Origin of the sequence: Bacillus sp. AP8, from assembly GCF_000321185.1 — a bacterium.
Lineage (GTDB): Bacteria > Bacillota > Bacilli > Bacillales > DSM-1321 > Bacillus_AD > Bacillus_AD massilioanorexius.
This window is the reverse complement of record NZ_CAPG01000060.1, coordinates 1-40,588: the sequence shown is the minus strand read 5'-3', so window position 1 is coordinate 40,588 and position 40,588 is coordinate 1. Positions and strand designations below refer to the sequence as shown.

Below are 40,588 nucleotides of genomic sequence, written 5' to 3'. Positions count from 1 at the left end.
TTTTTTGGTTTTTTAGAAGGGTTAAATAACTTAACGAAAGTAATGAAAAGAAATGCGTTTGGCTTCAGAAATTTTTCGCGTTTTAGAGCCCGTATTCTGCTTCATCACCAATATAAATCAATAGGCAATTCTATAGGGTAAAGGGCAGAGAAAAGTTCTCTACCCCAACACTTGAAAAAGAACCAATAAAAATGAGTCAAAATTCGAAAATGAATAAAGAAAAATATATGCATTTATACGGAGTACCTAAAGATATAATAAATAACAAAGCATGTTTTGATATAAAAAATCCTACTAATAATTATGATTATGTTTTTTTAGAGCACGTAAGTTTTACAAATGGTCTATGTATATATCACTAGGAAATAAAAATACTGGGGAATATAAATCGGTTGAAATCAATTCTTATAGGATTGATCGCATTATATATGAACTAGTTTAAATCGTAGTATCTCTTTTTAAATTGTCATTTAAAACTTATAGGTGGTTTATTTAGGAGTTATTATATTATTTAAAATGCAAAATTGAAGAATGGGACGATAAATAAACAATTAAATGAAACTAAGAAAATAATATGAGTGCAAAAATATTAGAAGAGCAATCTTTGGATTTAGTTATGTTTGAGGTAGTTGAAGATTTGTTGGAGGATTTAACTAAAAAATAAATATTATAGAAAAAGTCTACGTTGTCAGTTAATGTAAGCTTGATTAAATTAAAGAGAATGTTAGGAAATCTCAGTAGGGGAAGACAACAGAAACATATCTGATATATTTCTAAAAATAACTTTATTTTGCATTGGTAAATGAAGAAGGATTGTCTAGAGAAAAATTAATCGAAGTTGAAGACATATCGATTGAGTCAAATCTGGGGAAAGTACGTCAAGTATAATGGTAGTTTCAGTTGTCTATGGTTAAAGATCCTACCTTATCTTTTAAGTGTGTAAAAATAATAAATTAACTTCATGTATTATTAGAATTACTTGTGGCTGTATTTCTTGACAAACAACTCCAAAATATGTTAATAAAATATTAGCACTCTTATTATAAGAGTGCTAATTATCTTTTTTACATAGTGAGAGGAGAAAGAGGAATGGAAAAGAAGCAATTTCAGGCAGAGTCTAAAAGATTGTTAGATATGATGATTCACTCGATTTATTCTCAAAAGGAGATATTTTTACGTGAGTTGATTTCAAATGCTAGTGATGCCATTGATAAGATGTATTACAAAGCATTAACAGATTCAACGATTACATTCGATAGCAATGATTATTACATAAAAGTGACAGCTGACAAAGAAAATCGTACATTAACGATTGCTGATACAGGTATCGGTATGACGAAGGAAGAGTTGGAACAGCATTTAGGAACAATCGCCAAGAGTGGTTCGTTAGCTTTCAAAACTGAAAATGAAATCAAAGATGGCTATGATATTATCGGTCAATTTGGGGTTGGTTTCTATTCTTCCTTCATGGTAGCCGATGTTGTGACAGTTATGAGTAAAGCAGTGGACAGTGACCAAGCTTACAAATGGGAATCAGAAGGTGCAGATGGTTATACGATTGAACCTTGCGAGAAAGATCATGTTGGTACAACGATTATTTTAAAAATTAAAGAAAATGCGGAAGAAGAGAACTACGATGAGTATTTAGAACAATATCGTTTACAATCGATCATTAAGAAATATTCCGATTTCATTCGCTATCCAATTAAAATGGATGTTCAGAAAAATCGTTTGAAAGAAGGCAGCGAGGATGAATACGAAGAGTATTCAGAAGAAGAAATCGTTAATAGCATGGTTCCAATTTGGAAAAAGAATAAAAATGAATTAACAGATGCTGATTACGAGCAATTCTATCAAGAAAAGCGTTATGGCTTTGATAAGCCTATTCGACATGTACACATCAAGGTTGATGGAAATGTTCGTTACAATGCGATTCTTTATATTCCTGAAAGTATTCCATTCGATTACTATTCAAAAGAGTTTGAAAAAGGCCTGGAGCTTTATTCAAATGGTGTATTAATCATGGAAAAATGTCCTGATTTACTTCCGGATTACTTTAGCTTTGTCAAAGGTATGGTCGATTCAGAGGACTTATCTTTGAATATTTCGCGTGAAATCCTTCAGCAGGACAAGCAGTTAAAGTTCATTGCGAAAAACATTAAAAGTAAAATTAAAAAAGAACTGGAAAGCTTGCTGAAAAATGATCGTGAAAAGTATGAAGCCTTCTATAAATCATTTGGTCGACAATTAAAATTTGGGGCATATGAAAACTTTGGACAAGAAAAAGATGTTTTAAAAGATTTAATCATGTTCTACTCTTCTAAAGAGAAGAAGATGGTTACGTTACAAGAATATGTGGAACGCATGCCTGAAGACCAAAAATACATTTACTATGCAACAGGTGAGTCAGTAGAGCGTATTGATAAGCTACCACAAACAGAACTTGTAGCTGATAAAGGCTATGAAATCCTCTACTTAACAGAAGATGTTGATGAGTTCGTTGTGAAAATGCTCATGACATACAATGACAAAGAGTTTAAATCCGTTTCTAGTGGAGACCTAGGAATTGAAGATGACGGCAAGTCTGAACAGAAGGAAGAAGATAAAGAATTATTTAGCTTCATGAAAGATGTGCTAGATGGAAAAGTAAGTGAAGTAAAAGCTTCCAGCCGTTTGAAATCCTATCCAGTATGCTTAACAGCAGAAGGGGATGTTTCAATTGAAATGGAAAAAATTCTAAATGCGATGCCGAACAATCAACAAGTGAAGGCTAACAAAGTATTAGAAGTGAATGCCGATCATGAAGTATTCCAATCAATCAAAACAGCCTTCGAACAAGAGGATAAAGATAAAGTGAAGCTATTTACTAACTTATTATATAATCAAGCATTACTAATTGAAGGATTGCCAATTCAAGATCCGGTTCAATTTACGAATGATATTTGTAAAGTAATGATATAAGAAAATTGCAAGATAAAGTCCTATGGAGAATGCTCTCTATAGGGCTTTTTTCTATTAATCAAACGTTTGATTAATAGAAAAATCATTACAAAAAATAGGCTAAAGGACCTTATAAAACCACAGCTCTTTTTAAACATATAAACCTATCATCACTTGTTTAATGTTTATAATTTATTTACTATTCGTATTGAGAGATTCTGGAAGAGTAATAATAGAATCTACTACTATAAGAATCAAAAGGAGAGTGTGAGATGAAAGCAAAAGCTTGGAAAAAAGGAACGAAGCTATTTCTGGTTTGGATGATGACGATGTTATTTATTTTACCAGCGAATGTTTCGAAGGCTGAAACAACCATCTCTGTAGCAGATGCGATAGCGAATAATAGTGGAACAAAAACAGTGGAAGGTTATATAGTTGCCTATACAGCAGGTGTAAAAAGCTATACCTTTACACCACCATTTAGAGATGACACGAATTTTGCTTTAGCTGATTCACCAAATGAAAAAGACATCACAAAGCTTTTACCTGTTCAATTAACATCATCTTATCGAGCGGCATTTGGATTAAATTCAAATCCAACGAATATCGGGAAAAAAGTGGCGGTTACGGGTAGTTTAGAAGCTTATTTTTCTACCCCAGGATTAAAATCACCAAGCAGTATGACTTTCAAAGAGGGTGGCACCATTCCAGCTAAAGCGGAAAAAGCAGAAGCTTCAATATCACCAGGTGCGATTAGTGCTGGAACGAAACTAACGCTTTCTACTAAAACAGAAAATGCAAAGATTTACTATACAACAGATGGAACGAACCCAACGACAGAGAGCACACTTTACACGAGTCCAATTACGATTAATAGTGATTTAACTATTAAAGCAATTGTTGTAGCAACGAATATCCAAAATAGTGATATCGTAACTTTTTCATATAAGATTGCTCGAACAGATTTACGCATTCATCATATTCAAGGAGCAAGTCATTATTCACCTTATGAAAATCAATATGTAGCCGATCTCCAAGGGATTGTGACATTTGTTGTAGATGATAATAACTTTTACATGCAGGATCAAAAACCAGATCGCAACGAAAAAACATCTGAAGGTATCCTCGTCTATAAAAAAGGACATGGAGTGAAAACAGGGGATGTAGTGAAAGCAAATGGTCAAATAAAAGAATATGTTCTAGAGGGCTATTCAGATAAATTACAAACGGATTTACCTGTGACAGAAATTAATGCTTCATCTGTCAGAGTAGTAGCGAGTAATCAAAAGCTCCCTAAACCGGTGAAAATCAATAAAGATTATAAGCAACCAACAAAAATCATTGATAATGATCAGTTCAAACAATTCGATCCACGTCAGGATGGGATTGATTATTATGAAAGCTTAGAAGGTATGTTTGTACAAATTGAAGAACCGAAAGTCATTGCACCACAAAATTACGGCGAGTTATATGTTGTTCAAAAGAAAATAAAAACCAATACGTCTTCCGGCGGACTGAAAATTACAAAAGATGACTATAATCCAGAGAGAGTTATTGTAGACATTGATGATCAGAACTATGTGACAAAAACGGGCGATTATTTTAAAGGAGATATTACGGGTGTTGTCAGCTATGGCTTCAGTAACTTCAGAGTACTAAGCAAAAAGAAAAGTCTCCCTAAATTAATAGATGGAAAGACAAAACAAGAAAAGACAAAACTCTATGGCGATAAGAAAAAATTAACGATTGCTTCTTATAATGTTGAAAATTTCTCAACGAAAACGAGTGATGCGAAGGTAACGAAATTGGCGCAAGCAATCGTTCAAAATCTTAATAAGCCAGATATCGTTGGTTTAACAGAGGTGCAGGATAACGATGGTAGCACCAATAGTGGCAATACAGATGCAACGGAAAGCTACAAGCTATTAATTGATAAAATCAAGCAATTGGGCGGTCCAGAGTATGCCTTTACAGATATCGCACCAATGAATAATCAAGATGGAGGCGCTCCTGGAGGAAATATTCGTGTCGGTTTCCTTTATAATAAAGCACGAGTATCAATGGCAGATGCACCGAAAGGCTCAGCAACAGAAGCAGTGTCGTACAAAAATGGCAAACTAACATTGAATCCAGGTAGAATTGATCCAACAAATGAAGCGTTTAATGAAAGTAGAAAGCCACTAGCTGCGCAATTTATCTTTAATAAAGAAAGCTATATTGTTGTAGCAAACCACTTTAATTCAAAAGGTGGAGATCAGCCTTTATTCGGGAAGAATCAGCCTCCAGTTTTAAAAAGTGAAGTTCAACGATTGAAAATTGCCAAAATCGTAAACGGCTTTGTGAAAGATGTGAAGTCCAAGGATAAAAATGCAAATGTCATTCTTCTTGGAGACTTTAATGATTTTGAGTTTTCGGCGCCGCTACAAACTTTAAAAGGCAAAGAGTTAACGAATATGATTGAAAAAGTATCAGAAAAAGAACGCTACACGTATTTATACCAAGGAAACTCTCAGGTGCTCGATCATATTTTAGTATCGAATAACCTATCTCGTTCTACGAAGGTAGATATCGTTCATATTAATTCTGCTTTTATGGAACAGCACGGACGTGCAAGTGATCACGATCCTGTTTTAATTCAAATCGGGAAATAAGATTGTAGTAATGACTAAATAAGTGGGAGAAAAGTGCTGCTAGCCTTATACTAGCAGCACTTTTTATATTTAATAGAAAAATCTTTGAATATATAGTGAGGGACATTAATAGTATGAAATAAATAGTCTTTCAAATTTACGAAAAGGAATGCTCATATGATTACGATTAATAAGCTGGTGAAATCATTTGGTTCTCATGTCGTTCTTAATGGCATCGATTTGTCTATTAATGAAAAAGAAGTCGTAGTGGTGATTGGTAGCAGTGGCTCAGGAAAGAGTACCTTGCTTCGCTGTATTAACTTTCTTGAGTTATATGATTCGGGAGAAATGATTTTTCGTGGAGAGAAGATTCATCCATTGAAGACAAACCTTAACGAAGTGAGAAAACAAATTGGCATGGTCTTTCAGCATTTTCATTTATTTCCGCATAAGACTGTATTAGAGAATATTACGGAAGCTCCTCTCTATGTGAAAAAAATGGACAAGACTCAAGCTCAAGAAATAGCTTTAGAATTACTAAAGAAAGTAGGGCTGTTGGAAAAAGCAGATGCATATCCAAGAAGTCTATCAGGTGGCCAACAACAGAGAATTGCAATTGCACGTGCGCTTGCTATGAAGCCTTCGGTCATGCTATTTGATGAACCGACGTCGGCACTCGATCCAGAGTTAGTTGGCGAGGTGTTACAAGTCATGAAGCAGCTCGCTCGTGAAGGGATGACGATGGTCGTAGTTTCTCATGAAATGGGTTTTGTTCGCGAAGTAGCAGATCGAGTCATTTTTATGAGTGAAGGAAAGATATTGGAAGAAGGAGCACCGGCACAGTTTTTTACCAATCCGCAACATGAAAAAACGAAACAGTTTCTTAGCAGTATTTTATAAGGAGGATGACGATGAGAAGGTATAAATGGTTTCAGTCTATTGTTTTATTAGTCGTTTTGTCAGTATTCCTAGTGGCTTGTAGCAGTTCAGATAAAGGGAAAGAGAAGGGAAATGCTACTGATAAAGAGGAATTCAAATTTGCGATGAGTGGATTATATAAACCGTTTAATTTTAAAGAAAAGGGTCAATTAGTAGGATTTGATGTGGAAATCGGTGAAGCGTTAGCAGAGAAAATGGGAATGAAAGCTGTACCGTCAACAAATCCTTGGGAAACATTAATTCAAGGATTACAAGCAGAGAAATATGATGCAATTTTAGCCAGCATGACCATTACAGATGAAAGATTGAAGTCGGTCAACTTTACAAAGCCATATTATCAATCAGGAGCACAAATTTTTGTTGCTGATAAGAATTCTGCCATTACTTCTAAAGAAGATTTAAAAGGGAAAAAGATTGGTGTTGTTAAGGCGAGCACGTTTAAAGAATTTGCTTTAACTTTTACAGATTCTAGTCTCGTGACGGAATATGATAGCGATATTACAGCTCTCATGGATTTGCCAACGGGCAGATTAGATGCCGTCATAACGGATCAAATGGTCGGTTTTAGGGTTATAAAAGAAGATGCTATTAAAATTAAAGATGTCGGCGAGCTCTTATCTAGCGACGATCAAGCCATTGCTGTTCGAAAAGACGATGATCAGCTTCTTGAAAAATTAAATAAAGCACTCGATGAAATAATCAAAGATGGAACCTACGATAAAATCAGTCAAAAATGGTTTGGAAGAAATATTTTAGGAGAATAATAAGCCTTTTATGGTAGGTGATTATTATTATAGATATATTCGTCAATACGTATCCAACCTTTTTACAAGCAGCGCTAGTTACCTTGAAATTAACATTGGTTTCTTTATTATTAGGTAGTTTCATTGGTTTAGTATTTTCGCTGTTTAGAGTGTCCAATAAAAAATGGCTGGACGGTATAGCTGTATTTTATATCGGCTTAATCCGAGGAACGCCGTTAATTGTCCAAATCGCGATTCTTTATTTTGGAATTGCTTCCTTTGTTACATTGTCGCAATTTTGGGCAGGGGCGATTGCGTTAGCTATTCATAACGGAGCCTATATCACAGAAATATTTCGCGGTTCGATTCAATCTATCGATAAAGGACAGATGGAAGCAGGGCGTTCTTTAGGAATGACGTATTTTACAACAATGCGACGCATTATTTTTCCACAAGCATTTAAGCGAGCGATTCCACCATTAGGAAACCAATTTATTATCGGCCTAAAAGATTCCTCTTTAGTCGCCTACGTTGGAATGGCGGACTTATGGGGAACAGCATTAAGTGAGGCAGCCTCGAATTTCAAACAGCTCGAAACGTATATGGTCGTTGGACTTTATTATTTAATACTCGTATTAATTTTTACCTTTATTGTTAGAAAAATAGAAAAGAAAATGGACGTGGAATATAAAAGAATCTAATCAAACGTTTGATTAATACATGCAATAATGGCTCAAACGCAAATTTATTAAGAATGAAAACAAAAGTAGGGGAGATAGACGCATGATCCTCCGATTTAGACGCAAAAAATAGTCAAACAGACGCAAAAAACTATAGTTTAGACGCATAATGACTAAATTGAAAAAATAACAAATAAAAAAGGAGAAAACCTTAGGTTTTCTCCTTTTTTTTCTGTCTTATTTCTTAACAACAACAGTGGATGCTTTGCTTTCGTTTTGTGAAGCATCTTTTGCTGTTACGCTAATCTTTGTTCCAGCTTTTTGCTTGGCAATTTTAATTTCAAATGCTCCATTAGATTTGGCAGTGGCGGTACCGATGATTTTTGTTCCTACTTTAGCCGTTACAGTAGCGTTTGCTTCTGTTTTGCCTTTAACAGAAGTGGATTTTTCTGATACGGCATATAATTTAGGTGCATTTGGAGGTGTTACATCACGATCCTGCCATTTTTTATAGTCATCTAGAATTTTGAAAATGTTTTTTGCTTGGTCTGTATTATCAATTAAACCAGCAAATTTTTCACTGCTAGGTCCATAAGCGATAACAGGAACTTCTTCACCAGTATGTCCGCCAGTAGTCCAGCCAGTGAAAGAACGTGTATCATAAATTTTTTCAATCGCATTATCGATTGTTGTGATGTCCATTTTCCCGTTAACAGGAGCTGTCGCATCTTTAACAGATTTGATTTCTGCTGCTGTTAAAGATAATCCACTGTATTTATTTAATACGTCTTCCACTTTTTCACCTTTTACAATTTGCTCTGCCATGTAATCAGGTGTACGTTTTGCGCTTTTAATTGGTTCAGCAAACCAGTTATATTCTCCTCTTGCCCCCATTGAGAAGCCTCCAGTCGAGTGGTCAGCTGTTGTCACAACTAAAGTATGCTTGTCTTTTTTCGCAAAATATAAAGCAGCTTTCAGTGCTTTATCGAAATCTTCCATTTCACTCATTGCGGCCACGATATCATTATCATGTCCAGCCCAATCGATTTGAGAGCCTTCTACCATTAAGAAAAAGCCATCTTTATCTTTATTTAAACGCTTAATAGCAGCATTTGTCATTTCTTCTAATGAAGGAAGATCTTCAGTACGGTCTATCATTTTAGGCATGCCGCCATCTGCGAATAAGCCCAAAATTTGATCGTTTGAATCATTTAACAAGTCTTTTTTATTGGTTACATAGCTATAGCCATCTTTTTTAAATTCATTAATTAAGTTACGATCTTTACGTTGGAAGTTCGTTAACCCTCCACCTAGTAATACATCCACCTTATGATTGCCATCGATTAATTCATCGTAATAATCATCGGCAATCTGATCCATATTTTTTCGAGATTCATCATGTGCGCCGAATGAGGCTGGTGTTGCATGAGTAATTTCAGAAGTAGCGACAAGTCCTGTTGACTTACCGATTGCTTTGGCTTCCTCTAAAACAGTTTTGACTTCTTTCTTGTCAACATCGACAGCAATCGCGTTATTATACGTTTTGACACCAGCCGACATAGCCGTTGCTGCAGAAGCAGAGTCGGTAATATTTTGAGCATGATCATCTGGATAAGTTGTTTGTAAACCAACAATATACTCATCAAAAGTTGTTTTTTCAATTTGTTTCGTGTTCAGGTTATCCTTCATATAACGATGTGCAGTTAAATATGGAACACCCATGCCATCGCCAATTAAGAAAATGACATTTTTTACTTCAGGTTCCTTTGTTTTTGCTTTTGCATGTTCCTCTGGGGCATTCATACCGGCGAATAGTCCAACTGCTAAAGAAGATACAACGGCAAATGGAATAACTTTTGACTTTAAAGACTTATTAAACATCTATGAGCCTCCTTGTGAATAAACACATATTTGATTACAACCAATATTTTAATAGATGTTTATTAAGGGAATATTAGGTAATTGTAAAATCTGATTTTACAAACTATTCTATATTAATAGAGTTATGTGATAATTATTGGAAAAGTCTTAACAAAATTATCGTGCTTCTAGTTGGAAAAAATATTCGCTATTGAAAGAAGTCAATAAAGATTTGGTTCGTTAGTCCGATATAAAAAGAGATGGATTATTTTAAATCATTTGTAAAATGGTTAATTACATGAACACATAATGAGAAGACAAAGATCTCATTTGATAGATAAATAGTAAAATACCGGTAAAATCCGCTAGACTCGATGGATATTTTTTAAATGAGGAGATTGTAAGATGAAGAAACAATCGAACGTGATGAATAAATTTATGGTTGCCTCGGTCAGTACAGCTTTAATTGCAACATCGGTTGCTCCGATTGGATATGCAGCTTCCTTTAAGGATGTAAGCTCGTCCTATAAAGATGCGGTAAACTACTTAAGCTCTAAAGGAGTGGTTGGCTTTTCGCAAAGCCATTTTGGTGTAGACAAAAAAATTAAACGAGTAGATGCTGCTGTCATGCTAGCAAAGGTACTGAATTTAGATATTTATAGTGCGGAAAATTCCGGCTTTAAAGACGTTCCAAAGCGTGCAGTTCCATATGTCAATGCATTGAAAGAAGTAGGGATTGTACAAGGAGTCTCACCTGCTATTTTTAATTCCAATAGTTTAGTGACTCGCGGAGAAATAGCGATGATGATTCAAAGAACATATGGATTAGTAGGAACATCCAAAATTCCATTTAAAGATGTTCCAGCAGCCTTTAAATCCGCCGTTACAGCGTTATATGACAACAATATTATTAAAGGTATTTCAAAGAATAAATTCGGAACAGGCTTACCTGTAAAGCGTGGTGATTATGCCAATATCCTTTATCGCGTAAGTAACCTTGATACGAACTTTCCAAATCCAGATTTCCCTAAAACATTTGATATTGTAGAGGCACAGTTTGTGAACGAAACAACTGTTGAAGTGATGTTCTCAAAGGATGTCGATTCTATTAGTGCTAGTAATTTTTCTATTCCAACTGCGACGGTTACAGCTGTGAAGCTTAATAGTAGCAATAAGAAGATTGTTACGTTAACCGTTAAAGATCTAGTGTATTCTCAATCTTATGTAGTAAGAGCTTCTGGAGTAAAGGTGAATAAAGTTGCTCAGCCAACAGTATCAGCCAACTTTAGAAGTGATGCGCCTCCAGCGGCCGTTAAAGTAAATAATGTTCGATTCGTAAATACGAAAGAGATTGAAGTAGAGTTTTCTAGAGCGGTAGATGCTGTAAAAGCAAATAACTTCTCGATTGACGGTGTAGCTGTTACAGCGGCGAAATTAAGTAAGGATCATAAGGTTGCGACATTAACACTGAAAGAGCTAGCTTATAGTACGACCTATGTACTGAAAGTCGATGGAATAAGAGCATATGCTTTATTGCAGCCGGCTGTTTCTACCGTTTTTACGAGTAATCCAGGACCGAATGGAGCTTATATAGCTGGTGTGAATTACTTAACAAATACAGAAATGGATGTAATCTTTGCGAAGCCTGTCGATTCGGTTAGTATAAAGAACTTCTCTATTCCTGGTGTTACCATAACGGCAGCTAAGCTAGGAGCAGATAAAAAGACCGTAAGGCTAACAGTTAAACAGTTTGCTTTTAGTACTAGATATACGATTACTTCTACTGGAGTTAAACAGAATGGAGTTGTACAAGCCTCATCCTCTTACTCATTTTGGAGTGGACCTGTACCTTATGGGATTAAGATGACGAAAGCATCTTATCTAAGTCCAACGGAAGTAGAAGTAGAATTTAGCAGTATGATTGATGCCGTAAAAGCAACCAATTTCACTATTGATGGTGCTAAGGTTTCATCTGCAAAGTTAAGCACAGATCGCAAGAAGGTAACGTTAAAGGTAAGTGAGCTTTATCCAGGAAAAACCTATAAGGTAACAGCTATTAGTATTAGAGCTCAAGGCATTATACAAGATAATTCAACGATTAGCTTTAATACGCCTACAGCACCCTCTAATGTCAAAATTAAATCAGCAACCTATGTGAACGAAACTCAGGTTTCTGTCGTGTTTACTTTACCAGTAGATGGCGTGAAGAACACGAACTTTTTAGTGAAAAAGAAAGATGGCACAGATTGGATTGCAGATACTGTTGTGACGGCAGCAAAAATGAGTGCGGATAAGCGGACTGTTTTACTGACAGTTCAAGGAATGGAGCCTTCTCAAGTCTATCAGGTTGAAGCTTTTGGCATTAAGCTAGCTGGTATCACACAGGCTAGCATGGACTCGCTTCCATTTAATACACCTGAAGCACCTAAAGATGCAAATATTGAATCAGCTGTAAGCAAAACGAAAACACAAGTTGAAGTGAAATTTCCAAAGGCGATTGATGCTGTAAAGCCTGAAAATTTCTCAATTGATGGTGTAATGGTATTAAAGGCTACTTTGAATAGTGATCGTAGAACGGTTGTCCTTACGGTTAGTGATTTGGATTATTATACAGAAGCGAATAAGAAGCAGTACACTGTTGTAGCCAAAATGATTAAAATCAACGGTAAAACACAATCAAGTTCTTCTAAGACGTTCGATGCTCCTGTTGAACCGAAAGAAGTAGAAATTACTGAAGTGAAGTATTTATCTCAAACACAAGCTGAAGTGAAATTCTCAAGAGAAATCGATGCTGTAAAGACAACAAACTTTGTCCTTAATGCGATAGATGTTGATGGAAATGTAGTAGATGAGCTAAAGGTAAAAACCGTTAAGTTAGATGCCAATAAGAAAACCGTGCTGTTAACATTTAATGAACTGGATTATGTGAAGCCTCAGAATGATGGAAGTTTAAAGAATAATTATCGTATTACAGCAACGAAAATCTACGCAAATAAAGAGCTACAGCCAGACAGTCAAAAAGATTTTAGAAGTGCAGCTGTTGACGAGGTTTGGGAGCTGTTCATTACACCGAAAACGATTGTGCAGCAGCCGAATCGATCGACTGAAATTGCAGTAGATTTCATGCTATTAAATAAACAAACTGGAAAAGTTGATACAACAGCCAATGATATTCTTCTAGGATTAAGTGTTAAGGATGGTATATTTGCTGAAAAAACCATCATTATGAAAGGTGGAAAGGCATCAACCATTATAACAGTCCCTGTTAATATAACGGATGATACCGTTGAATTGACAACGAATATGATTAAGCTACCAACCTCACACTCTTATTTGGATCAGCTGTTGAAAGGTGGAAATGTAAAGGTTGATATTCCAATTAAAGCGAAGAATCCAGATTTTGAAATTACGAGGGTTCAAGGCTTTGCTATGGAGGATGGCAGTGGAACGATTGAAATCACGTTCTCTGGACCTGTTCAAATCAGTAATGCTATATCACCTGATAACTATACGTTAGATGGTAAGAAACTAGATGAAATTGCAGGAACAAAAGTAACAGCTGCTGATAATAATGGAAATGTTAGCGATGGTTACGAAAAAATCGTGATTACAGTACCTGAAAAAACATTGAAAGTTGGCACAAGTTATTCAATTACGATTGATGGTAGCAAGATTATTTCCAACAACTTCGGCAAGCCATTAGTAGGAGAAACACATCACTTCTTTATTGCAGAAAAAGTGGTAGTAGAGGAAGAACCAGATAAGACGAAATAAAGTGAATGTTTAACAATCGATGAGGGCTTTTCTAAATCCCTCATCGATTCCTAAGAAGTTTTCATGAGCTCTTAGTTTGAAGAAGAAACCTTAGGATTTTCGAGAACGAAAAGGTGTAAGAAAATCAAGGAGGGAATATGTTTTGATGAAGAAAAAGATAAAAAGTATGACAGCTGTATTGTTTTCAACTATTTTGATAGTATCAACGATTATTAGTGGAACAGGTGTAGCTTTTGCTGAAGAAACGACAGAACCAGAAGTGGATCAAACACCACCTGCCATTCAATCTATTAAAGATGTATTTGAAACATCAACGTACATAGAAGGTCAAGTAAGTGAGTCAGCTAGTATTGTGGCTTCAACATCAAATGATGGTGGACAAACATGGAATAATATAGGGAAAGCCATCAAAACCGATGATCAAAATAAATTTACTATTCAATTAGAAGCTAAGCTTGCCATTGGTACGCATGTAAAAATTATTGCGGTAGATGCAAGTAAAAATAAAAGCAATAAAACGATTATTGTAAAAGCAGATGTAACAGCTCCTAAATTGCTTAATGATATCGCTGTGAAAAATACTGGAGCAAACACCATTTTTTCTGGGCAGCTTAATGAAGTGGGTACTGTAGATATATTAGATAACGGAGTATCGTTGTTACCATCAGCAGTAGAGACTGAAGCTGATGGCTCGTTTACTGTGACTGTCCCCTTTCAAAAAGAAAATAAAAAATTAAGTTTCGTTTTAAAAGATAAAGCTGTACATAACAATGAATCGAAAATCGTCGTAACAGTGCCAGACGTAACGGCGCCGACGATTTCTCCAGTTGGAGATGTCTTCAATACAAGTAAGCTTATTACAGGAACAGTAAGTGAAAAAGCAATCGTAACTGCTACGGTAGGCGACGTCATCATTGGACAAGCTACTTCCGTTATTAATAACAAAACGGACGAATATGATTTTGCTATTAATTTGGCTGATTTCCAGGAATTCGGAACAGTGATTACAATACAAGCGGTGGATTTTGCCAAACCGAAAGCATTAGAAAGTACTATTCAAAATATTGAAGTGAAAAAGGATACATCAGATATAGAGTGGGCTGAAGCGGATAAGGTACCTGTTATTACAGAAAACACAACCGTTGTAACAGGTAAGGTCAATAAAGCGGCTACGGTACAACTTTTTGTAAATGATGAGCCTCTAAATGCAACACCGACTGCAACAGATGCTTATGGAAATTTTAAAATGAACATTGCTAAGCAGAAAGCGGGAACAATCGTAAAGGTAGAAGTAAAAGATCATAATGGAAATACACCTAAGGTAGAAAATATAAAAGTAAAAGATGTTACGGCTCCAACCATTAAGGTAACAAGTGTCTATGACACTTCGCGAACCATTGAAGGTCAAGTGAGTGAACCTGCGAAAGTGAAAATTGAAACATCTACAGATGGTGGCAAGAAATGGGTAGTTGTGAAAAAGCCTTCAGTAGACAGTATCGATACAGATTTAGATAATAATTTTTCGTTTGTACTCAAAAACAAATTGACTAAAAATACAAAATTGAAAATAACCGCTATTGATGGTGACGAAAATGAAGGTCTAGCATCCGCAACGGTTAAAGAAGATTTTGTTGCACCTAAATTAGTGGAACCTAAAAAACTAGTGATTTTTGATGAGGAAGATACCGAAATTGAAGGAACATTAAGCAAAGAGGGGAAAGTAGACGTCTTAGCAAATGGGAAATCTGTTGTTGTAGATGGAAAAGTGACAACTGACGAAGATGGCTATTTCAAATTGACTGTGAAAAAACAAGTTGCTAATACAAAGCTTACCTTTGTCTTTGAAAATATGAAAACGAGTAAACCAGCTAAATCACAGTTAATTGTGACAGTACAAGATTCAACGGTTCCGGTTATTAACGCTGCGAATACGATTGTTATTAAAAATACCGATAAAGCCATTACGGGTACAGTAAGTGAGCCATCTGTCATAACGGCTACTGTTGCTGGGAAATCCATTGGAAAAGCAACAGTAAAAAGTGCGACAAAGAATGAATATAAGTTTTCTATTCCTTTGAAAACTTATTTAGAAGAGGGTACGGAAGTCATTCTACAAGCAAAAGATCATGCGAAGCCTAAGGCATTAGAAAGTGAACTTTATCCTATTACAGTTGTTATGGATACGACGAAGCCTAAACTAGTAACACCATTGCCAAGCTCGATTACGGATAAAGCTACCTCGATTTCAGGGAAAGTAGATAAAGAAGCGACAGTTCAGCTATTTGTGGATGGGGAACCTATTACGAAGAAGCCTGTAGCAACGAGTGCATCCGGAAACTTCAAGGTTACCTTTTCAAAACAACCAGCCGGCACAAAAATTCAAGTAGTCATTATTGATTATGCAGGTAATCAGATGGATGGCGAAGTGACAATTCAAGTAAGTGATACAACACCTCCAGTCATTAAAAAAGTAAATACGGTTTATGATACATCCGCTTATATTGAAGGACAATTGTCAGAACCGGGAATAATAACAATAAAAACATCGACTGGTCAAATCGTATGGCAAGGAACGGATCTAGATACGGATTTTGAAAATATGTTCAAAATCAAATTAAATAAAGCCTTAGCTAAAAATACAAAACTACAAATTCTTGCGAAAGATGAAGCAGGAAATACAAGTAAATCTTATAGTGTAACGGTTAAAGAAGATCGTACGGCTCCTAAATTAATCGATCCAAAGAAAATGGAAGTTTATGATAAAGAAACAGTTGTCGACGGTTATTTAAGTAAAAAAGGAACGGTCGATGTATTAGAGAATGGTGTAAGCATTTTAGATAAAAAAGTGAAGACGAGAGATGACGGTTATTTTGTCGTAACGATACCAGCTAAAAAAGCCGATACCAAATTAGTATTTGTATTTGAGGATACGAAAGCGGGTAAACCGAATAAAGCTCAGGTAACAGTTACGGTTTTAGATGGTACCAAACCAGTTATCGAGTCTGTTGAAGATATTTTTACTAATAGTAGTACGATTAAGGGAATTGTCAGTGAAGCGGCTACTGTAACGGCAACAGTGAATGGAAAATCGATTGGAAAGTATACCATTAAAAAAACGAATGAAGCAGGAGTATATGAATTCGTTATTCCTATTTCGAAAACCGCGAAACTAGAAACAGATACGGAAATTGAACTGATTGCAAAAGATTTTGCTAAACCAAGAGCTCTTGAAAGCGAATTGAGAATTGAAAAGGTGAAATAAGAAATGGAGGGTGTCCAAAAATGGACACCCTCTTCTATTTTATGTAAGTTTTGTATTCTTCTTAAGCTTAATTAAAATGTATAGGACAAAGCGCGTAACAGTAAAAATGTACTTACAGCAAACAGTCCATAACAAGGAGATCATATAAAGCATGGGGCATCCGAAAAGAGATAAAAATCTTCTTTTCAGACAGCCCTGTTCTTTTTATTGAAAAGCAGAGTCGTTATGTAAGTCTGCTTTCAACCTCTTGACATACTTCTTCAGCCGATAAACCATCGGCGCTAATGACAGCCCCTTGCATCGTTGCATCTTGCATACCCATCACATTTTTATCCATTCCGGAAATCACACAGCAATCACAGTTTTGTGTGTCATACTCTTGCTTTAATTCAATCACATCATGTCCTTTTTCACGTAATGCTTGTGTGACTGCAGTTAAAGATTGCTCAACACCTATTTTAGCCATTTAATCCACCTCCTCTTTATTTCTTAAAATGTCCAATCTAGAGGTAAATATGCTTTGTGAGATGATCAATTACTCATAGTAATATTGGAAGATTGTCCTAATCAGGATTCCTGCGAAAGGAATCCCAACGTGCTGTACTTTATAATGAAAGTGCTTGTAAATATTAGAATAATCATCATTAACAAGTGATAAAGGGGAGAGATAAGTATGTATGATGCAGATGTCATGGTTATTGGAGTAGGTCATAATAAATCAAAAGTCTTGTCAAAGTTCTTTTTTAATCAAACGTTTGATTAAAAATAACCAGCTAAATATAGGTAAACGCGAATGTATCGAGTTAAGACGCAAAAAATAGATAAACTGACGCAAAGGATAAGCTAATAGACGCATAAATTCTAAAGTAGAAGTCAAAGTGTTAGAGAATGAAATCATGAATCGAACTTTTTAAAGGATAATTGTAAAAATAGTGTATTAATACTTAATTTTGGTAGAGTTTTCGTTTAGAATAGAGAATGAACAGATGGAAATGTTAGATTACATCTCAAAATTCATGCTCTATTACATATACATACATTTACATAATCATCACTAGGGAAGAGATAGACAAGCAGTCTGTTTGGTTAAAATGAAATTCAATACATAAAGGGGAGTATGGAAAATTGAAAAATAAAGCTATGAGAAAGTTTACTTTATCCGCTGCAACGGCTACACTCGTTGCATCAGCAGTAGCACCTTTAGGAGCAGCGGCAGCATCCTTTAAAGACGTAGGTCCTCAATACAAAGAAGCGGTTGATTTTGTAACATCAAAAGGAGTAAGTGGATTTTCCAAAACAGAATTTGGTGTAGATAAAGAAATCACTCGTGTAGATGCAGCAGTTATGCTCGTTTCAGTACTTGGATTGGATATAGAAAAAGCACCAAATTCAGGCTTTAACGATGTACCGACTCGCGGAGTGAAATATGTCAATGCATTGAAGGCTGCTAACATTACACAAGGGAAAACAGAAACAAAGTTTGACAGCTATAGTCCCATTACACGTGGAGAGTTAGCAATCTGGATTCAAAAAGGATTTTCCTTAAAAAGCAGCTCAACAAATAACGCATTCACGGATGTGAATCCTAACTATAAGGAAGCTGTTAATGCGCTAGTAGCCAATAAGGTGACAAGTGGGGTAACAGAGACGTTATTTGGAACAGATCGTCATGCAAAGCGTGGAGATTATGCGAAATTCTTGTACAAATCACATGAGGCTGCACAAGATAGCTATAGTTTGTCACTAACAACAGAATCTAAGGAATGGATCGCTAATGGAACTGATCAAGGAGATATTACATTACAAATCATAAATGAAAAAACAGGAAAGGTAGATACGGCTATCAATGATGTCACTGTAGAGTTATCTACTACATTTGGTACACTTTCCTCAAGTAAAGTAACTATTAAAGAAGGAGTAGCGAAGGTTTCATTAAAAGCTGGAAACAGCTATCAAGCAGAAACAGCGAAGATTAATGCGAAAGTAACGGCAGCTCCTGACGCTTACAAATCACTTGTTGATAAAGTAGTTGGATCTCAGGATATTGCCTTTAAAGGAAAAGGCCATGGCGATAATTTCTTATTATCACTTATGCATACGAACGATACGCACGCTCATTTGGATCAAGTAGCGAAACGAGTAACAGCTGTGAAAGAAGTTCGTTCAAAAGCTCCGAGTGCCGTATTGATTGATGCCGGTGATGTTTTCTCTGGTACATTATATTTTAATGAATTTAGAGGACAAGCCGATCTTCAATTTATGAATTTGATGAAGTACGACATGATGACGATGGGGAATCATGAATTTGATTTAGGATCAAGTCCAGAAGGTCATAAAGCGTTAGCGAATTTTGTTAAAGGCGCTAGTTTCCCAATCATTAGCTCGAACGTGAATTATAGTCAGGATGAGAATTTAAAAGGCTTATACTCTGATGAAATAACAGCTGAACCAAAAGGTGGTCAAATTTTCAACGGTTTAGTTAAAACCATTAATGGACAAAAGGTTGGTTTCTTTGGGTTAACGACTGAGGAAACGAAGGACATTTCTAGTCCTGTGAAGGTGACCTTCAGCAACTACATTAAGGAAGCAAAAGAAGCGGTGGAAGCTTTTGAAAAGCTAGGTGTCAACAAGGTTGTAGCGGTTACTCATATTGGCTATGATGATAATCCAGCTTACGATAATGATTTAACTCTAGCGGCAGAGGTTGATGGACTAGATGTCATTGTAGGTGGTCATAGTCATACAGAGTTGAAGCAACCAGTAGTTGTAGAGAAGGATTCGAAAGGCAATAAGAAAGACCCAACTATTATTGTACAGGCGTTCCAATACAATGAGTTTCTTGGGACAGTTGATGTAGAATTCGATAAAGATGGGAAAATCGTTGGTCAAGCTGGTAAGCTGATTAAAATTGCAGAGCAAAAAGAGGATAAAGAAGCAGCAGAGCTATTAAAAAAATACTCATCTAAAATTGAAGAACTAAAAAATACACCAACTGGTGCAACAGCTATTAAAGCGTTAGATAACCCACGTATAAAAGATGATCCGAATGCACCAAGCGTACGCAAAAATGAAACAGAGCTCGGTAATTTAATTACGGATGGTATGCTAGACAAAGCGAAGGAATATAACAAAGACACGGTTATTGCTATGCAAAATGGTGGCGGAATCCGATCTGATATCGATAAAGGAGAAATTACGTTAGGTGAAGTATTAACGGTTCTTCCTTTCGGAAATACACTAGCAACGATGAAATTGAAAGGATCAGAAATAGTAGAAGCCTTAGAACATAGTGTAAGTACTTATCCAAGAGAAAACGGAGGATTCTTACACGTTTCTGGTATGAAATTTACCTTTGATAGCTCGAAGCCAGCAGGTAGTCGTGTACAAAAGGTAGAAGTGAAAGGAACAGATGGTACTTTCAAGGAGTTAGATGCTAATGCAGAATATGTCATAGCAACCAATGCCTTTACTGCTAAAGGTGGGGATGGTTATGATGTATTCAAAAAAGCATACGATGCTGGAAGAGTAACAGACTTAGGTCTAGCAGATTGGGAAAATCTTAGAGATTATGTAAGTAAGTTAAAAAATGTGGGTCCAGTCATTGAAGATCGTATTAAAGATGTGAAATAAGACATGTCTATTATAGAAAGAGAGTCATTCCTTTGGCTCTCTTTTTTTGATTCGCTAATTCTTTAAAATAGCTAAAACGTCCTTTATAAAGAATTAAAAAGTAAGAAAATGGTAGTATAACATCGAAAATCTTCGAAATGGTCTCTTTTTAGGAATAAATAGAATGGATACAGTGTTTTTCCAAATGAAGGAAATATTCTATAATAAAAACGTAATGTTCTTTAAAAAGAACAATCGGTTTTTTAAGGATGTGAATTTATGTATAAAAAGCACTGTTTTAACTGTCACAGACCTTCCTATAGTAGCTGTAATACAGGAGAATGGATATGCCCAATTTGTGAAACAAACTTAAGTAAACAAAAAAGCTTTCCTTCTGAATCACATGTTTTTCACTTTAACAAGTTGAGCCAAAAAAAACACTATAAGCATACAAGTTTTAAAGTATCGATACCCAAAAAATCATGAAGCTTTAAGAATATCGAACGGACTAATCTAAATAAAAAGAACTATCTATTTTCAGATTAGTGCCGAACAAAAAAGAAAACGTAGTTATTTGTCGTAAAGTTTTTTTATGACGAATTATAGTGAATGATTGTTAAATGGTATCAAATCTACTTTTCTAAAAGAATCATAAAGAAACGAATTATGGGAATGATTGACAAAAAGTAACAAACTTTTATAACCAATACTCGTATAATGAAGATATATAAATAACATATAGATAGCAAAAAAAGTCTTATTCATATGAAATGGAATACATAATGTGTTTTCAACATATGATCTTAAGATATGAAGATGCGTATTTTAGGGGGTAAATGAAATGGGTAGACGTTTGGTAGACTATAAGAAAATGAAAGAACTAGATTTGGAATGGATTGAATTAATGAAGGAAGCGAAGAAAATCGGTTTAACGAAAGAGGAAGTAGTTGTATTCTTGCAAAAGGAAGTTCAAAAAGAGAAAGCTGTATAAAGAGTAGGTTGGAAAAATGGAATGTCATAATCTTAGGTACCATTAGTGTAAAGTTATATTTACTATGGTACCTTTTTGCTGTTTAAAATAGAATTTACATCATTTAATCGTTTTTTAACTTCCATTTATTGAATTCAATGAATTCTCGAAACTGCTCCTTTGAAACCCCTGATTTCATAGCCTCTTCTACAATGGAAAGCCATTCAGAATCTAAATTATCAAGATTTGGTTCATCATAAAGTAAGGTGTCAACAGGAACACCTAAAACATCCGTTATTTTTTCTAAAAACTGAACGGATGGATTTGTTTGGATATTTCTTTCTATTGAACTTAAATAAGATTTGGCAACTCCAGCTTTTTCAGCGAGCTCAGACATGGACATCTTTTTTTCTTCTCGAATCTTTTTAACGCGATCTCCAATCATCATAAACATCACACCCTAGAAGTAGTTAATAAATATAGTACATAACTCTGTTAATTTTCTATTATTATATCCTATTCTTACCAATAAGTCTTTATCTTTTTGGAATGAAGCTGAGAATAGAACATCGGTCTATAGTGCTTCTGACCTTAAAAGAAAGTTTGAAAAAATTTTTATTTATAAAGATAAATTTAAAAAATGAAAATGATTTTTGGTTTTCATTCTTTTTTCACAATTGTAGCAAATGAACATAGAAATAGTATCATAAAAAAGGTTATAACTGTAAAAATATTTGATAATTTATACAATAAACCCATAATACAGAAAATTATTTTAATATAATATGGAAGTGCTGTAATAAAATCTAAATTAACTAAAAAATTACATTCATAAAAAATTAACAATTATTCTATTAATATATTTACTTATAATGTTTTAAAATGTATGAGTAGTATGTATAATGGTTTTGTACATATGAAAATTCGATACATTTGTTTATTTCTTATTATTTCGGGAAATAGAAAAGGTGTATCGATTTTGATAATTTAAATAAATGTTAATAGTCTTTTGTTTCTCTATTAATAATATCTTAGAATAATAAAAGATTATTAGGTTTGATTTACACTCTATCACTATTTCGATAGAAAATCTTTTAATAAAACGGAGGAATTATTTCTATGGCATACCAACCAAAGTCGTATCGTAAGTTTGTAGCAACTGCTGCTACAGCAACTCTAGTTGCATCTGCTGTTGCACCATTAGCATCAGCTGCTGAAAAGAATTTCACAGACGTTTCTACTAATTATAAGGAAGCGGTAGATTTCCTAGTATCAAAAGGAATCAATGGTACTTCTGATACTACTTTTGGAACTACAAACAACATTACTCGTGTTGATGCTGCAGTTATGCTTGCAACTGTTCTTGAACTTGATATGGATAACGCACCAGATTCAGGCTTCACAGATGTACCAAAACGTGCAGTAAAAGCTGTTAATGCTATTAAAGCGGCAGGTATTACTAGTGGTAAAACATCAACAACTTTAGATTCATACAGCAACATCACTCGTGGAGAACTAGCTGTTTGGATTCAAAAAGGATTTGAACTTAAAGGTTCAGGATCAGTTGATTTTAAAGACGTTAACAAAAACTACGTAGATGCTGTATCAGCACTTGTAGAAAACAAAGTAACTTCTGGTAAAACAACAACTACTTTCGGAACAGATTTAAATGCAACTCGTGGAGAATATGCAATCTTCTTATTTAAAGCAGATGCTGCTAAAACTCCAGCAGTAACTGACGTTGAAAGTGTAAGTGCTACTAATGCAAAAACAATTGCAGTTAATTTTACAAAAGAACTTACTGCAGATGAGAAAAAAGATCTTGCTATCGAAGTAAAAAAAGGTGATTTTTCAGTAACAACAAAAATCGATTCAGTTGAAGGTAAAGTTGCAAAAGTTGTAAGAACAAACGGTTATGCTTTTGAAGAAGGAACTTATACTGTAACTGTTAAAGGTTTAAAAGAAACAGTTGTAAAAACTTTAGAAATTAAAGCACAAACTCCAACAACTTTAGCTGTTGCTAATGATAAATTATTAGGTAACACTGCTAAAGCTAAAGTAGGTCTTGAATTAAAAGATCAATATGGTGAAAAAATCGATTTGGCTTCTGCTGATTTCGAAGTAGTGGCTACAAATGCAACTCAAGCTAAAACAGTAACTGTTGATTTTGATACTACAGATAAATATTTTTATATAGATACAACAAGTGATTGGGGAACAACAAATGCTGCTTTCAAAGCAGATGATGAAGTGAAAGTAACATTCCTTCATAAAAAAACAGGTTTAAAAACGACAGCTTCTTTAAAAGTGGTAGCGGGTGCTCAATTAGCCACAATTACTACAGGTGCAGTTGAGTTACCTACAGGTAAAACTGTATTAACTTCAGACTTAACTAATGTTACTGTTCCTGTCGCTGGTGTGGATCAATATGGAAATGCACTAAATTTAGTTGCTACTGGTGGTACTAAAAATATTAATATCGTATCTTCTGATAATAGTATTTTAAATCCATCTGACGTAACCGTAATTCAAGATCCTAAAGATGCAACTAAACAAAAACTAAACATTGCATCTTTCGGTAAAGAAGGAAAGGTTAATTTATATCTTGTAAACACAGTAACTGGTGATACTACAACTATCGCATTAGATGTTCAAATTGCTGGTGGAAAACCAAACACTGTTGCATTTGAAACAGGTTCTGTTGATGTAGCAAAAGGCGGAACTGCGGATGTTAAACTAACTGTTTCCGATATTTATGGTAATGCTCTTACAGGCACTCAAGTTAAAACGGCTGACAGTAACAACGAATTTACTATCTATTCTTCAAATAAATCTGTTGCTACTGCTGCAATTAATAGTGATGGAACTAAATTAACTGTGACTCCTGCGAGTGCTGCAAAAGTCGGAGATACAGCTACAATCACTTTCACAGTCAATGCTACAGGTAAAACAACTGTTTTAAATGTAAAAGTTGGTGAAACAGTTGCACCAAACAAAATTAAAGTATCTGCTGATAGCAAACACAAAACAAACTTAATTGTTGGAGCAACTACAACTATTAAGTTTGATACTTTAGATAACTATGACAACAAATTAACTACGCCAAATGGTGACCTTGAAGTTAAATATAGTATTAAGGAAACTAACAATACTAATGTATCATTATCTGCAGATTCTACTGATGAAACTAATGCATCTGTAGAAGTTAGCGCAGTAAAAGCTGGTTCTGCTACTGTTGTTGCAAAATTCGTTGATACAACAACTTCAAAAGTTATTGATGCTGTTGAAATCCCTGTAAACGTAGTAGAAAACACTTCTACAGGAATGACTTATGCTATCGAAGCAATCCCTACTTTATACAAAGAAGGTACTGCTAGTTCACACACTGAAGATGTGATCGTAAAAGCTACAGATGCAAGTGGTAAAGATTACGCTGTTCCTGCAGATGATATCGTAAGTATCACTTCTAGCGATGCTAAAGTTAAATTTGATCGAAACAAAGTGTATGCTGATGCAGCTGACATCACTGCTGACCTAAAAGCAAAAATCACTGTTGTTTACAATACAAAAGAAGGTATTCAAACATTAACTACAGACGTAACTGTTTCTAAAGATGACTTACGTGCTGAAAAAGTATTATTAATGGATAAAACTTTAGTTGATACAACTGCTAAAGCTCTAGAACCGATTAACGCTGACGCTTTCGCTGATGTAGCTGCTGCTACTGGTTACGTAATTGTTGAAGACCAATTTGGTGAAAAAGTATTAGCTAATAGTGTTGCAGGTAAAGATTATGATAACATTGTTGTGAAAATGACTAATAAAGTTAACTTCACAGATGCTAGTAAAAATGATGCTCCAGTAGTAACAGATTCTACAGGTGCTATCGACTTATCTACTTTAGCTGATAACACTAAAACTGTAGCGCAAAATGCTGCTTCATTCCGTTTGGTATTCACTTCAACTGCTAATGCAGCTGCTACTTTAGAAGTGACAGTTAAGTAGTTTAAAAATTAGGCAGAAATTATTCGGTTGAATAATTTATAAACATCGAATATTCATAGGAATAAATTTTCTATGAAAAACCCACCTACTAAAGTAGGTGGGTTTTTTTGAATGAATATTATAAATCAGTATATATAATGGACTATTAAAGTGAATAAATTACTTGTACTAACTAGATTCAAGAATAGCATGGGAGAAAAGATTTTAAATTCTTGTCAAAATCCAATTACAAACTCATATAAATCTACCTATTCTATTAAAATCTTCCAATTATGTCCGAAATAAAAGATATAACTATAGTCATAGGATAAATAGAACGATAGGAAGATTTTTATTATTATAATAGGACAAATGGGGGTTGGATATGAAAAAGTTCGCTATATCCTTAGTCTCATTACTTGTTGTAGCATCATTATCAAGTAATGTCGCTTATGGACAAAGTATTGATAAAGGAAGCAGTCCATCGTTTGAACAACGTGATTTACAAGAAAATAAAGTAGACCAGGATGCCACTCAAGAGAATATAGAAGAACTTTTTGATCAACCGAAGAATTTTGTCAAACAAGAGCTTGTTTTAAAATTTAAGGATGATACACCAACTTCAGTAAAAAGTACGTTACTGCAGCAATTTAAGCTAGAGGATGTATCCTCTTTATTGGAAGATCAGTATATGTTAGTGCAAATTCCGAAAGAGGGAAATTTACGAAGCATAGCTGAAAAGCTATCAGCCTCTCAAGATATTGAATATGTTGAACCCAATTTACAAATACATAAGCAATTTGTTCCGAGTGATTCGGAATACAAACGACAATGGCACCTCAATACAATTGGTGCCCCAAAAGCTTGGGATACGACGAAAGGCTCATCCGATGTGATTGTAGCTGTTGTGGATGGAGGAGTACAGCAGGATCATCCGGATTTGAAAGAGCGTATCGTTTCTCCAATAAATATGGTAAGTCCGAATAAGAGCTATGAGAATGACATTCATGGTACTCATGTCGCAGGAATCATTTCTGCAGCTATTAATAATTTTGGCACTATCGGTGTAGCTCCTCATACAAAAATTATGCCGATTAATGTGTTTCAAAGTGGTAAGTCGAATTCCTTTATTGTAGCAGAAGGGATTGAATACGCGGCAAATCATGGAGCGAATATTATTAACCTCAGTTTAGGTTTAGAGGTTGAAAGTAAAGCCATTGAGGCTGCGATTCAATATGCAGCTTCCAAAGGGATTACCATTATTGCGGCGGCTGGTAATAAGCATAGTAATCAACCTACTTACCCAGCTTCATACAACAATGTCATAGCTGTTAGCGCAACTGACAGTAATGATCAAATAACATCCTTTTCAAATTACGGTTCGTATATTGATGTAGCTGCACCTGGTAAAGGCATCTTTTCTACATCTATTAAGAGTCAATATCAATACATGGATGGAACCTCAATGGCGTCACCAATTGTGGCTGGAATTGCAGGTCTTATACTAGCTGAAAATCCATTTCTAACGGGAAAAGAAGTGGAGACCATTCTAAAAAAGACCGCTCTTGATCTGGGGAGCTCGGGTTGGGATTCCTACTTCGGAGCTGGCAGAGTACAGGCAAACCAAGCCTTGCAAATGGCTAGAGACTATTCTCCAAGTCTAACCATGCCAAATAGCTTCGTCATTTATAAAAATAATAAAATGAATCTCTCCATTCCGGTTCCAGCCAAAACAGTCGTTTCCGTTGGAATAGAAGATGCTAAAGGAAATACAGTTAAAAAGCTATTTTCTGAAAGAAAGTGGAATGGAGGCAAGCTTAACTTAAGCTGGGACGGCAAGTCTGATTATGGAGCATATGTGATAGACGGTAAATATGTTCTATCAATTCAAATGACGCTAAATAATCAGTTGGAGGAAATCAAAAAAGAAGTAAACGTTCAAAATTCATTTGGCAAAATACTAGTTGCTCCGAATAAAACGTACTATTCACCATCTGTTCAAGAGAAAATGCAAGTACCACTAAGTATTAATGAGAATGTCAAAGTAACAGCTAAGCTAGTAGATTCGAAACAACGTTCAGTCAAGGTTCTTTGGAATAATGCTAGTATTTCAAAGGGAAGTCGTACGATTGGTTGGGATGGAAAAAATCAAAAAGGGAAAAAAGTAAGTGCAGGAACTTATAAGCTCGTATTTACAACCATAGATAATAAGAAGAAAAGGACAACATCATTTGTGAATGTGTATATAGATGAAACAGCCCCGATCATTAAAATCGGAACGATGTCATTAATCTCTAATAGTGAAGTTAAAGAACATAGAACCATTGCATTTACTCTTAATGAAGATGCTCTAGTAACGGCTCAGATTTTATCTCCAACAGGAAAAGTGGTAAAAGAATTATCAGAGAATCAATTCTATTCAACTGGTAATCAAAGCAATCATTGGGAAAGTGTAATGGATGTTCCCCCAGGTATGTATCAGCTTGAGTTAATAGCTAAAGACTTAGCGGGAAATTCAAGAACCGTTAGAAATGCACTTCAAATATCATAAAGAAATGTATCTATAAGAATAAAAGAATCCGTTATCTTATCATTAGATTTCGGATTTTTTTATTGGCAGACTAAGAAAAAGATAGAATTATTTGAAACTTATTACATCCTTCACACGTTATATATATGGATACTATTTTCCATAGTTTTCAACAAATGGGTTTTCTAAACCATTTAAGGAAGGTAAGTATTCGATAGATAGAGCATAAGGTAGATTGTATTTAATGAAAAAATAGGTAAAAGGGGGAAAAGTATGAAAAAAGGTATGAAAGCAATTGCTGCTTTGGGATTAAGTTCTATTTTACTTGCGTCTACAGCTAGTCCAGCAGCTACTTTTGCAAAAGCTTCATCAGGAATTGAGCGATTTGATACTTCGTCTTTTTTGAAGACAAAGACTACTGAATCGCAAAAGAAAGTTTTGGTGAGCGAAGATTCCTTCATCATCAAATTCAGTAAGCCACTTACAGCAGCAGAGCACAATGTCGCAGGCGGAACATTAGTCCGTCAGGTTTCTAACTTGAATTATGCAGAGATTAAAGTAAAAAACAAAAAGAATTTAGCGCAAGTTATGAAGAAGTATCAAAAGCTGACGAAGGTAGTTTCGGTAAGTCCTAGCGCTCTGTTTACAACAAGCTCACTAGGTGATCCAAAAGCAAATTTACAGTATCAGCACACCATGCTACAAACAGAAAAAGTATTGAAGCTGGCTGGAAAAAACAAAGTAACCGTTGCAGTCATTGATACGGGAGTAGATGCAAAGCATCCTGATTTGAAAAAGAATTTGCTTCCAGGCTATAATGCGGCCAATCCAGCAAACCAACCTTTAGCAATGCATCATGGAACGCATGTTTCCGGGATTATTGCTGCCGAAAAAGGCAATGGTGTCGGTGGATATGGAATCAGCCCGAATGTAAAGATACTACCAATCGATGTTTTTGATGGTGGATTCGGAGCAAGCGATGCAAGTATAGCAGAAGGAATTCTATATGCTGTAAATAAAGGTGCAAAAGTCATCAATATGAGTTTAGGTGGATATGGAACATCACCTGTATTAGAAGATGCGGTAAAAACAGCTATCAAAAAGGGAGTTGTTGTAGTTGCGGCATCGGGTAATGAAAGCTGGGATATGGTAAGTACACCAGCAGGATATGAAGGAGTTATTAGTGTAGGTTCTATTAATAAAGATAGAAAGTTATCTGACTATTCTAATTATGGTCCTTCTGTAGATGTGGTAGCACCAGGTGAAGAGGTATACAGTACTCTATACGATACGGAGAAAAAATCTACATATTACAACCTAAGTGGTACATCGATGGCTTCTCCAGTAGTAGCAGCTGTAGCATCTTTGTTGCTAACAAAATATCCAAATTTAACACCTGCTCAAGTAGAATATATTTTAGAAAAATCAGCCGATGATTTAGGGCCAGCTGGTTTTGATACAAAATTTGCGAATGGGCTAATTAACCCAGCAAAAGCATTATCGTTCAATATGAAGAACTTACCATCCTATGTAAAACAAGAATGGACGAAAAAAGAAATATTAGCGAAGGCAGAACAAATTAAAACAGATAAAGTAGTGAAAGAAGAAGCGATTACGAAGGCTTATGAGCAAAAATGGATTCAATTGCAGGTGAAAAAAGGAGACCATATTCAAACGCTTTTAGAGGGTGCGAAGCAATATGATTACAAAATAATCGGTCACTTCTACGGAGCGGATAATAAAACAGAATCGTTTGATGTGAATCGCACACAAGATGGAAGTGTGGAAGCGGAAATGGTCACTGCTCCATTTGATGCTACTCTAGTTATTGGTGTAAAAGATGTAAATGGAAGCTTTGACGATTCTAGCAAAAAGGCTTCTAAGTATAAGCTAACGGTAGAAAAGGTATCAGAGCTACCGAAAGATGAATCCAGTGTGGAAAAAATGACTTCTATACCTAAATTACCATATAAACTCCCAGCTCCATTTACATTAGCAGGAGAAAATGGTGATTATGATTACTTTACATTTAAGGCTACAGAAGAACAGCTAGTGAAAATTGCTTTATCTGGTATTCCAGGCTTAAATACAGAAATTAGTGTTTATCAGTCTAGTAATCTTATTCCAGAAGATTCAGAGCCTATGACAGCTGAACAAAAGCTAGCAATGCTAAAAGAGCTGCTTGAAGGAAAAGAACAAGCTGGACCAGATTTTAATGCAAATAATAATGGATCAGGTAAGGGTGAAACGTTAGCATTCACTACCGAACCAGGTCAAGAATATATCATTAAAATTGCTGGAGATGCCTATGATTATGTAGATTTCTTTAGCTTGTTAATGGGATTAGGTGAATTGCAATCGAAAGAAAAACCATCGTCTTTACTTCCATATTCTTTAAGTGTTGAAGGAAAGACTTTACCTGATGACGAAGATGGACTTAACCAAGGTATTTTCGGAGATTCATCTGAAGAAAGTGACAATATTTTAATGTCTTTAAACAAAGGCGTTAAAATAGCAAGTGACGATCCTTATGTAGAAGAACAAACTAGAATTACGAATCAAATCGTAGAAAGTGCTCTTCCATACTCTATTGGCGATAAAGCATTAGGCTATATTCAAAATGATATGGATTTAGACTTTTTCTTAGTTGAACCACAAGAAACAGCTATCTATGAATTTGGTATCAAAAATAGTGAAGGTGTTATTCCACAAGTATCTGTTCAAGAGGTAGTGGAAGATAAGGATGAGGATGGAGCTCCTTATTCATACTTGAATAGTCTAAGTGAAAATGTCGATTGGAGCGGCTGGGATCCTGTCATGAAAGACAAATTCGTAGCAGGATTGAAAAAAGGCAAGAAGTATGTTGTTCAAGTATCACCGAATACTTACTCAGGTGGAAGTTCGATTTCTTTTGATCCTTATGAGTTAAGTTCAAAAAAATTAATTTCTAATCCAGAAGATAAATATGAACCAAGTGATTTGAAAAATGTAGTGAAGCTACCATCTACAAGCTTTAATGCAAACCTAGCAATGCCTGGTGATATAGATGCCTACTATTTTAAATCAACAGAAACAGGAATTAAGTCTGTAACAACAGGAGTAGCTGAAGCAAATGCAGCTCAGAAAAAGAAATATCCAAGTGAAATGATTAGTCAATATCATGCTTTAGCAACGGTTATAGAAGATACAAATGGTAATGGGAAATTAGATCTAGACAAGGATACAATGGTCACATCACCAATTAGAGGCTTCTTTGAGCAAATATCTGTTTCATTTAAAGCACAAAAAAATAAAGGATACTTTATTGTTGTTGAACCTAGCTTCCCTGGCTACGAATCATTCTCGTTACTACCTTATACATTAAAAGTAGTGAATATGAATAAGAAAGATGAAATATCAAGCCAAGCTAAACCAATTCTAATGAAGAAATCAAAAGGTGAATTCGTTGGTAGAGGTTACTTTAACGCTGGCATAACTGGTGGAGATGTAGATTGGTATCAATTCGAATTAGCGAAAAATTCTATAGGTACTATTAAATTAGAAACAGATAAAGTTAACGACGGTGTTATCAGTATCTATCAAAATGGCAAACTGGTTAAACAATCAGACTCCTATTTAATGGGTGATACAGAAGAGCTACAGCTTACTCTGAAAAAAGGAAAATACCAAGTCAAAGTAAGCGACTACTACGGCACATCAAGCGTATCAGCATACACATTGAAAGTGAATATGAAGTAAAGAAAAGTGGAAGTGCCTTGCCCCGCAGAAAGCGCGCATCCTGAAGCAGGTTTCCTAGTTTGAAGAAAGAGCTGACTCTAAACGTATTTAAACGTATTCAGAGTCAGCTTTTTCACTATGTTAACAAGTAATAGATTTAAGAGAAACTATGAAATTTTATGTTTGAAATGGTATATAAAAGGTAATTTAATATAAATAACCAACAAAAGAAATATTTTCATAATACTCTTGTAATAACCTTGGTATGTGATAAAATATTTAGTGTAACACCATTTCCGTTTTGTAATACGATAAACGTAGGTCAAGGTTGGTCGAAGGCAAAAAAGATATCTGCTCCGTAGCAGGTATCTTTTTTGTTTGTTTTGTTTTATACGAATAATATTTTTGGGTAAAAATCGACTAAATCCTTGGTCTTTTTTGATTGGGATTTCTGCGAACTTTATTTTAAAATAGTAATTTATATCTAGATTACTAGAGGGGTAATAGAGCTAGGCCTTGGTTTTATCTTTCAGAATGATATACTGAAAATGACTAATTTTTAGAAGGGTTGTAGAGTTTTGAATATTAAAAAAATGACAGCTGCTATGTTACTCAGTCTCAGTGCCATACTTGTTGTTGGAGAAACGGCAGGGTATGCCAAATCTGTCTCGATTACACCAGGGGTTGAATGGCAATCGGACCAACAGGTGATTTCCAAACGAAATCAGTTCGTGAATACGTTACAGGTCGATTTAAATGATCCGTATACATTAGTAGATTTCGGCACATCTGATCCACTTGAGAAAAGAACCGTTGTGACGGAGCTTGCCAAAATGCACACAATGGAGAAAAACCATGTAGTTGGAGCAGTCAATGCATCCTTTTTCCATATGGATAGTGGTAAGCCGGCCTTTTTACTATCCAAAAATGATAGAATCATATATTTAGGAAGTGCTGCTGGTGTAGAAGCTAGTTTTGGAATTAATAGTGAAAAAACTGCTCAAATTGCTCCTTATACCATTGATATCGTCGCTACGCATAATGGTCAGCCGATAAAAATTTCTAGCTATAATAGAAGTAGAACGAATAATTCAAGTATTCTTTATACATCGAGCTTTCGATATAGTGATACTCGAGCAAATAATGCGGGATATGAAGTGGTTGTCTCTGGCTTACCTAAAAGCATCGATCAACAAACTTCATTCGGTGAGAAGCTAACGGGTAAGGTAACAGCCATCAGACCTTATGGACAAGGCACAAGTAGTAAAATACCTAATGATGGCTTTGTCTTATCTGCTACTGGTACCAAAATGGAAGATTTAAAAGCCATGGCTATTGGTGATGACGTCTCAATAGAACTGAATATTAACGAAGAGTGGAAAGGTGCAAATAGCATCCTTGCAAGTGGTCCACTGTTAGTAGATGACGGGAAAGTGAACACAAATATCGTCCATTCTACAGCTGCTTTACGAACAGCAAGAACAGCCATTGCAATTGATACAACAGGTAAGAAAGTATTTATGGTAACCATTGATTCTGGTAAAAAAGGAAAAAGTGAAGGTTTGACTCTCAATGAGCTAGCTAGCCAATTAGTGAAAATGGGAGCTTACAAAGCCATTAATTTAGACGGAGGCGGCTCAACCACTATGGCTGCTAGAATTCCTGGCAACCGCTATGCTTCCTTAGTAAATTTACCATCAGGTGGAAGTCAACGAGCGGTATCAGCTATCATGGAAGTCATTAGCACAGCTCCATATGGCCAACCAGCTAAAATAACAGTTAATCAAAGTGGTAAAACGAATTTATTAGTTGGAGCTGACGCAACATACAACGTAACATCTGCTCTCGATTCTTATAATAATGTTTTAGGTGTGGCTAGTAATCCAGCTACCTATACGGTTGAAGGTAACATTGGACGTTTAAATCAATCAAAATTTATCGCTGAAAAAGCAGGAACAGGCTCTGTTGTTGTTAAAGCAGGTACGGCAGTGACTAAAGTACCCGTTACAGTTGTGGCGCAGCCTACTAAGCTAACGAGCAATGTATCTAGTATTTATATCGGTAAGGGAAAATCTGATAAAATCAGCATCTCTGCTTTCGATAAAGCAGGAAAAAATTTAGTGTTTAATAGTAATCAAGTAAAATGGAGCGTTTCTGGCAATATTGGAAATATCAAAGCGGATGGCACCTTTACATCTGGACAAGCAGAGGCGAAAGGTAGCATTATTGCTACATTAAATGGTAAGAAGCTGACTATTCCTGTAACCGTTAGCGATAAACCATTAATTCTTTCATCTTTAGATGTAAGTAAACAATGGAAAGCTTCTAGTGCGAAAGCAAAGACAGCTATTCTTCAAAAAAGTGGTAAATCAACTAAAGAAGGAAAAGGATATTTAGGATTAAGCTATGACTTCACAGGCTACAAAACAGCATCAGTTTCGGCTTCCTACATGTCACCTGTATCTAAAATGCAGATTCCTTCCAAACCAACATCATTGTCTCTTTGGGTATGGGCTGACGCTAAAAACCATTGGTTAAGAGGCAAAGTCAAAGATAAGAACGGTAAAGTTTATACGATTGATTTTACACAAGAAGGAAAGTTGAATTGGAGAGGACAATGGAAGCAACTTACGGCTAAAATTCCAGCAGGAGTAGCTTATCCAGTTTCTGTAGAAAGCATTTATGTAACGGAAGCAAAAAGCACCAACAAAAACAAAGGTGCGATTTATTTAGACGCATTGCGAGCAAATTACAAATAAGATCGAAAAGGGAGTCTAAAAGGTTAGGCTCCCCTGTTTTTTAGTTTAGGCGCAAGAAATATGAGAATGAACTCATACTATAAAAAATAGATGCAAATACAGCACGTTTAGACGCATTTTATAATAAAACCAACGCAAAAACGGAGAGAATGAAATCAAAACGAAAAAGAGAATTCACCGGAAAGAAATAATACTTTCGGATGAATTCTCTTTTTGCTTAATGCATTCTTTTTTTCAGCAAAGCTTTTTTTCTAAAATGGTGAACGACAAAGGTCGCAACAAAGGCAGCAATCATAATAGTAAAGAATATGCTATTTGGGATATGTATATCGATAATGGTCAATCCCATTTTAGTACCAATAAAGAGAATTAAAATATAAGCTGTTGTTTCTAATTCAGGTACTTTATTCATTAACTGAATAAATACGGTTGCAATACCGCGCATCATGAGTATCCCAATCATACCACCTAGCATAACAATCCAAACTTCTTCTGATACAGCTAGGGAAGCTAGTATGCTATCTACAGAAAAGCTTAAATCCATTAGTTCAATACTAATAATAGTAGCCCAAAACATCCCGAATATTCGAACTAAAAAGCTTTGTTTACCATGATGAACGACTTCAGATGGTTTAACTTCACTTTCTCTAGAAAAATATTTATCTTTAAAGAATTTAATAGACAACCATAGTAAATATAGAGCTCCTAATAGTTTGATAAACCATAAATGGATTAAATAGGTTCCTAAGCCGATTAAGATAAAACGGAATAGATAGGCGCCCCATAATCCGTAAACAAGAGCTTTCTTTTGCTGATGCTTCGGTAAGCGTTGTACGAAGGCTGAAAGCACTAAAGCATTATCAGCTGATAATAAACATTCTAGAATGGCTAGTGAGAGAATGAGTCCCCACGAGCTTGGCTTTGATAATACCTCTGCCCACATATGAAAATCTAAAAGGGAAGCGTAAGTAGCTAATATATCATGTAACAAAATCCATACCTCCTTGAATAAATAGTATAGACCTCATTCGTCTATACAACCAGTAATGAGCCTATAGTAGAAGTAAATCTTTAATGGCTAGTATTTTCTTTAGCCGTTTTGAAGGGATAAAAAACAGACCTATTCAATCGAATAGATCTGTTGACGATTCGTTACCCTTCAATAGCAGCTACTTTCCATCGAGATAAATCTGGTTCAGCTTTTAGAACTAAAGAAGCAGGGAAGATAAACGTCCATGGCTTTGTTGTGTTTCCTTTAACTTCTAGGTCGTTGAGTTGGAACCCACCTTTAGCCACTAGTTCATCTTGAGCATCGAAGACCTGTAGTGGAAGCTGCTGAATGTTAATATTGTTTAAGCTACCATTACGAATTAAAACAGTAATATGTAAGTCTCCGTTTTCTTTTTTAGAAGCTTGAAGACCCATGAAATTTACTTCTCCTTCTTTTGGAGGAGTTAATCCATCAACAATTCGTTGCAGTTGTTCTTTTCCTTCGGCACTTAAGCTTGAATTCCATGATTCTTCTAAATCTAATGAATGCTTAGGTTTAATTTCAAAAGCTAATGTCCAATCAGATTTGAGGAAATCTCTTTTAACAATCGTTTCTTTAGGAAATAGGAATTGCCAAGGTCTACTGCTGTTTGCTGGTAGTTCACCAAGCTCTTCAAGGTTAAATTCATGACGAGCAATTAATTGTTTATCTTGGTCTAATAACAATAATGTCGTGTTATTAAAGGTAATGGGTTTATTGACACTATTACGAACAAAGGCAATGGCAACTAAGTTATCTCCATCTTCATGAAGCTCAATGCCTGATAAAGAAATTTGATTAGGCTTAAGTGGCTCTAATTCATTATTTAGAAAACGATATACATAGTTTTGCTCTGTTGACATAGTCCATGTAGGATGTAGTGACAATTCTGTTTCAACTGTCGCCTCGTCATTCACTTGTTCTTCGCTTTCATTTAAAATCTCATTTGAAGAAATGGTGCTGTCTTTACCTTCTTTTTTTACATTTGCTCCATTTTTACGGAAAAAGGAAAGCATATTTTTCACTCCTTAATTAATTGAGAAACAAGGTAGAGGCTGTCTAAAAAGGGATTGAAAAGCCCTTTTTAGACGCCTTTACACTTCATAGTGTAATATTTTTAAAAAAGTATGCTATGTTTATGTGTACTCTTACTTTTTTATAAAAGCTGATGTATCGTGCTTTATACTGTGTTTTATGTTCGCTTCTTTTACAAGGAGAAAGTATGTCATTTTGAATCAATATGAAATAAAATGACCTTTTGAGTTAACCTCTGTAAATTGACCTCAACAGTAATGGTTGCTGTTCTATTCGTGCTCAATAAACATGCCTAAGATATGTGCTGTTTCTAATGAAATGGCCTTGGCTATTTTATTGTAAGATAGAGTAAATAGCTCTAAGCCTTCATTTTGATAAATACGCATTGGATCTTCCTGCTGATAATGACGAAGTCCAATACCTTCTTTTAAGCGAGTCATATGCTCAAGGTGCATGATCCACTCGTAGTCAATTACACGAATCATGGCGTATTTTAAAGACTCTGTGATACTTTGTTGTTCTTCAGGGTCTCTTTCTTCTTTAATGAATGCCTTATAAGCTTCTAAAGCCTCCTCAACAAGGTCAAAAACATCTTGCTGAGTATTAACCTTGTCAGTAAGGTCTATATTCGAATTTAAAATGATACTGCTTAATTCAGCTTGTAGATTAGCGATTGGCCATTCCTCTACAACGACAACTTCATTACATGCCTTTTCAATTGTACTTTTCACGGCGCGAGAAACCATTTGTGAACCAAGCTCCGTTAAATCTTCTCTTGCGATTATTCTGTTGCGCAAAGTATAAATGATGTTACGTTGTTCATTAATAACATCATCAAGCTTTAAATTGTATTCACGCATTGAGTAGTTGGCGCCTTCAACAATTCTTTGTGTGCGATCGACAAATTCATGGATGTTCTTATTGGAAATAAGTCCTTCCTTATTTGTTTGCAACTTTTTAGTAAGCTTTTCAATTTCTTCATGAGCGAATCGACGGAACATATCATCTTCAAGTGAAATGAAGAATTGGCTTGCTCCAGGGTCGCCTTGTCTACCAGAACGTCCACGTAATTGATTATCAACACGGCGACTTTCGTGTTTTTCTGTTCCTAATACAAATAAGCCACCAAGCTCTGCAACACCATCACCTAAAAGAATATCTGTACCACGTCCTGCCATATTTGTAGCAATCGTAATTTGATTTTTTTGTCCTGCTAGTGAAATGAGGCGGACTTCTTGCTCAACGCTTTTAGCATTTAATATTTCATATTGTAGTTTTTCACGTTCTAGATATTCGGCAACTTTTTCAGATTGTAAAATAGACGTTGTACCAATTAAGACAGGCTGTCCATTACGGTGACATTCCATGACCTTTTTAAGCATGGCTTCGTATTTTTGCTCAGTCGTTTGGAAAACCTGTTCGACTAAATCCTTACGCTGCTTTGGTCGGTTCGTTGGGATCGATACGACCTCCATACCGTATACCTCTCTAAATTCCTTTTCTTCTGTCTTTGCAGTTCCTGTCATTCCCGAAAGGAAAGGGTACATACGGAAATAGTTTTGAATCGTAATAGACGCTTGTGTTTTGTTTTCTTCTGTAATTTCTAAGCCTTCTTTTGCTTCAATGGCTTGGTGTAAGCCATCACTTAAAGAACGACCTTCCATTATACGACCTGTAAACATATCGACTAGTAAAATTTTGCCTTCTTTAACGATATAATCAACATCGCGTTCAAACATAACATGTGCGCGAACGCCTTGAATGACGTAATGATACAGCGTTTGATGTTCTAAATCATATAGATTATCTACACCAAAAGCTTTTTCAACCTTCTCTATTCCTTTATCTGTTAAGCTAGTAGCTTTTGTCTCTAAATCAAAAGTATAATGCTCATCTTGTTTAAAGGATTTGGCTAATCGGGCTGCAATATAATGGAGATCAACATTGGATTGCATTTTTCCTGCAATGATTAGAGGTGTCTTCGCTTCGTCGATTAGTACACTGTCTACTTCATCGATAATAGCAAAGTGATAAGGTCTTTGAACCTTTTGAGAAGGGTCAACAACCATATTATCTCGTAGGTAATCGAAACCGAATTCTGTACCTACACCATAAGTAATATCGGCTTTATATGAAAGCTGCTTTTCTTCTGGTTGCATCTCGGGTACATTGAGTCCTACTGTTAATCCTAAAAATTTATGAATTTGACCGATCATTTCGTAGTCGCGCTTTGCTAAATAGTCATTTACCGTAATTACGTGAACGCCTTTACCTTCTAAAGCTCGAACATAACTAGGTAAGGATGCCACAAGTGTTTTACCTTCACCAGTTGCCATCTCAGAGATATTTCCTTCACAAAGAACAAGACCACCAATTAATTGAACGTCGTAATGACGCATTCCTACTACACGCTTGGAAGCTTCACGGACTACAGCGAAAGCATCAGGAATAATATCTTGAATTTTTTTCCCTGCTTCTAGTTCATTTTTAAAATGAACTGTCATATCTTTTAATTGTTGATCTGTATATTCCTCATATTTCTTTTCTAAGGCGTTTATTTTTTCGACAATTTTATTGTATTTTTTAAGTTTTTTCTGATTATTATCTGAGTATTTTGTTTTCAGAAACGATAACATAATAGTTAAATGCCCCTTATAATCTAAATGAATTTTCAAGCTATATGCAATATCTTATATCTTATCAAAATTATAAAATAAATACTATAATGAAGGAAGATAATACCTCGGAAAATAATTACCAATTATTCTATGTTGAAATAACGCGTAATTACATATGTTTTAAAGGATTCTAGCAAAATTTGTGGCAAATATTATGAAAGATATCTAAATTTTTTGTAGGATTTCTAGAAAAATAGTTTGAAAGTTTTACTATAATTAAGTAGAATATGCTAGAGTGATGTTTTAAAGATTAGAATTTGGGTATTGATTAAATGGAATTTATCCAATCTCTGCAAAGTAAAGTTACAATTGACATCTTAGAATATATAGCTTTTGGTTATGATAATAATTGAGGAGGTACTTCATGGTTTACCTTACCTTGTTAATTTGTTTTATTGCTTCGCTGATTATAACACCCTTTGTCAAAATGTTGGCTTTGAAAATTGGAGCTACTGATAAGCCCAACCAACGCAAGGTTCACACGAAAATTATGCCACGTCTTGGTGGTTTAGCGATATTTATTAGTTTTTTAATTGGTCTTGCTTTTTTAAGACCAGAAGGTGAGCATATTGTTCCAATTATCGTTGGAGCGTTCATCATCATCATTATCGGTGTCCTGGATGATATGCTTGAATTATCAGCAAAGGTCAAATTCATTGGCCAAATCGTAGCTGCCTTAGTTGTTGTGCTTAACGGTGTTCAAGTTGAAATGATTAACCTTCCATTCGGTGGAGAGTTACACCTGGGTATGCTAAGTATTCCATTAACAATCATTTGGATTGTTGGTGTTACGAATGCCATTAATTTAATTGATGGTCTTGATGGACTAGCTGCTGGTGTTTCAACAATCGCTTTAATTACAATTGCTGCTATGGCGATAGTAAAAGGTGATTTGTTTGTAGTAAGTGTAGCGGCTGTATTGATTGGTAGCACATTAGGCTTCCTAAAATACAATTTTCACCCAGCGAAGATATTCATGGGTGACACTGGCGCATTATTTCTTGGTTTTATGATTTCTGTTCTTTCATTACTTGGATTCAAAAACGTTACAATGCTTTCATTGATTGTACCTGTTATTATCCTCGGAGTTCCGATTTCTGATACATTTTTTGCGATTATCAGAAGAATCGTTAACAAAAAACCATTATCTGCACCAGATAAGTCACATTTGCATCACTGTATGTTACGATTAGGATATTCACATCGTCAAACAGTGCTCATTATTTATGCAATGGCAGCATCTTTTGGATTAGCAGCTTTTATTTTCTCCATGTCAACCGTTTGGGGAGCAATGCTAATCGGAGCGATACTCATTTTAGCCATTGAAGTATTCGTTGAAAAAGTCGGTCTTGTTGGCAGCGAATATAAGCCATTATTACGACTAATATCAGCGAAGAACTCAGATAAGTAATTAGAAAACCATCCAAATGTTAATTGGATGGTTTTTT

The 40,588-nt window shown here is 35.3% G+C and carries 20 protein-coding genes and 2 pseudogenes; 15 read left to right on the top strand and 7 right to left on the bottom strand.

Annotated elements, in window-relative coordinates; translation table 11 throughout:
* The 6 genes from BN349_RS25445 to BN349_RS24035 all read left to right on the top strand — a co-directional run.
* The coding region (locus BN349_RS25445) for a transposase (RefSeq protein WP_148335159.1) at positions 1 to 141 on the top strand (141 nt) is incomplete at its 5' end.
* Positions 142 to 1,089: 948 nt separating this feature from the next.
* Complete coding sequence (gene htpG / locus BN349_RS14860; protein ID WP_019243120.1) at positions 1,090 to 2,961, top strand: molecular chaperone HtpG; 1,872 nt, start codon at positions 1,090 to 1,092, stop codon at positions 2,959 to 2,961.
* A 251-nt stretch (positions 2,962 to 3,212) separates the two neighbouring features.
* Entirely contained in the window at positions 3,213 to 5,591 is a 2,379-nt protein-coding gene (locus tag BN349_RS14855; RefSeq protein ID WP_019243119.1) for a DUF6359 domain-containing protein, read from the top strand.
* A 156-nt stretch (positions 5,592 to 5,747) separates the two neighbouring features.
* Positions 5,748 to 6,470, top strand: a complete 723-nt coding sequence (locus tag BN349_RS14850) for an amino acid ABC transporter ATP-binding protein (RefSeq protein ID WP_019243118.1) — start codon at positions 5,748 to 5,750, stop codon at positions 6,468 to 6,470.
* Positions 6,471 to 6,481: 11 nt separating this feature from the next.
* Positions 6,482 to 7,273 carry an ABC transporter substrate-binding protein gene (locus BN349_RS14845; protein ID WP_019243117.1) on the top strand — a complete coding sequence of 264 codons (792 nt, stop codon included), beginning with the start codon at positions 6,482 to 6,484 and terminating at the stop codon, positions 7,271 to 7,273.
* Positions 7,274 to 7,299: 26 nt separating this feature from the next.
* Entirely contained in the window at positions 7,300 to 7,953 is a 654-nt protein-coding gene (locus BN349_RS24035; protein ID WP_081591251.1) for an amino acid ABC transporter permease, read from the top strand.
* A gap of 216 nt (positions 7,954 to 8,169) precedes the next feature.
* On the opposite strand, the pseudogene BN349_RS26770 reads toward BN349_RS24035, so the two are convergent.
* Both BN349_RS26770 and BN349_RS14835 read right to left on the bottom strand, forming a co-directional pair.
* Positions 8,170 to 8,400, bottom strand: a pseudogene (locus BN349_RS26770) (Ig-like domain-containing protein); the annotation flags it as partial.
* Positions 8,401 to 8,424: 24 nt separating this feature from the next.
* A pseudogene (locus tag BN349_RS14835) lies at positions 8,425 to 9,813 on the bottom strand (alkaline phosphatase); the annotation flags it as partial.
* Positions 9,814 to 10,197: 384 nt separating this feature from the next.
* Here BN349_RS14835 and BN349_RS14830 point away from each other — a divergent pair.
* The gene (locus BN349_RS14830; protein WP_019243114.1) at positions 10,198 to 13,566 is read left to right on the top strand and encodes an S-layer homology domain-containing protein; all 3,369 of its coding nucleotides are present in this window, start codon (positions 10,198 to 10,200) and stop codon (positions 13,564 to 13,566) included.
* A 145-nt stretch (positions 13,567 to 13,711) separates the two neighbouring features.
* Positions 13,712 to 16,828 carry an Ig-like domain-containing protein gene (locus tag BN349_RS14825; RefSeq protein WP_187370300.1) on the top strand — a complete coding sequence of 1,039 codons (3,117 nt, stop codon included), beginning with the start codon at positions 13,712 to 13,714 and terminating at the stop codon, positions 16,826 to 16,828.
* A gap of 223 nt (positions 16,829 to 17,051) precedes the next feature.
* On the opposite strand, the gene BN349_RS14820 is transcribed toward BN349_RS14825, so the two are convergent.
* The gene (locus tag BN349_RS14820) at positions 17,052 to 17,294 is read right to left on the bottom strand and encodes a YkuS family protein (RefSeq protein ID WP_019243112.1); all 243 of its coding nucleotides are present in this window, start codon (positions 17,292 to 17,294) and stop codon (positions 17,052 to 17,054) included.
* Between the two features lie 659 nt (positions 17,295 to 17,953).
* Here BN349_RS14820 and BN349_RS24950 point away from each other — a divergent pair.
* Entirely contained in the window at positions 17,954 to 20,458 is a 2,505-nt protein-coding gene (locus tag BN349_RS24950; RefSeq protein ID WP_019243110.1) for a 5'-nucleotidase C-terminal domain-containing protein, read from the top strand.
* Positions 20,459 to 21,278: 820 nt separating this feature from the next.
* Positions 21,279 to 21,428, top strand: a complete 150-nt coding sequence (locus BN349_RS25440) for an anti-repressor SinI family protein (protein WP_019243108.1) — start codon at positions 21,279 to 21,281, stop codon at positions 21,426 to 21,428.
* 103 nt (positions 21,429 to 21,531) lie between these two features.
* Here the strand turns inward: BN349_RS25440 and BN349_RS14795 are convergent, their stop codons facing one another.
* On the bottom strand, positions 21,532 to 21,852 hold the full coding sequence (locus tag BN349_RS14795) for a helix-turn-helix domain-containing protein (RefSeq protein WP_026089327.1): 321 nt from the start codon (positions 21,850 to 21,852) through the stop codon (positions 21,532 to 21,534).
* 674 nt (positions 21,853 to 22,526) lie between these two features.
* On the opposite strand from BN349_RS14795, the gene BN349_RS24945 reads away from it, so the two are divergent.
* From BN349_RS24945 to BN349_RS14775, 4 genes are all read left to right on the top strand, one after another.
* Positions 22,527 to 25,412, top strand: coding sequence for an S-layer homology domain-containing protein (locus BN349_RS24945; RefSeq protein WP_019243106.1), 2,886 nt, complete (start codon positions 22,527 to 22,529; stop codon positions 25,410 to 25,412).
* 364 nt (positions 25,413 to 25,776) lie between these two features.
* A complete protein-coding gene (locus tag BN349_RS24940; RefSeq protein ID WP_019243105.1) occupies positions 25,777 to 27,942 on the top strand; it encodes a S8 family serine peptidase in 2,166 nt (721 codons plus the stop codon).
* A 252-nt stretch (positions 27,943 to 28,194) separates the two neighbouring features.
* Complete coding sequence (locus tag BN349_RS14780) at positions 28,195 to 31,659, top strand: S8 family peptidase (RefSeq protein ID WP_019243104.1); 3,465 nt, start codon at positions 28,195 to 28,197, stop codon at positions 31,657 to 31,659.
* A gap of 557 nt (positions 31,660 to 32,216) precedes the next feature.
* On the top strand, positions 32,217 to 34,397 hold the full coding sequence (locus BN349_RS14775) for a phosphodiester glycosidase family protein (RefSeq protein ID WP_019243103.1): 2,181 nt from the start codon (positions 32,217 to 32,219) through the stop codon (positions 34,395 to 34,397).
* A gap of 217 nt (positions 34,398 to 34,614) precedes the next feature.
* Here the strand turns inward: BN349_RS14775 and BN349_RS14770 are convergent, their stop codons facing one another.
* From BN349_RS14770 to secA2, 3 genes are all read right to left on the bottom strand, one after another.
* On the bottom strand, positions 34,615 to 35,388 hold the full coding sequence (locus BN349_RS14770) for a TerC family protein (RefSeq protein ID WP_019243102.1): 774 nt from the start codon (positions 35,386 to 35,388) through the stop codon (positions 34,615 to 34,617).
* A 161-nt stretch (positions 35,389 to 35,549) separates the two neighbouring features.
* Positions 35,550 to 36,443 (bottom strand): accessory Sec system S-layer assembly protein, encoded by an 894-nt coding sequence (locus BN349_RS14765; RefSeq protein WP_019243101.1) that lies wholly within the window; start codon positions 36,441 to 36,443, stop codon positions 35,550 to 35,552.
* Positions 36,444 to 36,731: 288 nt separating this feature from the next.
* Complete coding sequence (secA2, locus tag BN349_RS14760) at positions 36,732 to 39,098, bottom strand: accessory Sec system translocase SecA2 (RefSeq protein ID WP_019243100.1); 2,367 nt, start codon at positions 39,096 to 39,098, stop codon at positions 36,732 to 36,734.
* A gap of 406 nt (positions 39,099 to 39,504) precedes the next feature.
* On the opposite strand from secA2, the gene BN349_RS14755 reads away from it, so the two are divergent.
* Positions 39,505 to 40,551 carry a glycosyltransferase family 4 protein gene (locus tag BN349_RS14755; RefSeq protein ID WP_019243099.1) on the top strand — a complete coding sequence of 349 codons (1,047 nt, stop codon included), beginning with the start codon at positions 39,505 to 39,507 and terminating at the stop codon, positions 40,549 to 40,551.
* Positions 40,552 to 40,588 lie beyond the last annotated feature (37 nt).

Coding starts and splice junctions, on each gene's coding strand:
- BN349_RS14825 (WP_187370300.1), top strand. CDS start 13,712: ATGAAGAAAAAGATAAAAAGTATGACAGCTGTATTGTTTTCAACTATT.
- secA2 (WP_019243100.1), bottom strand. CDS start 39,098: ATGTTATCGTTTCTGAAAACAAAATACTCAGATAATAATCAGAAAAAA.
- BN349_RS14755 (WP_019243099.1), top strand. CDS start 39,505: ATGGTTTACCTTACCTTGTTAATTTGTTTTATTGCTTCGCTGATTATA.
- BN349_RS14780 (WP_019243104.1), top strand. CDS start 28,195: ATGAAAAAAGGTATGAAAGCAATTGCTGCTTTGGGATTAAGTTCTATT.
- BN349_RS24940 (WP_019243105.1), top strand. CDS start 25,777: ATGAAAAAGTTCGCTATATCCTTAGTCTCATTACTTGTTGTAGCATCA.
- BN349_RS14795 (WP_026089327.1), bottom strand. CDS start 21,852: ATGATTGGAGATCGCGTTAAAAAGATTCGAGAAGAAAAAAAGATGTCC.
- BN349_RS14830 (WP_019243114.1), top strand. CDS start 10,198: ATGAAGAAACAATCGAACGTGATGAATAAATTTATGGTTGCCTCGGTC.
- BN349_RS14845 (WP_019243117.1), top strand. CDS start 6,482: ATGAGAAGGTATAAATGGTTTCAGTCTATTGTTTTATTAGTCGTTTTG.
- BN349_RS24945 (WP_019243106.1), top strand. CDS start 22,527: ATGGCATACCAACCAAAGTCGTATCGTAAGTTTGTAGCAACTGCTGCT.
- htpG (WP_019243120.1), top strand. CDS start 1,090: ATGGAAAAGAAGCAATTTCAGGCAGAGTCTAAAAGATTGTTAGATATG.
- BN349_RS25440 (WP_019243108.1), top strand. CDS start 21,279: ATGGGTAGACGTTTGGTAGACTATAAGAAAATGAAAGAACTAGATTTG.
- BN349_RS14820 (WP_019243112.1), bottom strand. CDS start 17,294: ATGGCTAAAATAGGTGTTGAGCAATCTTTAACTGCAGTCACACAAGCA.
- BN349_RS14765 (WP_019243101.1), bottom strand. CDS start 36,443: ATGCTTTCCTTTTTCCGTAAAAATGGAGCAAATGTAAAAAAAGAAGGT.
- BN349_RS14850 (WP_019243118.1), top strand. CDS start 5,748: ATGATTACGATTAATAAGCTGGTGAAATCATTTGGTTCTCATGTCGTT.
- BN349_RS14855 (WP_019243119.1), top strand. CDS start 3,213: ATGAAAGCAAAAGCTTGGAAAAAAGGAACGAAGCTATTTCTGGTTTGG.